Source organism: Floridaenema flaviceps BLCC-F50, assembly GCF_041929275.2.
Classification (GTDB): Bacteria; Cyanobacteriota; Cyanobacteriia; order Cyanobacteriales; family Aerosakkonemataceae; genus Floridanema; species Floridanema flaviceps.
In genome coordinates this window covers 1227113-1284783 of the sequence record NZ_JBHFNR020000002.1, presented here as the reverse complement: position 1 = coordinate 1284783, position 57671 = coordinate 1227113, and the positions used below count along the sequence as shown (strand labels likewise).

50 protein-coding genes and 1 pseudogene (1 of these 51 cut by a window edge) are annotated in these 57671 nt (G+C 42.0%); 13 read left to right on the top strand and 38 right to left on the bottom strand.

Going from position 1 to position 57671, the window contains the following annotated elements; genetic code table 11:
- Window positions 1-222, top strand: the 3' portion of a protein-coding gene (locus ACE1CI_RS25835) for a ComEA family DNA-binding protein (protein WP_413264117.1). The gene continues 339 nt to the left of window position 1, outside the view; 222 of the gene's 561 nt are visible here — the last part of the coding sequence; its start codon lies off the left edge, out of view; it ends in the stop codon at window positions 220-222.
- Window positions 223-420: 198 nt separating this feature from the next.
- Here the strand turns inward: ACE1CI_RS25835 and lepB are convergent, their stop codons facing one another.
- Window positions 421-1026 carry a signal peptidase I gene (gene lepB / locus ACE1CI_RS25830; RefSeq protein ID WP_413264116.1) on the bottom strand — a complete coding sequence of 202 codons (606 nt, stop codon included), beginning with the start codon at window positions 1024-1026 and terminating at the stop codon, window positions 421-423.
- 311 nt (window positions 1027-1337) lie between these two features.
- Here lepB and ACE1CI_RS25825 point away from each other — a divergent pair, with 311 nt between their 5' ends.
- The gene (locus ACE1CI_RS25825) at window positions 1338-1544 is read left to right on the top strand and encodes a hypothetical protein (protein WP_413264115.1); all 207 of its coding nucleotides are present in this window, start codon (window positions 1338-1340) and stop codon (window positions 1542-1544) included.
- Between the two features lie 156 nt (window positions 1545-1700).
- On the opposite strand, the gene ACE1CI_RS25820 is transcribed toward ACE1CI_RS25825, so the two are convergent.
- From ACE1CI_RS25820 to rimI, 3 genes are all read right to left on the bottom strand, one after another.
- A complete protein-coding gene (locus ACE1CI_RS25820; protein ID WP_413264114.1) occupies window positions 1701-2531 on the bottom strand; it encodes a transglutaminase-like domain-containing protein in 831 nt (276 codons plus the stop codon).
- Window positions 2532-2718: 187 nt separating this feature from the next.
- Window positions 2719-5193, bottom strand: a complete 2475-nt coding sequence (locus tag ACE1CI_RS25815) for an ATP-dependent Clp protease ATP-binding subunit (protein WP_413264113.1) — start codon at window positions 5191-5193, stop codon at window positions 2719-2721.
- A gap of 201 nt (window positions 5194-5394) precedes the next feature.
- Complete coding sequence (rimI, locus tag ACE1CI_RS25810) at window positions 5395-6099, bottom strand: ribosomal protein S18-alanine N-acetyltransferase (RefSeq protein ID WP_496615818.1); 705 nt, start codon at window positions 6097-6099, stop codon at window positions 5395-5397.
- A gap of 82 nt (window positions 6100-6181) precedes the next feature.
- Here rimI and lysA point away from each other — a divergent pair, with 82 nt between their 5' ends.
- The 3 genes from lysA to uppS all read left to right on the top strand — a co-directional run bounded on the left by lysA (window position 6182) and on the right by uppS (window position 9779).
- Window positions 6182-7564 (top strand): diaminopimelate decarboxylase, encoded by a 1383-nt coding sequence (lysA, locus tag ACE1CI_RS25805; protein ID WP_413264358.1) that lies wholly within the window; start codon window positions 6182-6184, stop codon window positions 7562-7564.
- A 392-nt stretch (window positions 7565-7956) separates the two neighbouring features.
- On the top strand, window positions 7957-8883 hold the full coding sequence (gene cdaA / locus ACE1CI_RS25800; RefSeq protein WP_413264357.1) for a diadenylate cyclase CdaA: 927 nt from the start codon (window positions 7957-7959) through the stop codon (window positions 8881-8883).
- A 146-nt stretch (window positions 8884-9029) separates the two neighbouring features.
- Window positions 9030-9779 (top strand): undecaprenyl pyrophosphate synthase, encoded by a 750-nt coding sequence (gene uppS, locus ACE1CI_RS25795; RefSeq protein ID WP_413264356.1) that lies wholly within the window; start codon window positions 9030-9032, stop codon window positions 9777-9779.
- Window positions 9780-9902: 123 nt separating this feature from the next.
- On the opposite strand, the gene ACE1CI_RS25790 is transcribed toward uppS, so the two are convergent.
- From ACE1CI_RS25790 to ACE1CI_RS25770, 5 genes are all read right to left on the bottom strand, one after another.
- Entirely contained in the window at window positions 9903-10175 is a 273-nt protein-coding gene (locus ACE1CI_RS25790) for a DUF3143 domain-containing protein (protein WP_413264355.1), read from the bottom strand.
- A 57-nt stretch (window positions 10176-10232) separates the two neighbouring features.
- The gene (locus ACE1CI_RS25785) at window positions 10233-10808 is read right to left on the bottom strand and encodes a J domain-containing protein (protein WP_413264354.1); all 576 of its coding nucleotides are present in this window, start codon (window positions 10806-10808) and stop codon (window positions 10233-10235) included.
- A 161-nt stretch (window positions 10809-10969) separates the two neighbouring features.
- Window positions 10970-11656: a Uma2 family endonuclease gene (locus ACE1CI_RS25780; RefSeq protein ID WP_413264353.1), complete on the bottom strand. Its 687-nt coding sequence runs from the start codon at window positions 11654-11656 to the stop codon at window positions 10970-10972.
- The gene (locus ACE1CI_RS25775; RefSeq protein WP_413264352.1) at window positions 11628-12992 is read right to left on the bottom strand and encodes an O-antigen ligase family protein; all 1365 of its coding nucleotides are present in this window, start codon (window positions 12990-12992) and stop codon (window positions 11628-11630) included. Before ACE1CI_RS25775 ends, ACE1CI_RS25780 begins: the two co-directional genes overlap by 29 nt.
- 18 nt (window positions 12993-13010) lie before the next feature.
- Complete coding sequence (locus ACE1CI_RS25770) at window positions 13011-13853, bottom strand: YaaW family protein (protein WP_413264351.1); 843 nt, start codon at window positions 13851-13853, stop codon at window positions 13011-13013.
- A 279-nt stretch (window positions 13854-14132) separates the two neighbouring features.
- Between ACE1CI_RS25770 and ACE1CI_RS25765 the strand changes: the two genes are divergently transcribed.
- On the top strand, window positions 14133-15176 hold the full coding sequence (locus ACE1CI_RS25765) for an NAD(P)/FAD-dependent oxidoreductase (RefSeq protein ID WP_413264350.1): 1044 nt from the start codon (window positions 14133-14135) through the stop codon (window positions 15174-15176).
- A 52-nt stretch (window positions 15177-15228) separates the two neighbouring features.
- Here the strand turns inward: ACE1CI_RS25765 and ACE1CI_RS25760 are convergent, their stop codons facing one another.
- The gene (locus ACE1CI_RS25760) at window positions 15229-15777 is read right to left on the bottom strand and encodes a PEP-CTERM sorting domain-containing protein (RefSeq protein WP_496615817.1); all 549 of its coding nucleotides are present in this window, start codon (window positions 15775-15777) and stop codon (window positions 15229-15231) included.
- A 526-nt stretch (window positions 15778-16303) separates the two neighbouring features.
- Here ACE1CI_RS25760 and ACE1CI_RS25755 point away from each other — a divergent pair.
- Window positions 16304-16978, top strand: coding sequence for a DUF8692 domain-containing protein (locus ACE1CI_RS25755; RefSeq protein WP_413264348.1), 675 nt, complete (start codon window positions 16304-16306; stop codon window positions 16976-16978).
- A 116-nt stretch (window positions 16979-17094) separates the two neighbouring features.
- On the opposite strand, the gene ACE1CI_RS25750 is transcribed toward ACE1CI_RS25755, so the two are convergent.
- From ACE1CI_RS25750 to pap, 4 genes are all read right to left on the bottom strand, one after another.
- Window positions 17095-18234, bottom strand: coding sequence for a glycosyltransferase (locus ACE1CI_RS25750; RefSeq protein WP_413264347.1), 1140 nt, complete (start codon window positions 18232-18234; stop codon window positions 17095-17097).
- Between the two features lie 249 nt (window positions 18235-18483).
- Complete coding sequence (locus tag ACE1CI_RS25745) at window positions 18484-20232, bottom strand: ABC transporter transmembrane domain-containing protein (protein WP_496615816.1); 1749 nt, start codon at window positions 20230-20232, stop codon at window positions 18484-18486.
- A 111-nt stretch (window positions 20233-20343) separates the two neighbouring features.
- Window positions 20344-21501: a YdcF family protein gene (locus tag ACE1CI_RS25740; RefSeq protein WP_413264345.1), complete on the bottom strand. Its 1158-nt coding sequence runs from the start codon at window positions 21499-21501 to the stop codon at window positions 20344-20346.
- Between the two features lie 139 nt (window positions 21502-21640).
- The gene (gene pap, locus ACE1CI_RS25735; RefSeq protein WP_413264344.1) at window positions 21641-23128 is read right to left on the bottom strand and encodes a polyphosphate:AMP phosphotransferase; all 1488 of its coding nucleotides are present in this window, start codon (window positions 23126-23128) and stop codon (window positions 21641-21643) included.
- A 632-nt stretch (window positions 23129-23760) separates the two neighbouring features.
- Here pap and ACE1CI_RS25730 point away from each other — a divergent pair.
- A complete protein-coding gene (locus ACE1CI_RS25730) occupies window positions 23761-24687 on the top strand; it encodes a pentapeptide repeat-containing protein (protein WP_413264343.1) in 927 nt (308 codons plus the stop codon).
- Window positions 24688-24764: 77 nt separating this feature from the next.
- On the opposite strand, the gene ACE1CI_RS25725 is transcribed toward ACE1CI_RS25730, so the two are convergent.
- Window positions 24765-25400, bottom strand: coding sequence for an exopolysaccharide biosynthesis polyprenyl glycosylphosphotransferase (locus tag ACE1CI_RS25725; RefSeq protein WP_496615896.1), 636 nt, complete (start codon window positions 25398-25400; stop codon window positions 24765-24767).
- Between the two features lie 635 nt (window positions 25401-26035).
- Here ACE1CI_RS25725 and ACE1CI_RS25720 point away from each other — a divergent pair.
- On the top strand, window positions 26036-26317 hold the full coding sequence (locus ACE1CI_RS25720; protein ID WP_073593807.1) for a KGG domain-containing protein: 282 nt from the start codon (window positions 26036-26038) through the stop codon (window positions 26315-26317).
- A gap of 429 nt (window positions 26318-26746) precedes the next feature.
- Here ACE1CI_RS25720 and ACE1CI_RS25715 read toward each other — a convergent pair whose 3' ends face one another.
- The 13 genes from ACE1CI_RS25715 to ACE1CI_RS25655 form a co-directional block, all read right to left on the bottom strand.
- Window positions 26747-27694, bottom strand: a complete 948-nt coding sequence (locus ACE1CI_RS25715) for a F0F1 ATP synthase subunit gamma (protein ID WP_496615815.1) — start codon at window positions 27692-27694, stop codon at window positions 26747-26749.
- A gap of 132 nt (window positions 27695-27826) precedes the next feature.
- A complete protein-coding gene (gene atpA, locus ACE1CI_RS25710) occupies window positions 27827-29347 on the bottom strand; it encodes a F0F1 ATP synthase subunit alpha (protein ID WP_413264340.1) in 1521 nt (506 codons plus the stop codon).
- Window positions 29348-29579: 232 nt separating this feature from the next.
- On the bottom strand, window positions 29580-30134 hold the full coding sequence (atpH, locus tag ACE1CI_RS25705) for an ATP synthase F1 subunit delta (RefSeq protein ID WP_413264339.1): 555 nt from the start codon (window positions 30132-30134) through the stop codon (window positions 29580-29582).
- The gene (locus ACE1CI_RS25700; protein ID WP_459564055.1) at window positions 30131-30685 is read right to left on the bottom strand and encodes a F0F1 ATP synthase subunit B; all 555 of its coding nucleotides are present in this window, start codon (window positions 30683-30685) and stop codon (window positions 30131-30133) included. Before ACE1CI_RS25700 ends, atpH begins: the two co-directional genes overlap by 4 nt.
- A gap of 105 nt (window positions 30686-30790) precedes the next feature.
- Window positions 30791-31225 (bottom strand): F0F1 ATP synthase subunit B', encoded by a 435-nt coding sequence (locus tag ACE1CI_RS25695; protein WP_413264338.1) that lies wholly within the window; start codon window positions 31223-31225, stop codon window positions 30791-30793.
- Between the two features lie 174 nt (window positions 31226-31399).
- Complete coding sequence (atpE, locus tag ACE1CI_RS25690; protein WP_413264337.1) at window positions 31400-31645, bottom strand: ATP synthase F0 subunit C; 246 nt, start codon at window positions 31643-31645, stop codon at window positions 31400-31402.
- A 125-nt stretch (window positions 31646-31770) separates the two neighbouring features.
- On the bottom strand, window positions 31771-32529 hold the full coding sequence (gene atpB, locus ACE1CI_RS25685) for a F0F1 ATP synthase subunit A (protein WP_413264336.1): 759 nt from the start codon (window positions 32527-32529) through the stop codon (window positions 31771-31773).
- Window positions 32530-32594: 65 nt separating this feature from the next.
- Window positions 32595-33038 carry an ATP synthase subunit I gene (locus tag ACE1CI_RS25680; protein ID WP_496615814.1) on the bottom strand — a complete coding sequence of 148 codons (444 nt, stop codon included), beginning with the start codon at window positions 33036-33038 and terminating at the stop codon, window positions 32595-32597.
- A 248-nt stretch (window positions 33039-33286) separates the two neighbouring features.
- Window positions 33287-34444 (bottom strand): lipid-A-disaccharide synthase, encoded by a 1158-nt coding sequence (gene lpxB, locus ACE1CI_RS25675; protein ID WP_459564056.1) that lies wholly within the window; start codon window positions 34442-34444, stop codon window positions 33287-33289.
- A 118-nt stretch (window positions 34445-34562) separates the two neighbouring features.
- Window positions 34563-35381 (bottom strand): acyl-ACP--UDP-N-acetylglucosamine O-acyltransferase, encoded by an 819-nt coding sequence (gene lpxA / locus ACE1CI_RS25670; protein ID WP_413264366.1) that lies wholly within the window; start codon window positions 35379-35381, stop codon window positions 34563-34565.
- 153 nt (window positions 35382-35534) lie between these two features.
- The gene (gene fabZ / locus ACE1CI_RS25665) at window positions 35535-36044 is read right to left on the bottom strand and encodes a 3-hydroxyacyl-ACP dehydratase FabZ (RefSeq protein WP_413264334.1); all 510 of its coding nucleotides are present in this window, start codon (window positions 36042-36044) and stop codon (window positions 35535-35537) included.
- Window positions 36045-36179: 135 nt separating this feature from the next.
- Window positions 36180-37136, bottom strand: a complete 957-nt coding sequence (locus ACE1CI_RS25660; protein WP_413264333.1) for a UDP-3-O-acyl-N-acetylglucosamine deacetylase — start codon at window positions 37134-37136, stop codon at window positions 36180-36182.
- Window positions 37137-37387: 251 nt separating this feature from the next.
- Complete coding sequence (locus ACE1CI_RS25655; protein ID WP_413264332.1) at window positions 37388-39676, bottom strand: BamA/TamA family outer membrane protein; 2289 nt, start codon at window positions 39674-39676, stop codon at window positions 37388-37390.
- Between the two features lie 124 nt (window positions 39677-39800).
- Between ACE1CI_RS25655 and ACE1CI_RS25650 the strand changes: the two genes are divergently transcribed.
- Window positions 39801-40052 (top strand): hypothetical protein, encoded by a 252-nt coding sequence (locus ACE1CI_RS25650; RefSeq protein ID WP_413264331.1) that lies wholly within the window; start codon window positions 39801-39803, stop codon window positions 40050-40052.
- 354 nt (window positions 40053-40406) lie between these two features.
- Here ACE1CI_RS25650 and purC read toward each other — a convergent pair whose 3' ends face one another.
- From purC to ACE1CI_RS25635, 3 genes are all read right to left on the bottom strand, one after another.
- Complete coding sequence (gene purC, locus ACE1CI_RS25645) at window positions 40407-41132, bottom strand: phosphoribosylaminoimidazolesuccinocarboxamide synthase (RefSeq protein WP_413264330.1); 726 nt, start codon at window positions 41130-41132, stop codon at window positions 40407-40409.
- Between the two features lie 116 nt (window positions 41133-41248).
- A complete protein-coding gene (locus tag ACE1CI_RS25640; RefSeq protein WP_413264365.1) occupies window positions 41249-43894 on the bottom strand; it encodes a GAF domain-containing protein in 2646 nt (881 codons plus the stop codon).
- Between the two features lie 517 nt (window positions 43895-44411).
- Window positions 44412-45542, bottom strand: a complete 1131-nt coding sequence (locus ACE1CI_RS25635; protein WP_496615813.1) for a glycosyltransferase — start codon at window positions 45540-45542, stop codon at window positions 44412-44414.
- A gap of 2 nt (window positions 45543-45544) precedes the next feature.
- Here ACE1CI_RS25635 and ACE1CI_RS25630 point away from each other — a divergent pair, with 2 nt between their 5' ends.
- The gene (locus ACE1CI_RS25630) at window positions 45545-45685 is read left to right on the top strand and encodes a hypothetical protein (protein WP_413264328.1); all 141 of its coding nucleotides are present in this window, start codon (window positions 45545-45547) and stop codon (window positions 45683-45685) included.
- 35 nt (window positions 45686-45720) lie between these two features.
- Here ACE1CI_RS25630 and ACE1CI_RS25625 read toward each other — a convergent pair whose 3' ends face one another.
- From ACE1CI_RS25625 to ACE1CI_RS25615, 3 genes are all read right to left on the bottom strand, one after another.
- Window positions 45721-46872: an NAD-dependent epimerase/dehydratase family protein gene (locus ACE1CI_RS25625; RefSeq protein ID WP_413264327.1), complete on the bottom strand. Its 1152-nt coding sequence runs from the start codon at window positions 46870-46872 to the stop codon at window positions 45721-45723.
- A gap of 143 nt (window positions 46873-47015) precedes the next feature.
- Window positions 47016-47606 carry a chromophore lyase CpcT/CpeT gene (locus ACE1CI_RS25620; RefSeq protein WP_413264326.1) on the bottom strand — a complete coding sequence of 197 codons (591 nt, stop codon included), beginning with the start codon at window positions 47604-47606 and terminating at the stop codon, window positions 47016-47018.
- A gap of 104 nt (window positions 47607-47710) precedes the next feature.
- A complete protein-coding gene (locus tag ACE1CI_RS25615; RefSeq protein ID WP_459564054.1) occupies window positions 47711-48898 on the bottom strand; it encodes an esterase-like activity of phytase family protein in 1188 nt (395 codons plus the stop codon).
- Window positions 48899-48972: 74 nt separating this feature from the next.
- On the opposite strand from ACE1CI_RS25615, the gene ACE1CI_RS25610 reads away from it, so the two are divergent.
- Window positions 48973-50214 carry a tetratricopeptide repeat protein gene (locus ACE1CI_RS25610; RefSeq protein ID WP_413264324.1) on the top strand — a complete coding sequence of 414 codons (1242 nt, stop codon included), beginning with the start codon at window positions 48973-48975 and terminating at the stop codon, window positions 50212-50214.
- A gap of 155 nt (window positions 50215-50369) precedes the next feature.
- Here ACE1CI_RS25610 and ACE1CI_RS25605 read toward each other — a convergent pair whose 3' ends face one another.
- From ACE1CI_RS25605 to ACE1CI_RS25590, 4 genes and pseudogenes are all read right to left on the bottom strand, one after another.
- Window positions 50370-51176, bottom strand: a complete 807-nt coding sequence (locus ACE1CI_RS25605; protein ID WP_413264323.1) for a calcium-binding protein — start codon at window positions 51174-51176, stop codon at window positions 50370-50372.
- Between the two features lie 345 nt (window positions 51177-51521).
- Window positions 51522-52550, bottom strand: coding sequence for an ABC transporter permease (locus ACE1CI_RS25600; RefSeq protein WP_413264322.1), 1029 nt, complete (start codon window positions 52548-52550; stop codon window positions 51522-51524).
- A gap of 93 nt (window positions 52551-52643) precedes the next feature.
- Window positions 52644-54314 carry an ABC transporter substrate-binding protein gene (locus ACE1CI_RS25595; RefSeq protein WP_413264321.1) on the bottom strand — a complete coding sequence of 557 codons (1671 nt, stop codon included), beginning with the start codon at window positions 54312-54314 and terminating at the stop codon, window positions 52644-52646.
- Between the two features lie 129 nt (window positions 54315-54443).
- A pseudogene (locus ACE1CI_RS25590) lies at window positions 54444-55461 on the bottom strand (sulfate/molybdate ABC transporter ATP-binding protein).
- A 324-nt stretch (window positions 55462-55785) separates the two neighbouring features.
- Here ACE1CI_RS25590 and chlP point away from each other — a divergent pair.
- A complete protein-coding gene (chlP, locus tag ACE1CI_RS25585) occupies window positions 55786-57024 on the top strand; it encodes a geranylgeranyl reductase (protein WP_459564053.1) in 1239 nt (412 codons plus the stop codon).
- Window positions 57025-57671: the final 647 nt, after the last annotated feature.

Genomic DNA, 57671 nt, shown 5'->3' with positions numbered 1-57671 from the left:
TACTACGATGTGGAAAGCATTTATTCACCACAACTAATTAATCCTAATACTGCTACTAGTGAAATGTTAAGTAAAATCCCCGGTGTAGATAGTTTGTTAGCTGATAAAATTGTCGCCAATCGAGAATCCTCTGGCTTTTATCGCAATTTAGTAGATTTCCAAAATCGCCTATCTTTACCAAGTGAATTAATTAGTCAGTTGATGCACCATTTACGCTTTTAGGTCATTGGTCATTGGTCATTAGTCATTGGTCATTAGTGAAACTAGATAAAGATATTCATCTGTGTTCATCTGTGGTAAAAAAAAACAACTCCTGCAAAAACCGATAACCTGCTCTATACCATCTGCATTCATCTACGTACAAAAAATGCAGAACCTTACGAACTCTAATGACCAATGACCAATGACCAATGACAAAAATTATTTTTTAGTTACAAAACCGATGCGATCGAAAGGCCAAAATCGAAACCAAGCGCGACCAATAATATTGTCAGTCGGTAAAAAGCCCCAAATATGGGAATCATTACTATTATTGCGGTTATCACCCATAACAAATACTTGATTTTCTGGGACTCGTTTGGGTCCCCAACGATAATCAGGTGCTTCGGCGATATAATCTTCTTTTAGGGGTTTGTTATTAATATAAACTTTGCCGTTAGCGACGCTGACTGTTTGCCCAGATTCGCCAATTACTCGTTTAATAAAAGCTTGGTCTTTAGCATAACCTTGAATTTGTAATTGGGTGGGTGGTTCAAAAACTACGATATCGCCCATTTCGGGTGGATGGAAGCGATAGGAGACTTTTTCTACGACTAAGCGATCGCCTAACTGCAAAGTCGGTATCATCGAATCTGAGGGAATAAAACGCGGTTCCGCTATAAAGGTGCGAATTAACAACGCTAACCCCAAGGCTATGCTTAGAATGAGCAAATTTTCCTTTATTTGTCGCCAGACTTTTGCTACCCCGACGCTTTGCGAAGCTGACTCAGTAGGAGAATCTTTTAATTCTTGGTCTTTATACTGCATAAATTGTTATTTGTGATACAAAAACGAAACTAGTTTTCTCATAGAGATATAGAGCCATATTACTCACCGAATCAATCTTTCTCTAGTTTCATGCTAAAGACAGATGAAATTGGATAAATTATGGCACTACATAGAATTCAATGAAGCCTAAGAAGCGATCTTTCACTTAGAAGATGCACGAAATATTAGAACTATGAATCTATCACAATTTAGTTGCCGGAAACATTACAAGGAGTTATAGAGTCATAGTTATAAGCAAATTTTAAGGATACTTGAACATGGGCTTATTAGTTCTTTTTTGAGGAGGTGCTATGATTTTAATCCGTGATGTGGTACAACAGGCTTTAAACACTGGGTATTTAACTATAGAAGCCGAAAACTTACTGCGACAACTTTTAAGCCAAAAGTATGAGTCAGAAGACTTAAATGCTTTTCTGAAGTTACAATTAGCAGCTATGGCTGGTTATGTTAAGCAAGAGTCTCGCGAGTTAGTTCAGGCTAACAGTTGCGCTTGTTAGTTTTTGTTAGCGATCGATCTAAAGTGGGAAGGAAACGGGGAACAGGGAACAGATATTTCATTTAGTTTGTCCTAGCTTGAGTTGGTAGCCCGTTTCATCAATTTAAAATCGTCGGAAGGCAAAAACAGGTGTTCAGTAATACTTGTTACGCACACGCTACGCGATCGCGATCGCCTCACCCATATTATCAGGCTCCTTTTCTTCCGAAAGTTGGTCTACAGAAATCTTCATTTCTTCCAACTTTACCGAACCAAAAATAGTGGCTACAGAAACGTCAGCCGCATCTCTACCTGTACCAACGCGAATAAAACCCTCTTTTGGTGCTAAATTTGTCGCATCAAACAAATACCAGCGATCGCCCAAATAAGCCTCAAACACCGCATGAAAATCTTGCGGTTCTAACTGATAAGCATACACACTCACAAAACGTGCAGGTATATTTAAAGCGCGACAAAAAGCCACACCTAAATGAGCAAAATCTCGACAAACACCCGCCCTTTGCATCGCCGTGTCATAAGCAGAAGTTTGGGAATTACTACTTCCAGAAAGATACGTCACCTTTTCATAAATCCAATCACAAATCGCCGCAACTCTCTGATAACCAGGTTCTAAATTATTAAACTCACTTTGCACTAAACCAAATAACATATCTGATTGACAATAGCGACTAGGATAAAGATATTTAAAAGTCTCCATTGGTAATTCGGATGGTGGTACTTCTGCAATATCTTTACCACCTGTGAAAAAATGCGACAAATCTACTGTTGCTTGGTAGTTTACCGCCAAGTTACCTACAGGCGCAACTAAGCGAACATAGCGATTTCTATTCTCATCAACAATCAATTCATCAAATGTTAATTGCGGCTCGACTTGTAATTCTTCAGCAATAATCTTTTGGAAATCATTTCTGACAACCTGCACATTAAAAATAAAAGTGCTCGGTTGATTGATTGTATAAACTAATTGCGAATTTACTTTATATTTCATGATCGGGATTTACAGGATTTTTGATTAGATCCCCGACTTCTTCAAGAAGTCGGGGATCTGGTTTTCTAGCTTGCACTAATCAACAGAAAAACGGTAGGAATTAACTCTACCGTTTTGCAAAAAGTTTATGAGAATGAGCCTTAAATTGAATTTATAACTTAAAACTCTCTCAAACGAAGCTAAGAACTTATTCAGCCGCTTGGGGTAGCAATTCTCGCTTTTCCCCTTGACGTACTTTGACTTGACCTTGGTCGTCTACATCCACAACTACAGTATCTCCGGTTTGGATGCGACCAGAAAGGATTTCCTCAGCCAAGCTATCCTCTAACAACCGCATAATTGCACGGCGTAAAGGTCTTGCACCATAGCTGGGGTTGTAACCTTCTTGTACCAAGCGGTCTTTGAAAGCTTCGGTTACTTCTAAAGTAATCTCTTGTTCCAACAGACGACCGAATACTTCCTTGAGCATGATATCGGCAATTTCCTTAACTTCATCCTTAGAAAGTTGCCGGAAGACAATAATTTCATCCAAACGGTTGAGGAATTCTGGACGGAAATATTGCTTCAATTCTTCATTTACCAAAGAACGAATGCGGTTGTACTGCGCTTCGTTTTGGTCAGAGGAGAATTCAAAGCCCAAAGAACCGCCGCCTTTTTCAATTACCTTAGATCCGATGTTGGAGGTCATGATCAATAAGGTGTTCTTGAAGTCTACCGTTCGACCTTTGGCATCAGTCAAACGACCGTCTTCTAAGATTTGCAGCAGCATATTGAATACATCGGGGTGGGCTTTTTCGATTTCGTCGAAAAGTACCACTGTGTAAGGACGACGACGTACTGCTTCGGTTAATTGTCCGCCTTCGTTGTAACCAACGTAACCCGGAGGAGAACCAATCAACTTAGAAACGGTGTGCCGTTCCATGTATTCCGACATATCTAAGCGAATCATTGCTTCTTCGGAACCAAAGAAGTAGGATGCTAGAGCTTTGGCTAACTCTGTTTTACCTACCCCGGTGGGTCCAGAGAATACAAAGCTGGCGATCGGACGATTTGGATTCTTCAACCCAACTCTAGCCCGACGGATCGCCCGTGAAACTGCGGTTACAGCTTCTTCCTGACCAATCAAACGCTGGTGCAGGGTGTCTTCCATGTGTAGGAGTTTTTCCGACTCAGACTCAGTGAGTTTATTCACTGGTACACCAGTCCAAGAAGCGACAATTTGAGCAATGTCTTCTTCGGTGACAACTGGTTGTAATTCCTTGTCGGAGGAAGTTTCAGTAGTCTTTTTATTTTGGGAAATCGATCGAATCTGGCTTTTAATTTCCATTTCCCGATCGCGCAACTCACCCGCACGGTCGAAGTCTTGGGATCTCACTGCATCGTCTTTTTCCTTAAGAACTTGACGCAGTTCTTTATCCAATTCTTTCGCTGCTGGTGGCAGTTGCGAGTTAATCAAGCGTACTCTAGAACCCGCTTCGTCAACCAAATCGATCGCCTTATCTGGCAAGAACCGATCGGAGATGTAGCGGTCTGATAATTTCGCGGCTGCTTCTAAAGCTTCGTCGGAAATTTTCAGTTTATGGTGTTGCTCGTAGCGATCGCGCAAACCGTAGAGAATCTCAATAGTTTCCTCCACAGTTGGTTCGCCCACCATTACTGGTTGGAAGCGTCTTTCTAAAGCCGCATCTCTTTCAATATGTTTGCGATACTCATCTAAAGTGGTAGCACCGATGCACTGGAGTTCGCCCCGTGCTAAAGCAGGTTTGAGGATATTAGCAGCATCGATCGCACCCTCAGCCGCACCCGCTCCAATTAGAGTATGTACTTCATCGATCACCAGAATGACATTTCCTGCCGATCGAATTTCATCCATAATCTTCTTCAAGCGTTCTTCAAATTCACCCCGATATTTTGTACCTGCAACCAGCAAGCCAATATCGAGAGTGACCACCCGCTTATCTTCAAGGATATCTGGCACATCAGAATTAGCGATGCGTTGGGCTAGACCTTCTGCGATCGCTGTTTTACCAACACCAGGTTCCCCAATTAATACAGGATTATTCTTAGTCCGCCGACCCAGAATTTGAATTACCCGCTCAATTTCCCGTTGGCGACCGACCACCGGATCGAGTTTACCTTCCCCAGCCATCTGAGTTAGGTTCGAGCCAAATTCATCCAAAGTTGGAGTTTTCGTCCGACCTTGACTGACACCTGGGGTAACTTCGGTATTTTCACCCAACATCCGAATGACTTGGGTGCGAACTTTCGATAAATCGACACCTAGATTTTCCAGCACTCTTGCTGCAACCCCCTCCCCTTCCCGGATCAGACCTAAAAGGAGATGCTCAGTGCCAATGTAGTTATGCCCTAGTTGACGAGCTTCTTCTAGGGATAACTCCAGAACGCGCTTAGCTCTGGGGGTAAAAGGTATTTCTACAGCAACAAAACCAGAACCTCTACCGATAATTTTCTCTACTTCAATGCGAGCGTCTTTTAAATTAACGCCCATCGATTTTAGTACCTTGGCGGCGACACCTGTCCCCTCACCAATCAGACCTAATAAGATCTGTTCTGTACCAACAAAGTTGTGTCCCAGGCGACGTGCTTCTTCCTGGGCCAGCATGATCACTTTAATTGCTTTTTCTGTAAAGCGTTCAAACATGGCAGCTTTCCATCACCTGCTGAGTCCCGGTAGGTTGATTCTAGCATAGGGATTCTGGAGGGCTGACATTCTTCTTTAATAAACACCCCTTGAGACTGGTATATTTTTCGATAAAACATTGGCGGTTTTCGCTTGTCGATCGCCATTTATGTATCTAAAACATCTAAATTCTTCCCTTTACTAACTCTTAATTTTTTCCGTTTAATCAGCAATTTCTCTCATCTTTAATTCCCAACCACAACCAGCAAGACGCAAGCGAATTTGCTGTTCCCAGTGGGCCAAAGTCTGAGTAAATTCGGGGTATTGCAAGCCATTCAGCCAAAGAACTAAAGCATCTTCACCCGTATCTTGGTAGTATCCGCGTCGCCTTCCAGCCAATTTGAAGCCAAACTTTTCGTAAAGAGAGATGGCTGGCTGATTGGACGCTTTTACTTCTAAGGTGGCTCGTTCTAATCCTCGTTGTCTGGCTCTAGACAACAAAGCTAGGAGCATCGCCTGACCTAAACCTTGATGTTGGTACTCAGGAGAAACAGCCACAATTGTAATGTGTGCCTCATCTAAAATAGCCCACTGACAGCCCATTGCCAAGAGAGGAGGTGGGGAGGTGGGGAGGTGGGGAGGTGGGGAGGTGGGGGGACTTGAAGAAGTGGGGAGGTAGGGAGGTGGGGAGGTGGGGAGAGTTTCTAGTTCTAGATCTCTCCCCATCTCCCCATCCCCCCATCCCCCCATCCCCCCATCCCCCCATCTCCCTCGCGTCAAAATTAACAAAACGTCACTATTAGGGCTGTCTAACTCTCTTTGGTAGCCTTCTAGAGTCCAAAGTCCAGCAAAGCATTTTTGGTCTAGTTCGACTACTGCGGGTAAAAAGTCTGTGGTTAAAGGTTGAATAATTAATGTTTGTGTCAAGGCGCGATTGTAAACTGGTTAAAGTGAAGCACTTAAGCTTGTTATTTTGAATTTTTGAATTTTTGAGGATCGCTCTCACATTATGGTATCAACTCACCCGGCTGAGGTTCGCAATTCTGGTTCTCAGTATTTGTCTGATTCCAGGAGTGCTACTGCTTCGCCAAATCAGGAACTTTTACCTTTGACAGCTAAGGTTAATAGTAGTGGCTGTTTGGAAATTGGTGGCTGTGATGTTACTTCTTTGGTGGCGCAGTTCGGTTCGCCACTATATATATTGGATGAAGAAACTCTGCGAACTGCTTGTCGCCAATATCGTGATAGTTTTAAAAGTTACTATGCTGGGGAATCTCAGGTGGTTTATGCTTCTAAGGCTTGGAATTGTTTGGCGATTTGTGCGATCGTCCACAGTGAAGGTTTAGCTGTAGAAGTAGTATCTGGAGGCGAACTTTACACTGCTCTTCAAGCTGGTGTCGCTCCCGAAAAACTCTATTTTCACGGCAATAATAAGTCGGTTCAGGAATTACAGTTAGCGATCGAATCCCAATGCACAATTATTGTCGATAATTGGCTAGAATTGGAAACTTTGGCTGGTTTAGCTAAATTGCCAGTACCAATTATGCTGCGGCTAACTCCGGGGATCGAATGTCATACTCACGAATATATCCGCACTGGTCACTTAGATAGTAAATTTGGCTTCGATCCTCATCAAATCGATCGAGTATTTAGCTTTGTTAGCAAAAATCCTAACCTTAAATGTATAGGACTTCACGCTCACATTGGTTCACAAATCTTTGAACTCCAACCTCATCACGATTTACCAGGGGTAATGGTAGAGTGGCTGAAAAAAGCAGCCGATTACGCTTTGCCAGTAACTCATTTAAATATTGGTGGTGGTCTAGGCATTCGCTACACTGAAGCTGACGATCCCCCAAGTATTGCTGAATGGTCGAAGGTTGTTTGTGAAGCGGTAACGGCTGCTTGTCAAGCTCAACAAGTACCTCTGCCAAAATTAATGTGTGAGCCCGGACGCTCTTTAATTGGATCGGCTTGTGTGACAGCTTACACGATCGGGAGTCGGAAAGAAGTGCCCGAAATTCGCACTTATATTTCTGTAGATGGGGGAATGTCAGATAATCCCCGTCCTATTACTTATCAATCAGTTTACCGAGCCGTTGTCGCCAATCGGATGTCTGCGCCTTTAACGGAAACGGTAACTGTTGCTGGTAAACACTGCGAGTCAGGAGATGTCTTGATTAAAGATATTTCTTTGCCTACAACTCAACCGGGAGATATTTTGGTAGTGCCGAGTACAGGTGCTTACAATTACAGCATGGCTTCTAACTATAACCGAGTGCCTCGTCCGGCAGCGGTTTTAGTTAAAGATGGGGAAGCGAATGTAATTATTCGGCGTGAGACTTATCAGGATTTGATAAGATGCGATCGTCTACCAGAGCGACTAATCTAGAGCAGAACTGTTCTCGGAATAGGAGCAAGAAAACTCGCTCCGGGGCAATTCATGAATTGCCCCTACTCAAAACTCTCCTTACGAGAAACTTTTCCTATTCAGGAGCTCCCTTTCTTCGCCTTGAAAAATATTGAGTTTTGAATTAAATAGTTTTTTAGCTCAAAACGTAATATTTCTTTCAAAGGACGAAAAACTTTTTTAGCTATTTTAGTCAAAAAAACAATTAAAATTAAATGAAATTTAATGAACTATCTGAGAAATTGTAAAGCTTTGACACCACTGGTATTAATTGAAATTATGATAAAAATACCTTCTTTTTGGCTAAACTCTCGTTCAGCTTAACTGATATGGTAGGAGCGAGGGGAGTTGTAGAGTAATTTATTCCAGAACTGATGGGAGATACGCTACGTAAATGGCTGACCGACCCTAGTTGGGTTCTACGTTTAGTTGATGTGGGGTTGGTTCTGGCTCTCACCTATATGGTGCTGGTCATCATTGGTGAGCGACGCACCCTTTGGGTGGTCAGGGGATTTATTATCTTGATGTTGGCTAGTGTTTTGAGCAAAAGCCTAGACCTGTATCTCTTGAGTTTTGTTTTGGATAAATTAGTGGTTGGCTCGGCTGTGGCGATGGCTGTGATCTTCCAGTCGGAGTTTCGCAGATTTTTGGAACAGCTTGGTCGGGGGGAAATTATGCAATTGTTTAATCACCCTGGTCGAGTTACGCCGAAGCAGGACAGCGTAACCGATGAAATTGTAGATGCGGTGAAAGAACTCTCGCAAAATCGGATCGGTGCTTTAATCATAATGGAAACAAGTAGTCCAATTGATGAGCAGGATTTTTCGGTGCCGGGAGTGAAACTGAATGCGGAAGTGTCTAAGGAACTGTTACAGACGATTTTCCAGACTTCAACTTTATTACATGATGGAGCGGTGTTGATTGCTGGTTCGCGAATTGTGTCTGCGGGAGTGATTTTACCTCTTTCAGAGCGCACGGCATCTCGCCAGTTGGGGACGCGCCACCGGGCGGCGATGGGAATTACAGAGCGAGTCGAAAATTGTTTGTGTATTGTTGTATCTGAAGAAACGGGGTCAATTTCTTTAGCCGAAAGGGGTGTACTGAATCGACCTTTAACCAGCAGTAAACTAAAGGAACTTCTGGAATTGCGCTTTTCTCCTTCTAGTGATGAGAGGGCTGTGGCTCCTATACGCACTTTAGGTCGGCAAATTGGTTCCGGTGGACAGGCGGTTTTTGGGCGTTTGTTCGGTTGGTTTGGGCGTTTGTTCGGTTCGCGGTCAACTCCAAGGGATAAGAAATGACTTGTCAGTGAGCACAATTAGGCGCAAGCTAATTAAAGTAACGATGTGATGATTCGGACATTATGCTTCTTAAATGGTAGAGATTAACTGAATTGAAATTGTTCCTGACATTGAAAAACTAACGAATTCAAATTTTTAAAGTTTATATGACTGTCAAGCAAACTGTCTTAAAATATCTGCCGGATGATTTAGAGCCAGAGAGATTGCCCAGGCACGTAGCGGTAATTATGGATGGCAATGGTCGCTGGGCGAAGCAACAAGGTTTACCGCGAATTATGGGACATAGGCGCGGGGTTGATGCGCTTAAGGATTTATTACGGTGTTGTAAGGATTGGGGAATTGAGGCGTTAACTGCTTATGCGTTTTCGACGGAGAATTGGGGGCGACCTTTAGAGGAAGTTGATTTTTTGATGACTTTGTTTGAGCGGGTTTTGCGCCAAGAATTGCGGGAAATGATGGAGGAGAATGTGCAAATTCGCTTTGTGGGGAATTTGAATTCTTTGCCTTCGTCGCTGCAAGCTGAAATTGAGCGATCGATGTCCCAAACCAAAGAAAATCAAGGGATTAAGTTTACGGTGGCGACGAATTACGGGGGAAGGGAGGAAATTTTACAGGCTTGTCGGGCGATCGCTAATCAAGTTAAACAAGGTACTTTAAATCCAGAAGAAATTAATGATTCTGTGTTTGAAAAACATCTTTATACAGCTGGAATTTGCGACCCCGATTTATTAATTCGCACTAGTGGCGAGATGCGAATTAGTAATTTTCTACTCTGGCAAATGGCTTATGCAGAAATTTATATTACCCAAACTCTTTGGCCTGATTTCGATCGGAAGGAGTTTCATCAAGCTTTGTCTGCTTATCAGCGGCGCGATCGACGTTTTGGAAAAGTTTAGCAAACAACTGGTTCGTTGTGAGGACTTTAGTCCTTTTATCTAGCAAAGAAACGACTAAAGTCGTCACAACAAACGACTGAAGTCGTCACAACAAACGACTGAAGTCGTTACTACAAACTGATATTATGGGCCTGAGAAAACTGCTTCTTCAATGTCGCGGCGACTCAGGGAATATTTGAACGATCGTTGAATATCCTGACCATTTTCCCCAGCGTTGAGATAACGAACTGTTATTTGGTCAATATCTAACCACAGTTCGGCTTTCCAGGCGGGTTTTTCGACTCGCCAACAGTGTAGTTCTTTTTCATCCTGTTGACATCCTTGGGCTTTTAACCATTGTTCAATTTCTGGTAGGGGATGGTTATACAACGGGGTTTCAGGAGGAGGAATCGTCATAGTTTAATAAGTTAAAGGTGAGCAATAGTTAACCTTTAATTATTATTTTTACGCTTATTAGCCCATAGGTGGTGCAGTGTGAACAGGGAATAAACTCACTGGCGTGGGAGTAGCCTGTTGAAGTATGGTCTGATTTTCTTTGACTATTGGTTGTAATGCTGCTTCACCACGAGTTAAGGCGACGAAGAAGGCTAAGGCTAAACAGCCAATGAAGGTAAGAAGAAGAAGAAATAAGGCAAAAATTTCTCCTCCGTCGAGGGGTCTGTCGGTGGGGTCGAGGTAAGCGGAAGAGGAATGGGTTTTTTGGGTAACTGGTTGGTGTAGGTTTGGCTTTGGCCCAACTACGGCGACGCGAGAGTAACCTATTTGGTAGTCGTAGGTTAGCCTGCGTTCTGGGTTGCTGAGAGTGGCGTAGGCTTCGTTGAGTTGTTGGAATTTGCTGGTGGCGATCGCTTTTGGTAAATTTGTAGTGTCGGGATGGTAGCGTTTGCTTAATTCCCGGTAAGCACGCCTAATTTCTACGGGGGATGCGGCAGGATGCAGCCCTAATAAGCCGTAATAACTCGAATTTATGCGATCTTTGGTGGAAACGCTGGTTTCGTTTTGGTTTTCTGTCGCCCTGTTGCTAGTCACCTCTGCTTCCCTCTGACTAGTTGTGAAAGTTTATCGACTATTTTAGTCCAAGAAAGCAGAAGGCTGAAGGGAACTCTTCAATAATTACTTTTCTTAAATGTGAAAGGCGACATTGTTGTAACTCTCTGACAAGTTCGGAAAAGTAGAACAATTAATACATTCTAATTCTGAGCAATATTTAATTTAACCCAATCCCGCACCGATCGAATTACTGTATTTTCATTCATCGTTTGGCGTTGCTGTAAAAACTGATTTAACACTTCAGCAGTCACCAGCGAAAAAGCCCCACTCACTGCCGATTCCTCATAACGTTGATTTTCCCCCTCTCCCCGCAACAAATAAACTTTCAAACCTTGTTTTTTCGTATAACACCACACCTCTGGAATCCCCAAAGCCTGATAAACATCTATTCTCCGAGTAGAAGGGCTAGTAATATCAACTTCAATTACCAAATCAGGGGGTAAATTCTCTGGAATTTCCGGGTCTAAACCTGTTAATAAATCCGCATTTTGAATATAAAAACAAGTATCAGGTTCCGCCCCCTGCGCCAAATCTTCCCTTTCCAAGGTTGTAGAACCCAAATCAATCACATTCAAGCCTAATTCTTCAGTTAGCGTCGTCACAATTCTTGCCAACAACCGATTAATAATTTCATGTAACTTTGAGGGCATTTTTATTTGTAGCGTTCCCTGATTATAGGTCAATCGAGACGATCGATGATTTCCCATATCTGCAAGTAAGGCTTTAAAAGTCTGCCAACTCACTTGAGAAAGGACAATATTTTGTGTTACTTTCCCTTGAAAATCATCAATTTCTAATTCATTGACTTGGGTTGAAATCTGCACCATTTAAATTCCCCTTTTTTGACCTTTTAGCACAAACAACTCCCCAAATCCCCGCTAACAGCAACCAACCTAAAGCATTTACTCGTAAATCAAACATTGTCACATCGGCAGTATTAAACAAAATACAACCGAAGAAGGCTACTAAATGAGTGAAAAATATTAATTTATCTGCCGAAGTATCTGACCAATCTCTGATTAATAAAAACCCTTGAACGATTATCCAACCGACTAAACTACAAAAGCAAATTGTTGCGGGAATGCCGATTTCTGCGGTTAACATTAAAAACAAATTATGGGGATGTCCTAACCAAATTGGCATTTGGTAGCTGGAATATTTGGTAATATAAAGAGGTGAAAAGTTGCGTAATCCCCAACCAGTTAAGGGGCGTTGTTGGGTGAGTGATAAGGCAAAGTTCCATTGGGTTGAACGTAATAGGGGAATTGGTCGATCGCCAAACATTTCGTCAGACAGTCGCCCCCAAATAAAATAGGGAACAATTTTTCTAAAAGGTTCTCGAATAGGTGAAGGTGCAAAGGCTGATAATAGAACAATTCCTGAAATTCCGCTAACTATAAATATTAACCAACGCCAACCTAAATATATGGCAAAGGTTAAGCAGGCAAAAACTGCGATCGCCCAACCGTTGCGCGAATTTGTTAAGAGTAAAGCTAGGGCATTTCCTAACAACGCTACTATTAAAAATAGGGACTGGGGACTGGGGACTGGGGACTGGGGATTGGTTTTTTTTGGGAAGTTTTCGATTAATAGACCTAAGTTTAGAATAAAAACTATAGTTAGATAGGCAGCGAGAATGTTGGCGTACATAAAGTTGGCGGACATTCTGCCTGGGGGGTTTCCGGTGGGTGCGATCGCTAAACCCAAAAAACTTTGCACTGCGCCATCTGTTCCCCATCCTAATAATATTTGTACTAAACCAAAAATTACTACTGGGACGGAAGTAATAACTAAAATCCAACTAATGCGTCTTAGTTGGGCGGGAGTTTGAATTAATCCACTAATGCCAGTAAAAAAGATGAATTGGGGAATTAAATTGCCTAAACCTAAATAAGCTTCGGTTCGGTAATAGCCAAAACTAGATACTATAACTAACAAAATTGAGAGAATGGCAAAACCCCAAGTTAAAGGTTGACTGATAATTTGGCGATATTTTTTCCACCAAGTTGCTAAAGCCGACAAAGAGAGTAACACCACTCCCACTGCTGGAATTACTGGAAAAGTAAGTAAGCCCAGCTGAAACATATTTCCCAAAAATTGCCATTTGCGATCGGGATGAAAGTGAGAGGTATTAATTTTCCACTTTAAAAAATTTTCCTTCATCTTTCATCCTTCATTTTGTTAAGCTAATTCCCAGCATTCCCCACGAGTTAAACGAATTTGGGCTAAGGCAAAAATAGTCGGAATAATTCGCGCATAATTGATAGAAATTGCCCGCCAACCAACATCGGCAACGAACCAAGCCCACATTGCCGGACCGATGAATGAAAATATACCACGTACTGCGGAATATCGAGCAGCTGTCATTGCCATTCCTTTTTCTGCTGCTTGCAAAGCCATATAACCTTGAAATTTTGTGGCTACTGCTGCGCCGCCTTGAACGATAGCTTCTTTCGCCATTTGATAAGTAGTAAAATGGATGGCAAACTGACGGGCAATTTGTTGCAAAAGCATCGGTTGCAGAATGGAAGTTACCGCCAAAGCACTACCACCTTTAATTAGCCAACCAAAAGGATCTTTTTGTACTGAAAGGGGTAATGGTTGCGATAACTTAGATTCAGATAATCCAATTTGTACTCTCTTAGTAATCTCATTTTGTTCGCCAGCAGGTAATTCTTTCCAAGCCCGTTTTAGCAGATTGAGAAATATTTCTGCTTCTAAGTCTGTGGTGGAAAGTTTATGGGAATAACGAATTTTGAGATAGCGACAAACTCGAATTAAAGCTTGGCGGTATGTTACTTGCTGGGTACGCCCTCGCAATACTGTTATGCCATCTGCTGCTAAAAAGCGAAATCTGTTTTCGATCATTTCCAGCCAAGCTTCACGGTCTTGGCTTTGCACTTCTATTGGGTCAGGCGTGTGAATATAATCTATAGGATTAAATCTGCGGCAGAACAGAATTGCGGTAAGTTGTTGCAATTCTTCTTCTGTTGCTAACTCCAGCGCCGATCTCAACTCATCCAAAATCGAATCCTCCCAGACTAGAGATGCGTTGCTGTACCTTATCTTAATAGAACAATTCATCTCCCGTCACAGCAATAGCTTGACAGGAGATGAATTGTCAATCTACTTCTAAGTAGGTGTAAATAAATAAAGTGATAATAGTTATTTATGGATGGGGCGGGCAGGATGCCCACCCCACAAGAAAGCTGTAAATCTTGTGGGGTGGGCATCCTGCCCGCCTTAATTTTACTTTATTTATATCTACCTACTTATCCCTTTGAATGCGGAGTTCACTAAGTCATGTTTGATGTGGCAATAATTGGTGCTGGTGTGGCTGGCTTGACTGTGGGGCAACAATTACGTCAGGCTGGCTATGAGGTGGTAGTGGTGGAAAAGTCGCGTGGTGTGGGGGGAAGAGTGGCGACGCGCCGTTTACATGATACTCGCGCCGATCACGGTTTGCGTTATTTGGAAGAGAAAGGTGAATTTTTGCAGGGTTTGGTAAAGATTTTATGCGATCGCCAAATTCTACAACTATGGACGGATACAATTTACCAATTTTCACCCGATTCTCAAATTACTAGTAATTGTTACGTTGCGCCAGAGGGAATGAGTGCGGTTGCTAAGTTTTTGGCTAAGGGTTTGGAAATTTGGTTAAATCACAGGGTTGAGTCAATTTCTTTAATTAATCAAGATTGTTGGCAATTGAATTTCGCTGCTATTAATGATGAGTTGCCAGAAAGTTTATTGGCAAAAGCGGTGGTAGTGGCAATTCCAGCGCCTCAAGCTTTGATGTTATTAGAACCTTTGGTTTCTCAAGAGGTTTTGGGTAAGTTGAGAGCGATCGATTTTGCTCCTTGTATTACGGTTATGGCAGGTTATTCTAGTTCTTTTCAAGTCGATCGACCTGAGAAAGCAATTCTTTTTTCCCAAAATGATGATTTAGCTTGGATAGGTTTAGATAGCAGCAAACGCTTAAATTCAGAAGCACCTGTTTTTGTGATTCAAAGTAGTGCTAAATTTGCTCAACTTTATTTAGATGCACAAGATTTACAACCCGCCGCTAGAGAATTATTAGCCAGTGCAGCTAAATCTTTTATTCCTTGGTTAGATACTCCTGAATTCTTCCAAGTTCATCGCTGGCGTTATGCTTTTCCTAGTCGCCCTTTAGGGGAAATGTTTTTGGATGCTCAAACAAGTTTACCTTTGGTTTGTTGTGGCGATTGGTGTGGGGGAAATTTGGTGGAAAGTGCTTTGCAATCTGGATTATCGACATCGGAAAAAATCAATTCTCAGTTGCAAAATCTACCTTTGCCAGGAACTAAGTTTTTTAATTCTCTTTAAATCCGGGTTATAACCTTTTTTTGAACGGTAGATAACCCGAATTTGCTATCGACTAATTAACATCTTGTTGTTTACGACGACGGAAATAAGCACCTGCTGCACCAGCTAATGCTAGACCAACTATTGTGTTTGGTTCGGGAACAACCCTAGAACCTTCAAATGTAACAGCAGCATTCACTGGCACGTTACCAGAAAAGGTGGCCCTGAAAAGAGCCGTTGCGCCAACACTAAATAAACCATCACTCAGGGTAAGAACTTTGCCATCACTGGAAATTTCTGCCTTGTTGAAGAAATCAAACGTAGACTGCGATGACCAAACCGCATCTTGCCCTGGAAGAATAGTGTAGATGAATTTCGTAAAGTTGTAATCTGTGTCATTTGTGGCAAATACTGAACTTGTGCCTGGATTATACGTAAGATTTAGCACGTCTCCAGGTTGGCAAAGTCCCCCAGTAGCACATTCTCCAATTACAGTACTTCCGGCGGGGGGAGTTGCCAGAGTCGCATTTTGCAAAATCGATGCCGCATCACTCTGTCTAGTCGTAAAAAGCAGCATTGCCACAGTCGTCCCCGCTAACAGCCCATATCGTATGAAATTCATACTTAATCTCCTTATATTTCTAAAAAATGAATTAAATCGAAAAACAACTAGCTGATATTTCTGTTCGCATCCATTTGAATCTCATCAAAAAAATGTCATACCCCGATCGGCCTCGTCAATCAGTTTGAGAGAGTCTTCATCAAAAAAATAAAATATGGTCAATATTTCCACTTACTCTTCATGCAAAAAATACATTTGAATATAGAGGAAAATACTGTCAAGAAGCGAGATTATTCAGTGAAAACACTAATGCTCAGAGGCTCGATCTGAGGAATGTTGCTTCTCTTTGCAACAATCATCCAAAAGAAAGAGCGATCGGGCAGTAGTTGAAGTTTAGATTAAAAAATAACTAAATTGCAGTTAACTCTGCCTAGAAATTGTGCGTTATGCGGCGCTTTTCGGAAATGCCGTAGGCTATACACACCCTACGGATTGTTTGATGCGCTTAAATTTGCTTGAGGTGAGAAACATTATGGGACTAAAAAGATTTAACTTTTCCGGGATATTCAATTTCAGCAATCAGTCAATGAGACTGTTTTACTTATTTTTATTAACTGATGTTGCTTTTATGTTGCTTCATTTGATTTATTTCTACACAGGATTAACTACAAATTATGCTTTTTCCCTGGAGACAGATAGGGGATTTTCGGAAATATTCCAGTATATAAAAGAGTATTGGATTGCTATGTTATTGCTAATTTTAGCTTTCAGAACGGGGTTACTTTTATACGGAACTTGGTCATTATTATTCTTTTATCTTTTGCTTGATGACGCGGCGGAAATTCACGAACGATTAGGTACTATTATCACTAATAAATTTGCTATTCCTGGAATGTTCAATTTGCGGGGACAAGATTTTGGAGAACTGGTGGTAATTGGTGTAGTTGTTTTGGTTTTCTTAGCATTAATTACTATTACTTATCGATTTAGTGATTACACTTTGCGAAGAGTATCAAAAGATTTAATTATCATGATGTTTGCTCTTGCTTTCTGCGGAGTCATACTAGATTTAGTTCACATGATAGCTAGTTCTCCTGAATTAGATCCTGTATTAATCCTCTTAGAAGATGGCGGTGAACTGGTGGTTATGAGTTTCATTGCTTGTTATGTGTTTTCACTGTTTGAGATTTTCCAAGCAGAAGCAGAAAAATGGAAAAAGCTGGCTAGAAGATACCCATTGGAAGTTTCGGCAAGGAAATAGGGGTGCACAGGGGCAGAGGGACAAAGGGGATGGGGAGAAAATAATTTTTTTTTATTCTCTTTGATACTCAATTATTTGGGTTAATTACTTTTTTTGAACCGCTACTTGCTCTAAATTTAGGCTGACGGAGCAGATAAGTCCAATATTTCTAAGTATCGTCTTGCAACAGGTTTAATCATAAATTGCTCTAACCAATCAGAATCAACAGATTTAATTTGCCCTGACAATACTCTCAAGATCGCTTCTGCTATCTCCTGTATATTACCCACTGGCACCAAATCTCCATACTTACCGTAAGCAAGAATTTCATCTGGCCCACTCTTGCAGTTTGTAGAAACTACTGGAACACCAGCCGCCATAGCTTCGATCAGCACGTTACCTAAACCTTCCCAAATAGATGAAAGAACGAACACCGCTGATTTGGACATATAGGCGTAAGGGTTGTCTACAAAGCCAGGTAATGCTACATCTGCCTCTAAATTTAACTGACGAATAAGTTCTTCAAGTTGGGGTCGCTGGGAACCTGTTCCAAGAATCATCAGTCGAGCAGGCTTGAGTTTGCGTACTTGAGCAAAGGCTTGTATCAGGGTTGGAAAGTCCTTCTGCGCCTCTAATCTACCTGTTGCTAAGATGACAGGTATCTGATTGGGTTGAAGCCAAGGATGTTCGACTGGCTCCTTTGCCTTAGCGATTAATTCAGGAGTAATAACCGGATTATAGATTGTATGTAACTTGGTAGGATTATTTCCAATAAGCACTGCTAAATCCTCACATACACCATTGGAAACACCTACCACTTTATCGGCAAATGGATATAGAAACCGCACTAAAGTTTTTGGATTCGATGGGGTAAGACCCAATAGATACGCCAAATTCTTGAGCGAAGGTTGCACGCTCGGTAACGCCAAAAAAGCACCCTGCTCACAAACTGCAACTTTTGTGTGAGCTTGTGAATACAATTTAGCCAAAATAGCAATCTCAGTGCTGTAATGTAAGCTTGCAATCAGAGCGCGGGGCTGTTCTCGCTGTAGGTATTTTGCCAGGGTTGGAATACTGCTGCGTAGTCGTGGGTTTCCTAAATCAACAACTTTTATGCCTTCTGGCAATTGCTTTAAAAAGGGACCTGTCTTTTTGTAAACAACAATATCTACCTCAAAATTTAGCTCAATCAACCCTCTTGCTAGGTTAAGGATGGCTCGCTGAACGCCTCCTTCTTTAAAGTTATCTAGAAAAAGACTAATGTCTGTTTTTCTCATAGCTCACACTAATTCTATGTAACAATTTTTACTTCAAAATTCAAAATGATAACTATTAGTCTAAAGCAGTCAGGGTCTTGAATAAGACTACTTCGTTTTTTCTTTTTCGTCAAGCCTCTCCCGTTAATCTGGTGATAACTTTTTCTAATAAATAAACAAGCAAATAACTTCTCTTGGAGATTGTCAAATACTTCTACTCGACTGGCGCTCTAGAGGATAATTATAATAACTTTCCATCGCTGAATTTTATTACTTCAGCAATTCTTCTAATTTTTGCTGATTCCAAAGTGATTGATATAATCCTGGTTTTTCTACTAATTGATTGTGAGTTCCTACTTGGACAATTTCGCCTTTATCCATGACAATAATTCGATCGCAACTAGCAGCAGCAGACATTTGGTGAGAAATGAAAACTACGGTTTTACGTTCAGTTCCCGAAGATAAATTTTCCAAAATTGCTGTTGCAGTTTGGTTATCTACACTTGCTAAAGCATCATCTAATATTAGCACTGGTGCATCTACTAATAATGCTCTTGCTAATGCAGAACGCTGTCTTTGTCCGCCGGAAAGTGTAATTCCTCTTTCGCCAACTATGGTTTCATAATTATGGGGAAAAGTAGTAATTTCTTCGTGTATTTGTGCTTGTTTCGCTGCCTTTTCTACATAAGGGTGTTCAATAACTGGATCGCCGTAGCGAATGTTATTTTTAATGGTTGTACTGAAGAGAAAACTTTCTTGGGGAACATAAGCGATCGCATTTCGTAAGTCTTGCAACCGCACATAAGTTATATCATACCCATCTAAAAACAAGCTGTCTTTAGGAATATCTAACAAACGGGGAATTGCATTAGCTAATGTTGATTTACCTGAACCTATTGGCCCAACAATCGCTACAGTTTCTCCCGGTTCAATGGTAAAATTGATATTACTTAAAGCGGGAGTTTTAGCGCCGGGATAGGTATAGTTAAGGTTTTTTGCTACTAATTTACCTCTAACTTTTTCTAGGGGTAATGGTACAGAATTTTCTCGATCTTTGACTTTTGCTTCTACAGTTAGAATTGCTTCGATGCGATCGATACTTACTTCTCCTCGTTGATAAGCTGTAATCGTAAAACCTAGCAATGTTGTGGGAAAAACTAAGCGTTCGACATAAAGAATTAAAGCGACAAAATTCCCAACAGTAAGCGTACCAGATGCGATCGCGCTTACGCCCACCCACAATAACACCAGCAAACTAATATAAACCATTCCCTCAACTAAAGGAAACAAAGTAGTTCGAGTTTTAGCTAGGTGCAAATTTGCTTCTAGTAGTTCATTATTTAACCCTGTAAAAGCCCGTTTCTCATTCGCTTCTTGGGCGTAAATTTTAATTAAAGAAATCCCACTCATATCTTCCTGAATTAACTCACTCAGGTTAGATAATTTTTCTTGCACTTCCAATTGTTCTGTACGTAATTTATTACTAAACAATAGAACGATTAGTAACATGAAGGGATAAACTGCGATCGCTGATAAACTGATAATAGGGCTAATCGTTAACATTACTGGCAAAGTTAACCCATAAGCAAAAAAAGTATTTGCCAAACTCAATACAGCAAAACCCAACAACCGTCGAATATTATCCACATCACTAGTCGCACGGTTAATAATATCCCCAGCTGTATTGTTATGAAAATAAGATGGTTCTAAAGTTAGCAGATGTTGAAAAATCTTTTGCTTTAAGTCAAACTCTACCTGTCGCCCAATCCCAAAAATTAACAGTCGCGATGCTACACGAATCACCCACATGATAGATGCCAAAATAAAAAGCAGCACCACATAGCGCAAAACTTGATTAAAGCTAAAAGTAACACTAAGTTCGTCAATGATGCGCCGAATTAGCAGGGGAATATATACCCCTAAGCTGTTGACAAAAAACAATGCTAAAATGCCTAAGCCAACTTTTCTCCAGTAGGGACGGAGATAAGTACCAAGTTTTCTTAATCGAGAATTAGCCATATTTATATGTTATATCCATAATTGTTTGTTGTAGCGACTTTAGTCGTACATTCCTCACATAAAAGGACTAAAGTCCTTACAACGAACCAGTTTTATTAAAAGTCTCTACTTTTAACATCTTATATTCTGAGGTAGGGGAACCGGATCTACTCCAGTAGATAACCAACCGCGTAAAAAGTAATAAACTGAAGACCAAAACTCATTAATTACGCGAGTACTCAACAATAAAGAATCTACATTAGGCATAAAATCAGAAAATTGTACTTCCCGCGCATTACGGAAAGTCACACTAATAGTGTCGCATCTATCTTTTTGAGTAGTGGCAAAAATAACTCTGGGAACTCCTCCCGATTGAAATGTATAAAAAGTAGCCGGACTGGGAATAGTGGAAATTCCTAATTGAGCAAATGTTTGTCTAGCGCGTTGCATATTTAAAGCTGAAGCAACGAGAATAACTCGTTTACTAATAATACCTTCATCCACATATTTTCGTTTAATTGCTTCGGCACTAGTGCGAATATCTACGCCTGTTGTTTCAATTAAAATAGCTGATTGGGGAATACCTAAACTTTTGAGGATTCTGGCAATAGTAAAAGCTTCAGCAGGGTTAGATTGATTGGGGTTTAATCTTTGTCCTGGTCTAGGGCCTGCACTAACAATTATATACGCATCGTTTCCTAATCTTAATTGTTGATCGTATTCTCTAGCGGCTTGCAAAATGCGATCGCCTCCATCAGTCAAGTGAACTTGATTTGCTTCCAAAAAAGGTTGTTGAGTTGTTGCCTGTCCTAGCAATACAATAGCATCAACTTTATCCTGGCGATGAGCCGCTGCTTGTAAAGCCAAAATCGAATCAGATTCAATTAATTGCACCAGCAAAAAAGCAATAATCGGAATACTAAAAACCAGCAAAAGTGCTGTAGAAATTCTTATATAGAGCTTGGCATCGCTGGTGATTCCTCCCTTGAGAATACCCATCAATGCAAATAACAAGAATAAAATAGATAATCCCAGTGGTTTTAGAGGTAAAGATAAAATACTCCAAACCTGGACTACTGCGCCATTATTCGGGGTTAATAATGCTAGGATTACTGCCAGTAAAACAATTAGCGCCCCCAACCAAGCTAAATAATCTCTTGGTCTATATCTCCCCTCCCCAGGACCCCCAGCGCCAGGATCGCCCTCTTTACGAGGTCGAAAAACTACCCGCCAAACTAACCAAACTATTAGCGTTAAAAATATTAATTGAGTTAATGTCAGAAACAACATAAAAACACTACCTCACGAATATAGTTTTAGGCATTAGTCATTGGTCATTCGTCATTTGTAGGGGTTTAAAATAAGTAACAAGTTGGGTTAATAACTAATAACCTAACACCAATGACCAAAGACAAATGACCAATGACAATTATCTGCGTTTTAGTTCCCGGACGATCGCCTCACTAACAGTCTGAATTACTTTAACACGGGCAAAGTACTTGTCATTAGCAGGAATTAAAGTCCAAGGAGCGGTAGGAGTGCTAGTGCGTTGAATAGCTTGATTTACTGCTACCTCATATAACGGCCATTTTTCCCGATTGCGCCAATCTTCCTCAGTCAGTTTATACTGCTTAAATGGGTCGTTTTGCCGTTCTTCAAACCGTCTCATTTGTTCTTCTTGGCTAATATGTAGCCAAAATTTCACCAAAACATAGCCATCACTGGTTAACTGGGCTTCAAACTCGTTAATTTCCTGATAGGCGCGTCGCCACTCATTTTCCGTTGCAAAACTTTCGACTCGTTCTACTAATACTCGACCGTACCAACTGCGATCGAAAATACTGATCGTTCCTGCCATTGGTAAGCGTCGCCAAAAACGCCACAAATAATGATGGGCTTTTTCTTCGTCAGTGGGTGCAGCAAAAGCATTAACTTTATAACTGCGAGGGTCGAGAATATCTGTCAGTCGCTTAATCGCCCCACCTTTTCCCGCTGCATCCCAACCTTCAAAGATAATTAAAACTGGGACTTGATGTTTGTAAATACTTAGTTGTAACTTTCTCAGTTTTACCTGTTCTCGACTCAGTTGGACTTTGTATTCTGACTTAGACAAACTTTGACTTAAATCTACCTGTGCCAATAAATTTGGTTCGGCGGGACTCAGGCGTTCTTGGGGAGGAAGGGAAGGCGGCGGAACTTGGCAATGTAGGCGATCGAGTGCTTCGGTAATTGTAGCCACAAATTGTGTTAAAACTTTGACTCTTGCCCAGCGTTGACAATCACCTTCGACCAAAGTCCAAGGTGCCGATCCAGTGCTAGTATGAATCAGCATTTCTTCGGCAAGGGCAACATATTGATCGTAATTTTTCTCTTGTTGCCAATCTTCAGGACGAACTCGCCAAGATTCTAAGGAGTTGGAAGCGTATTTTTTCAGGCGTTTTTTCAGTTCTTTTTGGCTAAGGTGAATCCAAAATTTGGCGATCGCCACCCCATCATCCACCAACTGACGTTCAAAAGCATTAATACTCTGCATCACCATCGGCACTTGCGCTGCTTCCACCCGCTCAAATAACCGATCTTCGAGTACATGAATATACCAGCTATGATAAAAAATCCCGATACTGCCACGCGCTGGTAACTGTTGCCAAAATCTCCACAAAAAAGGATACTTTTGTTCTTCCGGGGTCGGAGGCCAAGTAGGATGGACTGTAAAACCTCTAGGGTCCATGTATCCTACCATTTTTTTCACTAATCCGCCTTTACCTGCCGCTGCCCAACCTTCTAAAACTACCACCATCGGTTGTTTTTTATCCCAACAGGCTTTTTGCAGCGATCGCAACTGCCGCATCAAAGCTTCAATCTGGGTGCGATAAGTATTTTTATCTAAAGCACGATCGAGATCGAGAGTATCTAACATAACTCAACCAAATGAAAAATCTACTAAACTCTAATACTGTGTATTCACAGTCAAAAAATCAAAATATCCCTTACTCAACTTAACAAAAGTGACTAAAAGTACCTCTTCTGGGACTGGGGAGCAGGGGTTCTCGGAGTGTTTCATCACATCTTGCACTCCTGAGCAGAGCCTCTATTCTTCGTTCCCTGGTTGAACCTGGGAACGAGGACACAGGAGGTGGAACCTCCTTTGAGTGCAAGATGTGAGTTTCCCTAACCCCTAACCCCTAACCCCTAACCCCGCCCTAGTCCCCAGTCCCTATTGATAAGCAACAATTCTTTACTCTCAATTGTTAGTTTGACCTTCCCTTTGACTGGTAATTTTTGTAAAATCAGTAGTAAATATAAATAAATTGTTAAATTTGCTTGACAAAACATCTTTTTTCTTAAATTTTTTCCCAAGCCAACCAAAGTAAGATTTTTAGTGGACTGTTTAAATTAGAAGCTCAACAGGGAAATATAAATTATCACGCTGGTACTTATGGTGACAAGTAAACCAGAAAATTTTGTGAAATGTTTGATTTATAAGGAATCCCAATCCCCAGTCCCCTTAACTTCTCAGAGGAAAAATTTAGCAATAGGAAATCGCAGAACATGGCTCGTCACATTATGCTCAGGCTTTATGATATGGGACATAGAGACTTCTCTGGATATGACCTGCGAGGAGTAGACTTAAGCGGAGTAACTTTAATCGGAGTAAATTTAGCAGAAGCAAATCTTACCGGAGCCGATTTTAGTAAAGCTTTTCTCACTAAATCAAATCTTAATGGCGCATTATTAAATTGGGCAAATTTAAGTTTTGTTAAATTAAGTGAAGGGAGTTTGGAAAATGCCGATTTAACTAAAGCTAACCTAAAGGGTGCTTTTTTAGTCAAATCGAAATTAACTCAATCTCGACTCAGCGGTGCTAATCTTAATGCCGCTAACTTGAGAAATGCTGACTTAGCAAAAGCAAATCTTTGTGGCGCTTCTTTAACCGGAATTAACCTGAGAGGAGCTAATCTTAATGGTGCAATTCTTAGCTGGGCAAATTTAAGTGCTGCCAGATTAAGTGGAGCTTCTTTAACAGGCGCAAATCTGCAAAATGTTAATTTCACCGGAGCTTATCTCAACGGAGTTGATTTAACTGGAGTAGACTTAAGTGGAGTCAATTTAAGTGAAGCAAAGTTGAGTGGGGCTAACTTTCAAGGAGCAAATTTAATTGGCACTAATTTTACCCAAGCGGAACTCCAGGGAGTAAATTTTATAGGCGCAGACCTAACTAGCGCTAATTTTACTAAAGCTTCCTTGCACAATGCACAATTAAATTGGACAATTTTGAGTAAAGCTAATTTAACTGAAGCCGACCTCAGAGGTGTTAATCTTTCGGGAGCTAAATTAGATAATTGTGAGTTTAACAATTCCCTACAATTATCAAACAATTCTCTTGAGCAATATGCTTGTCAGCTTCCGATCAATACAAATACTCTTACTCACAGAAAAGCAGGTGTTAATCTCAATTGCTCGTTAAGTTGGAGCTAGAAAAGATTTGCTTGCATTAGCACAAAAGAAAGAGCCAAAGAAAGGTAAGAGAGTCCTTTCTGTTGGCTGATTTTGTTTTAGTAAGCACCTTTCCTCAACACTACTACTTCTATAGTTTTCAAAATTAAGTAAAGGTCGTAAAGAGGATGCCAATTTTGTTGGTAATTCAAGTCCAAAGTTACGACTTCTTCAAAATCTTTAACGGAAGAACGACCGCTAACTTGCCATAATCCAGTAATACCGGGCTTAACATCTAGTCTGCGCCAGTGATGTTCTTTGTATTGAGCAACTTCATCCAGGGTTGGTGGACGAGTACCAACTAAGCTCATTTCTCCTTTTAATACGTTCCAAAATTGCGGCAATTCATCCAAACTGGTTTTTCTGAGGAAATTTCCGACGCGAGTAACGCGAGGATCGTTTTCGTTTTTAAATATTAATCCTTTAGCTTCGTTCTTTACTTTTGATTTAAGAGCGTCTGCATTAGCTATCATCGATCGGAATTTACGGATTTTAAAAGGTTTTCCCCGGAACCCACAACGGTCTTGAGTGTAAAATATGGGCCCTGGGTTATCTAGCTTAATGGCGATCGCGATCGGTAAAAATACAATACACAGAATCAACAACCCTACAATGCTGCCAACTATATCTATGAATCGTTTAATCACAGAATTAGTTGAAGGGTGAGCTACTTGATACATTCTGGAATTAAACATTTCTGAACGGACAAGTGTTGGACACAGCCCTGGTGGAGTCATCATAAACTTTTTTTAACTGGATTACCGTGAAACTACTTAGCTAATAGATCCAAATAATAAGGGCATAATTCCCGATCAGGTAGTATTACGGGATTTTCTTCTTCAAATCTTCATTGACTTTCTGGCTCACCCTGGGTTATGTGAAGCTTGTATAAAGCTTGTAGTAAAAATATGTTCGTCAGTTACACAATAAGTTAACTTGCAACCATTAAAGATAGGTATAAAAGTAACTTGCTATACAAATGCTTGAGTTTTGAGTTAAATTGCCTTGACAACTCAAAACTTTCCACAGTTCCTTCACCAAAAAGTCCCGCAAGGGCGATCGGATAACCCCAAAAACTGAGTACCGGATCAGATCCGTTACATTACTTAGCAACCTGGACTATTTTATCCAGAGGCGCGATCGTTTTCTCTGCTTTAATCACAAACAAGCGGGCTTCTCCATAAACTAATATTCAATTTGGTAGAGTAGGCTACTAAAATTACTAAAATAGATAATCCTGTAGTAAGAAGAGATCGTCCATAGAACATTTCTAGGATGTAATAAGCTGCATAATCAAATTGCCAGGTTTGAAAAAAAGTGGAGTCTAGTCATGGCAGAGAAAAGTAAACGCGGATTTGCCTCAATGGATAAAGAGAAGCAAAGAGAAATTGCTAGCAAAGGTGGGAAAGCTGCCCATGAAAAAGGCACTGCCCATGAATTTACCCCAGAAGAGGCTAGAGAAGCTGGACGTAAGGGCGGCGAAACTGTCAGTAAAGATCGCCAACACATGGCTGAAATTGGTCGCAAAGGCGGCGAAGCAGTCAGTGAAGATCGGGAACATATGTCTGAGATCGGTAGTAAGGGTGGCAAAAATAGCCACAAGAATAAATAGCTCGATCGCCCTTCTCATCTAATCAGACAAAACATTAAGTTGCTAGTTACTAGCGTGGTGATGGTTTGAAATTGGTAGTAGGTAGCTGCATTCCTACTACCCACTACCTACTACCAGCCTTGATCGTATAGCAGGGAACAGGGAACTCCTGAACAGGAAACAGACCAGAAATGGTTTGAGTGTCTAGATTTCAGAACCCATCTATGTCCTAATCTATACTTCGACTGCTATATACAGCACTTTTCAGGTTAAGTGAGGCACAAAGAAACCCGGTAACTTCTGCGAAACCGGGTTTCTTTTGTGTACTTCATAAAACTGCAATTTGCTGTAACTAGCAACTTGACCCCTCAACCCAAAAAAAAGCGCCTGAAGATACAGGCGCTATCAACCAGGGGGTGGAAAACTGAAATATTAAATAATTACTTGCTCCTAACCTAGAGCGTCAGCACCAGCTACAACTTCTAAGAGTTGTTGTGTGATTGCCGCTTGTCGTGCTTTATTGTACGACAGGGTTAAAGTACCAATCAACTCACTAGCATTATCGCTAGCATTGTTCATTGCTGTCATTCTAGCAGCCAGTTCACTAGCAGCTGATTCTTGTAATGCTCGCAACAGTTGGTTATTCAAATACAACGGCAACAAAGCATCAAGAATTTGTACAGGATCTTGCTCAAAGAGCATATCTCTGGGAAAAGTGCGAACTTCGGTTGTTACCTTGCTGCGTTCCACCAGAAGTTGACCACCTCTAGTAGTGAGACGGAACACTTCATCATCTGAGGGTTCCAAACCTTGAGGATCGAGGGGTAACAAAGTTTGAATTACTGGACGGGAACTAATCAGCGAGACAAACTTGGTGTAAACCAGTTCTACTCGATCGACAGTTTCCGACAAAAATAGAGACAGTAGTTCATCAGCGATCGCAGATGCTTCTGCTGCTGTGGGAACTTGTTCTAAACCTGAGAAGGTAGCATCAATTGGTTGTTCGCGGCGTTGGAAATACTGAATAGCTTTCCGTCCTACCAGAACAAATTTATAATCCAATCCTTCGGCTTTTAGTTCCTTAGCACGAGTTTCTGCTCGCTTAATGACGTTATTGTTATAACCACCACACAGACCGCGATCGCCTGTGACCACTAACAACCCGACAGTACGAACTTGGCGTTGTCTGAGTAGGGGTAAGTTAGCTTCTTCAAAGCGCAACCGGGACTGTAAACCGTAGAGAACCTGAGCCAAAGCATCAGCAAAGGGACGGGTGGCGATAACTTGTTCTTGAGCACGACGCACCTTGGTTGCTGCTACTAGGCGCATCGCTTCCGTGATTTTTTTGGTGTTTTTAACCGACTTAATGCGATCGCGAATTGCTTTTAAATTAGCCATAGTTTTTCCAAAGAAGGGGATAGGGTGTAGGGTGTAGGGTGTAGGGAAAGAGAAGGAGTTAGGGGTTAGGGAAGAAGAAGAAAAATACCCCAACCCCCACACCCCAACCCCCAACCCCTAATTCTTGACAAATTACTTAGCCATTGCGAGGAAGTTTTTCTTGAAGTCTAAGATCGCTTCCTTGAGCAAAGCTTCTGCTTCATCACCCAACTTCTTCTCGTTGCGGACTAATTCCACGTACTTCGGCTTGCTGGTCTTTAAGTATTCCCGCAGTCCCGCAGTGAAACCAGTCACCTTTTCTACGGGAACGTCATCTATATAACCATTCAAACCTGCGTATACCAAAGCAACTTGTTCCGCAACAGACAGTGGCGAATATTGAGGTTGCTTGAGCAGTTCCCGCAAACGTTGACCGCGTGCTAATTGGTCTTGAGTCGCTTTATCCAAATCAGACGCGAACTGAGCGAAAGCTGCCAAATCATCAAACTGAGCCAATTCCAGCTTCAGTTTACCTGCAACTTGTTTCATGGCCTTGGTTTGTGCTGCCGAACCTACGCGAGATACGGAGATACCAGGGTTAATTGCTGGACGAACACCAGAGTTAAACAAGTCAGTGGTTAAGAAGATCTGACCGTCGGTAATCGAAATTACGTTAGTCGGAATGTAAGCAGATACGTCACCCGCTTGAGTTTCGATGATTGGTAAAGCTGTCATGCTACCGCCACCCAATTCATCGTTCAATTTAGCAGCGCGTTCCAACAAACGAGAGTGGAGGTAGAATACATCTCCGGGATAAGCTTCCCGTCCTGGTGGACGACGCAGCAGCAAGGACATTTGGCGATAAGCTGCGGCTTGTTTGGAGAGGTCATCATAAATTACGAGAGTATGTCTGCCTTTGTACATGAAGTACTCAGCCATACTCGCACCGCTATAAGGAGCTAAGTATTGTAAGGTAGCGGGGTCACTAGCGTTAGCAGCAACCACAATGGTGTAATCCATTGCGCCGCCTTCTTGTAGTCTCTGAACCACGTTAGCAACGGTGGAAGCTTTTTGTCCGATCGCTACATAAACGCAAACAACGTTTTCTTCTTTTTGGTTGAGGATGGTATCAATTGCGATCGCAGTTTTTCCTGTTTGACGGTCGCCAATGATTAATTCCCGTTGTCCCCGACCTACAGGAATCATCGCATCGATCGCGGTAATCCCTGTTTGTAGAGGTTCGCAAACCGATTTCCGGGCTACAATACCGGGTGCTGGAGATTCAATCAAGCGGAATTCGTTAGTTCCCAAATCGCCTTTACCATCGATCGGACGACCCAGCGCATCTACAACTCTACCGATCAGAGATTCACCTACGGGTACCTGAGCGATTTTACCAGTAGCCTTAACGGTACTACCTTCTTGAATTTCCCGACCTTCGCCCATTAACACCGCACCCACGTTGTCTTGTTCCAAGTTCAACGCAATGCCAATGGTGCCATCTTCAAACTCTAACAGTTCGCCAGACATGACCTTATCCAAGCCATAAATCCGGGCGATGCCGTCTCCAACTTGCAATACTGTTCCAACATTAGTAACATCAACACTTTGGTCGTATTGCTCAATTTGCTGCCGAATAATGCTGCTAATTTCGTCTGGTCTGATACTGATCATGGAAGTCTTATTTGTTAGTTGTTACTTAGTCAGTTAATTAGTGAAAAGGCAAGCAGTGATTGGTATTTAGGCAACCTAATATTTTCCTCTCCCAATCCCCTTTACCATTCTCCAGTCCCCTTTTTCTTAATATCAATTCTCTTAAAATCCTGCTACTTATCAATCTCCGCGTTTCCGCTTCGAAGAGCGTCTCCGTGTCAATCATCTACAGCCGACTTCAAGAGAACCGACATTAAGCATTACTCAGGCGCAGAGAAATGCGACGTAGTTGACCGCGCAAACTCGCATCAAACACCTGAGAACCAACTTTGATGATTACCCCACCAATTAGATCGCGATCGACTTTCGTTGCGAGTTCCACTTGTTGGGCACCTGATAGGGATTTTACCTTTTCCCGAACCGAGTGTTTTTGGTCTTCGTTCAATTCCACAGCTGAGGTCACTTCAGCCAGAACAGTTTGATTGAGTTCTCTCAATCTATTTAAATACTCTTGGCAAATTGGTTCTAAAAATAGAATCCGTTTTTTATCTACCAAAAGCATCAAGAAGTTCTTTATAAAAGGATGAACCTGATCGCCGATAATTTGGCTGATTACTTCCTTTCTTTTAGCAGCTGGAACTAGGGGATCGCCAAGAAATTTTTGCAATTCTGGTGAACTTTTTACCAGTTCCATTAAACCCCGCGCATCTTCACCAAACTTTTCTGTCAAGTTCTGACTTTGCGCCACTGACATCATTGCTTCTGCATAAGGTTCTGCTACTGCTTCACCAAATAAGTTTCCTTTCATTGGTTTCCTCCTAGCAGGGCAATGCTGTTATTAACTAATTCTTGTTGAGCGGATTCATCCAAAATTGATGTTAGCTGAGATTCTACTCTTTGAATTGCTAACTCTGTTACCATGCGTCGTAATTCTGCTAGCACTCTTTCTGTTTCTGTGTTCAAATCTTCGCTGGCTTTTTTCCGCAAATTTTCTTCTTCCTTAGCGGCTTGAGCTAGGATAGATTCTTTAGCTGCTTGTGCAGTTGTTTGGGCTTCTTTTCTAATTCGTTCTGCTTCTGCTTGTGCTTGCGCCAACTTTTGCTGTTGATCTGCTAAAGCTTCAGCTGCTTTGCGTTGGCGAGTTTCCGCTTCTGCGATCGCTTCTAAAATCCCTTTCTTTCTTTCCGTCAGGATGTTAGTAACGATGTTCCGCCCTAAATAAAATAAGACTCCAATCAGAATAGCTAGGTTAATCAGGTTGGTTTCAAATAAATTAAAATTCAGCCCAAAACCCCCTGATTCCGCTGCTTCCGAATGAGCTTCTGTAGCCAGTAATAAGAAAGTCTCCATCATACCCATTCACTATTGATAGCGGCTTTTGTTTCCCATACATTCACTTTCAACTTAGAGCCAATTTCTCACACTAAGTAAAGCTTCATTTGAGCAATGCAAAAAGCATTGACTCTATCTATTTACCAGACTTGGCCCCAAAAGCTTTTCTAGAATTTGGCGACTCAAAGCATCTACTTCCTGTTCCAGAGAAGTCATTGCAGCTTGTTTTTGCTCGTCTATTTCTTTCCGAGTTTGCTCTAATCGAGCTTGTACTTCTGCAACAGCCTCAGAATTTTTCTGAGCAGCAATTTTCTTGGCATCTTCTTGAGCAGCGACAATTACACTTTGAGCTTCCCGACGAGCTACAGCTAGCTGTTCCTCATACTGCTTTGCCAGTGCTTCTGCTTTAGCCAAACGTTCGCGTGCCTCAACCTCATTGGTGCGGATATATTCAGAGCGATCGTCTATTGCCTTAGACAAAGGCTTATAGAAAACCGCATTCAACACCGCCGCCAGCAGCAAAAACTGCACTGCCATTAAAGGCAAAGTAGCGTCGAAATCAAACATTTTTTACAGTTTCAAAAACTACCTGGGAGCAAAATAAATCTGGACAAAATCGCTTTTGGGTAAGGAGAAATTTCAAATTCTAGCTGGCAGAAGGCAAATAGAATTACTATTTGTCCATCTCACATCTCAAATTTGCCTTCTCCATTACCCATCTCTATAAAAGCGTTACTGTGCTTAAGCGAATGGGTTAGCAAACAACAACACCAGAGAAATAACTAGACCGTAAATGGTCAGAGATTCCATGAACGCCAGAGTTAACAACAAAGTACCGCGAATCTTGCCTTCAGCCTCTGGCTGACGAGCAATACCTTCTACAGCTTGTCCAGAAGCATTACCTTGACCGATACCAGGGCCAATAGCAGCTAAACCAACAGCTAAAGCAGCAGCCAATACTGAAGCAGCAGAAACCAATGGATCCATGATGTTTTAACTTACCTTATCTACACAACAAACAAATCGGATTTTGGACTTTTGAGCTAGGATCAGAAATTTACTTCCTTGATGCCAGATTCTCTCTTCCTAATCAACCTACCATTAAATGAGGACTAACCATGCTCCTCATGTTCCTCTCCGCCGTGACCTTCCATCGCCTCATGGATATATGCCGCCGCCAGGGTAGCAAATACCAAAGCTTGGATGGCACTGGTAAACAAACCTAACGCCATAATTGGCAAAGGTACAAACAAAGGCACCAGTAGCACCAACACCCCAACTACTAGCTCATCCGCCAGAATGTTTCCAAATAGACGGAAGCTTAGAGAAAGTGGTTTGGTGAAATCTTCTAAAATCGCAATGGGTAATAGGACTGGTGTCGGTTCGATGTATTTCCTAAAATACCCCAACCCCCGCTTGCTAAACCCAGCGTAAAAGTACGCCAAGGAAGTTAGCAATGCCAAGGCTACAGTCGTGTTGATGTCATTAGTCGGTGCAGCTAATTCACCTTCTGGAAGTTTGATTAATCTCCAGGGAATCAATGCTCCTGACCAATTGGACACGAAGATAAACAAAAACAGCGTGCCGATAAAGGGCACCCAAGGACGGTATTCTTTCTCACCAAGTTGGTTTTTTGCCAGTCCTTGGATAAACTCCAGAACGTATTCCATAAAATTCTGCATACCGCCGGGAATTCTCTGGATGCTCTTAGTAGCTAGGAATGAAGCTACCAATAGGAGGGCAATAACGAACCAAGAGGTGAGAAATACTTGCCCGTGTAGTTTTAAGTTGCCCACTTGCCAGTAGAAATGATGACCCACTTCTAAACTAGCCAGGTGCGTAAAAGTTAAGTAATTCAAGTCACTGAGCATTTTGACCTTCAGGAAACTTTCCCCGAAATTTAGCTTTTGAACTCTCTACCAAGCTTTGCCTAAGCTTATCTAGGATCAGACGGTATGAGAGCTCGCACCATCTGGTATAAGAGTGCAACTTTGTATGTCAGGAATCCCAAAAATATCGGGAGAACCTGTAGCTGACTCAATTGAGTTGCTAGTATAATCAACCCAATAAATAGGGCAAACCGAGACTTGCTCAGACTGCGATTTTGTTGACCAAGTTGTTCAACATTTCTAGCCAACATTCTCAAGTAAACCACACCTGTGCACGCACCAAGCAAATAATTTAGCCCTGTGTTCAGGTTGTAAGAAATCCAAACAGAGACGAAAACGATCGCTGTTGTCGTCAGGGTGACTACGTATAGTTCTTTTTGCAGGTTATAGTATTCCTGCATTGATTCTCTGGGTCTTTCTGCCTGAGAATCAACTTGAGAATTATCCGTAGCTGTGGCTACAGTGGTGGATTCATGAGATGAGTCTGTCAAGGTATCGGAACTCGCAAATGGGTTCTATAATTTGACTTTGGCTTTTTCTAGCCAGATGCAATCATACCACGCAGGAAGTAACAATACTTAAAGAAAAATGATCTTTCTGTTTTAGGGGTTAGGGGTTAGGGAGGTGGGGAGAGTTTCTAGTTCTAGATCTCTGCCCATCTCCCCATCCCCCCATCTCCCCATCTCCCCATCTCCCCATCTCCCCATCTCCCCATCTCCCCATCTCCCCATCTCCCCCGCTATGGTAACAGGGTGAAGATTTCTTGGGCTGCCCGATCGCAAACTCTACCCTCTTCCCCCAAAGCTTGACGCATTTGCTGATAATCAATTAAAACTTGGGAACGTTTGGCAGGATTTAATAAATTTAGGGCTTCTTGGACAATATTTTCCGGTGTTGCTTGTTCTTGGAGTAATTCGGGTACGATCGCTTTCATCAACGCTAAGTTTGGTGGCGACATGAAGGGAATGGAAAATTTTAAGATATTTTTGGCGATCCAGGCAGTAATCGGGTTAACACGATAGATTACGACTTGAGGAACTTCTAAAAGGGCTATTTCTAGATTTACTGTCCCAGATTTGGTAATTGCTAAGTCAGCTGCGGCGATCGCTTCGATATTTTTATCAGCTATCAAAGTAGCTTTTAGGTTATAATATTCAATTGCTTTTTCGATGGGTTCGCGGAATGCTTCCAAGGAAAGGGGTATTAAGAATTTGACTTCGGGAAGTTTGGATTGTAGGGTTTTCGCAGCTGCCAACATTACTGGTAAAACATATTTAAGCTCTTGTCGTCGGGAAGCTGGAACTAAGGTAATTATCGTTTCTTCGGGCGCAATTCCCAAACTAGCACGAGCAGCGGAACGAGTGGGAGCAGCAGTCATTTTATCTAATAAAGGATGACCTACCCAAGTTACTTTTGCGCCTTTTCCGGCAAAGAAACTCGTTTCTTCCGGGAAAATTGCCAATATTAGGTCAGAGTTTTTGATAATTTGATTAGTGTCGCGATCGCTCAATGACCAAACCCAAACTTGAGGTGCTATGTAATACACGACTGGCACATTTGTCAAGTGCGATCGAATAAAACTACCGATAGCAAGATTTGGCCCCATGTAATCGATTAAAATTACCAAATCAGGCGGATTTTCCCGTAAATACTGTTTAGCTCGATTTTGGATTTGTAGAGTCGGCAAAATGTAGGGTAATGATTCCAGAATGCCCACAGAGCCAATTTTAGTAGTATCGCCCAACAATTTAGCACCAGCTTGTGCCATGCGGGAACCACCCAAAGCGAAAATTTCTAGTTCCCGTCCCAAATTTTGAGCTTGACGCTTCAGTGCGTTAATTAATAACGCCCCTTGTAAATCACCAGAAACTTCACCAGTTGAAATAAAAATCCGAATAGTCATTTTGTCATTTGTCCTTTGTCATTTGTCACTTGTCATTTGTGTTTTGTCAAGAGTTAACTCTTGACCAATGACTAATAACTAATGACCAATAACTAATTAATGACATGATAGACTAATTATCCTCATCATTTATAGCATGAGATTTGCCAGGAATTGGCCCCCGACGTTTTGGTAATTGACTCATTAGCAAAAAGTTGTATAAATGATCGATATGTGGGTTATTGCTTAATCCTTCGATCTGTTCGAGAGCTTGATTTAAAGTAAATCCAGAGCGATATAACAGACGGAAAGCTTTTTTCATATCTGCTAAATCACTGCTAGTAAAACCTGCTCTTTTTAACCCGACTAAATTAAGAGTTCTCACTCTTGAAGGATTACCTTCTACTAGCATAAAGGGTGGCACATCGCGATCGATCCGACTCATCCCACCCACCATTGCCAAACGTCCCACATGAACGAATTGATGGATACCCAAAACTCCGCCAATTACAGCTTTTGACTCAATATGAACATGACCTGCTAAAGCCACAGCATTGGCAATTACCACTGAGTCTTCAATTACGCAGTTATGGGCTACGTGAACGTAAGCCATCAGCAAGTTATCATTACCGATTTCTGTAGCTTCTCCGGCGTTAGTGGCGCGGTTAATTGTGACATACTCGCGAAATTTGTTACCGTTGCCAATTTTGACCCAACTAGCCGAGCCATCATATTTTAGGTCTTGGGGTTCTAGACCGATCGCAGCCCCTGGAAAAATCTCATTACGTTCCCCTATTTCCGTTGGCCCTTCAATCACAACATGAGGGCCAATAACCGTTCCTGCACCGACTTTAACCTTATCCCCAATTACAGCATAAGCTCCAATTTGAACTGTAGGATGAAGTTCGGCACCAGGATGAACGACAGCAGTGGGATGGATTAAAGTAGTCATCATCAAAGTTTTGAGTTCTTAGCTTCGTTTTTCAAGTTGGGGTAACTAGGGGTTAGGTGTTAGGGGATAGGTGGTGGGGAAGGAGTCCAGAAAAGGCAATTTCCCTAACCCCTACCCCCTAACACCTATCCCCTAAAAAGGAGCCACACTGCACTAGTCCACCAAAGAAAACATTAATTCACCTTCACAGGCGAGTTGACCATCTACTTGGGCAATGCCGCGCATTTTCGCAAAGCGACGACGTTTGACGCTCAGTAGTTCCAAAGTCATTACTAATTGATCCCCTGGTACTACAGGACGACGGAAGCGCACTCCATCAATGGCAGCAAAAACAAATAAACTGCGTTCCATTTCCGGTAGTTGAGTAAGAACTATGCCACCGACTTGCGCCATTGCTTCAACAATTAAAACTCCCGGCATAAGAGGTCTTCCGGGAAAATGTCCTTGAAAAAAAGGCTCGTTAATCGTGACATTTTTAATGCCTACAGCCTTTTCTCCCGGTACATAATCAATGATGCGGTCTACCAATAAAAAAGGATAACGATGGGGCAGCAAATTTTGAATTTCTTCAATTGTAAAAACTTTTTTGCTGACGCTAGATGATTCGATATCTGTTGATTCAGAACTTTGAGAATTGGATGTACTTGCTTCGATTACGGACATGAGCAGAGCGATTTTAGATTATAGATTGGCGATTTATATGGAGAAAGTTCTTAGCTTCATTTTTTGACTTTTGAGTTAGAGAGAAATTTTAGGGACTTTTTAATAAATTTCCCTCTCCTCCCCAGTCCCCAGTCCCTAGTCCCCAGTCCCCACTTTTGCTTGTAACAACTTAGCGAGTTGGATATGCAGGTTGTGACTTGCTTTGTAGGCGAAGTAATGAGCGATCGGGATATTCCCCAATAAACTCAAATCTCCTACTAAGTCTAAGATTTTATGACGTACTGGTTCATTTGCAAATCGCAAAGGTGGATTTAGCCAACCAGAATTGTCACAAACTAGAGCATTTTCCAAAGTACCACCTTTGATTAAACCTTTAGCCCGTAACTCTTCAACTTGGGATGCTAAACCAAAAGTGCGTGCAGGTGCGATCGCACTAGCAAAACTTTCCTGACTTGGACACCAACTGTACCATTGATTCCCGATCGCCCCAACAGCAAAATCGATTCCATAAGTAAACCGTAACTCCGGCGCAGGCATAGCACAGACAAAAGCATCACCCTGATAAACGGATAGGGGACTAGGGACCAGGACCAAGAGGTGGGGGGGTGGGGAGGTAGGGGGATGGGGAGAGTTTGTAGCTTCAGATTCTCTCCCCTGCTCAAGAGCTCCCCTGCTCAAGAGCTCCCCTGCCCCTCTGCCCCTCTGCCCCTCTGCCCAAGAGCTCAAGAGCTCAAGAGCTCCCCATCCTGCCCGTAAGATTTCTTCCACCCAAACTAGAGCCGAGCCATCCAAAAGCGGCACTTCTGGCCCATCGATTTCGATTCTGGCATCATGAACGCCCATTGCGGTTAAAGCGGCTAATAGGTGCTCTACAGTGCGAACTCCCCTAGAGTTTTCCCCCAATTGAGTAGAAAGCAGAGTTTGAGTAACAACATCCAACTTAGCGGGAATAGTTGGTTGTTCCGGCAAATCAACCCTAACAAAATAGCGACCTTCACCAGGTAATGCGGGTAAAACCCGCACTTTGGTAATGATTCCGCTATGGAGCCCCACGCCAGAAAGTTCAAAACTAGTTGCCAGAGTTTGTGTCATTGGTCATTGGTAATTAGTCATTTGTCATTGGCAACAGGGAACAGGATCAATTCATTATGTCACCTTGTCCCCTTGTCACCTTGTCACCTTGTCCCCTTGTCACCTTATCCCCTTGTCCCTTTGTCACCTTGTCCCCTTGTCACCTTGTCCCCTTGTCACCTTATACCCTTGTCCCCTTGTCACCTTATACCCTTGTCCCTTTGTCACCTTGTCCCCTTGTCCCCAGTCAAGAGTCCCCAGTCCCTACTAAATTAGAACCTTTCACCGATACCGAACTGAAAGCGGCTATCACCTTCTTCATTGAAGCCATAATCAATCCGAATTGGGCCTAGAGGTGATTGAATGCGAACACCAACACCGTAACCATAGCCAGTACCGGGTTTACCTCGGATTTCGGCGGGTCTTCCGGGGACATCTCCGGCAGTGCCCAGGTCTGTACCAAAATCGAAGAAGAGTACGCCTCCAATAATTGAGAATACTGGGAAGCGATACTCAGCTGTGGCTTGGAAGTAACTGCGACCGCTACCCAAGTCGCCTTCATCATAACCGCGTACCGAGTTCACGCCACCCAAGGAGAAGGCTTCGTAGGGAGGCAAATCTCCTAGAATAGTTCCGCCTTGGATGTTAAAGGCGAGGGCTTGTGGGCCTGGGGTAAAGTTAGTGAATTTGACTGGAATGAAGTAGCTGTAGCTACCGCGCAATCTGGTCAAGAGGATGCTACCCTCACCAATTGGCACGGATTGTTCTAGACCGAAGCGGAAGAGGGAACCTTGGGTGGTGCGAGTTGGGTTGTTCCGGCGATCGCGCACTGCACCAAGTTGTACTGTAATTAAGTCATCTTTCCCTGACCCGCTAAAGCTGAGGTTGTTGCCAAGCTCATCTCTGGGGCTGAGTTCGCCATCATTATCCCGAATGGAAATATTTTGATACTGTAATCCTAAAGAAGCGACCCATTCTGAATCAGAAGAGGGGTTACGAGACAGAGGACGGGTAAAGGTGATACCGCCACCAAGTCGGAGAATTCTGGGTGTGTCGCCGTTTGGTAAGTCAATATCTCGATCGCCACCGTCAAAAATCAGGGAGATCGATCGTCTTCTGAAGAAATTAACCGTGTAAGAAGTCCGGTAGGGGTCGCCAGCAATCCAAGGGTCAGTAAAGCGCACATCAAACAGAAACTCCCTTTGCCCTAACTGCACTTCTAAACCAACTTTTTGGTTTCTGCCAAACAAATTCTGCTGTTGATAGCTTGCTGTACCAAATAAACCCGCTGCGGAACTGAAACCTGCCCCAGCTGCTATAGAACCACTATTTCTTTCTCTAACGTTCACTTGTACTGTTACCTGTCGCGGGTCTTGACCTGGATTCAATGATAATTTCACGTCATCAAATAAGCCCAAACCAAACACGCGCTGTAAATCCCGTTGAATTTGATTCCGGTTAAACACGGTACCTGGCTTAGTTGCTAGTTCGCGGGTAACGATGTATGGCTTGGTTCTTCCTCTGATTGGCTGACCTTGAGCGTCGGTAGTTTCTCCTTCTCTATTCAAGAACTGTACTTGAATATCTTCCACAATTCCTTCGGCTACTTCCAATGTCACGGTACCTTCTGGAGAAACTCTGGTATCTACTACCTGTGCTAAAACATAGCCTCTATCCCGATACCACTGCTCAAGCTGCCTGATCCCAGCTTGCAAGTCCCGGAAATTTAGAATTTCGTTGTACTGTTCCCGGAATGTTTGATTTACTAAGTCTTTCGGTAATACTTGGCTACCCTCTACCTGCACGGAACGCAACACTGGGTTGGGTTCGACAACAAATGTTACCCGCACGCCCAAGGGTGTATCCGTAGGTTCGGCTCTGACTCTCGAAAAGAAACCAGTGGCAAAAATGGCGTTAATGTCTTCTTGTAACTGTGATTTAGTGGTTGTCCTTCCCGGACGAGTGCGGATGGCATCATAAACGATGTCTTGCAGCTTTCCTTGTACCCCACTCACTAATACTTCTGCTACTAATACGCGAGGTTCTGCTTCTGAAGAAGGCGTAGGTTGAGCGGGAGGCTTTGGCTCAGTTCTGGGTATCGAAGGAGGCGCATTCTGTTCGAGTGTGGGTAACGGGGGAGGAGCAGATGGTTGTATTGGCTGTGGTTCGGTCGTTTGACCTTCTGTAGGGGGCGTGTCTTTTGCTGGTGTTGCTGGTGCAACTGTTGCGGGTGGTGCTTGTGCTGTAATTAACCCATTAATATTTTGCCGAAGATCAGAAATATGGTTTAAAGAATAAAAGGTGCTCTGCTGTAATTCTGTATCTTTAGGCGAGTAATGGCTTTGATATGGCGGCAAAATGGTTGCATAAAACAGATTAACGATCGGGGTTTGCGGATTTACAGGATGAGTCTCTTTGGTTTTTTCCTGTTGTAAATTAATCCCGTTGCTCCTGAAATCATGGTCATTAATGTGTGCCTGTACTTGGGGCCCGAATGTGCCAACGGAGGAATTTTGAACCTCGAATGGGGAAATTGTTAGTTCGGAAATAGTAATTTCCACAGGGGAATTTTCGGCACGGGAAATAAGTGTTTCTGAATTGAGAGCTCTTTGGCTTCCGTCTTGGTCAGCGTTCGACTGAGCGCTGACGCCGAGGTCCGAACGGTGAGGTGCAGGGTTTGTTATATTGGCACTCTCAACTGAAGGAGAAGCAATTCTTTGGGCGCTCTTGCGTGAGGCCGCAAGTTGGGATTTATTGAATAGTTTGATTGCTGTTGCTAAAGTGTTTTCCGTAGTTTGCCCGGAGGCTGGATGTGAGTTACCCAATGTGACCCAAGCAACAGTTGCTACCAAAACTGGAGATAAACGCATTTTGTTGTTGTTATTTACCACTTCCACACACGGTCGTTATGCAGAGTTTTTTAGTCTACAGTCTTAAAGCCAATTTCGGTTTTAGCTTCTGACTAAAGACCCCCAACGAGGGGACTCTTCACTATATAAGTATTCAATCCAACACAATATCACCTGTTTAGGCAATACTTCATTATCTGCTTTGTGGGATCATGTGTCGAATGAGAGCTATTTGGCAAGAGTAGGGGCTTGGAGGAGCAGGGTATGGGGACTCTTGGGAATTTAATTAACTCAAAACAGGATCAGGATTTTTGGATTTACATGATAAACAGGATGATTCTAGAAATCTGGTTAATCCGTAATTCTTGTAAATCCGGGGTCTTACTTTCTTCGTAACTCAAAACTCAAAACTTAAAATTCACAACTTTTCTTGTGCTTTTAGTTAGTGCAGGTTTTGAGCTAGAACTCTTTCTAGGACTTGTTGATAGGCGTTTTCTACGTTGCCTAAGTCACGGCGGAAGCGGTCTTTGTCCATGACTCGTTTTTCGGAGTCGGTTTCTGACTGGTTCCACAGGCGACAGGTGTCGGGGCTGATTTCGTCAGCTAGGAGGATTTGTTGGGTTTCATCTAGGCCAAATTCTAGTTTGAAGTCTACTAGGGTGATGCCGCATTGGTTGAAGAATTGAGTAAGAATTCGGTTAACTTCTAGGGAGAGACCTCGCAGTTGTTCGATTTGTTCGGTGGTGGCTATTTCCATTACTAATATGCGATCGCTAGTCAGCAATGGATCTCCCAATGCGTCGTTTTTATAATAAAATTCCACTAAGGGATTTGGTAAAATTTTCCCTTCTGGCAATCCGGTTTGTTTACAAAGACTACCAGCGGCAATATTTCTCACTACTACTTCTATTGGCACTATTTGCACCCGACGCACTAACATTTGGTCTGGGGCTGTTTGTTCTATAAAATGAGTGCGAATTCCCGCTTGCTCTAAAAGTTTAAATAAATGTGTGGAAACGGTGCAGTTAATTTGTCCTTTGCCAGCAATTTGGCCCCGTTTTTGAGCATTAAATGCTGTAGCGTCGTCTTTGTAATGCGCTAGCAAAACTTCTGGGTTGTCGGTTGTGTAAATGATTTTGGCTTTGCCTTCGTACAGTTTTTGGTTCATAGTGATTTAGCTATTAGTATTGGTGATTTTTATTGTCGATCGCTTCGCAATTCAATGTGGTAATTAATTTCCTACTACCTACTACCTACTACCTACTACCTACTACCTATTAGCTTTTATTTTGTTGTCATTTCGTGAACACCATCCCATTCTTTGGCGGGAGGTTGGCTAAGATATGTTCTAGCTCTTTCGAGATGTATGTTTAGTGCTGGATCATTAGGTAGAAATTTTTGCGCTATTTCAAATTGGGTAATTGCTTGAGAAAATTTCCGCGAAAGAAATGCTTCTCTACCTAAGTTGTAATAGTGTAAGAATTGTTGGGTTTCTTGAGCTAGAGTTTGAGAGCGATCGCTAATTAATCGGTAAATTTTCACTGCTTCTTGTTTGCCTTTGACGCGAATTTTATCTAACTCCTGTACCCATATATGTTGGTGACATAAGTTATAAGTAAACTCGCTTAAAATAATATCGCATCTATACTCTTTAGTCACGCCTTCTAAGCGAGAACTTAAATTAACTCCATCACCAATCACTGTATAATCCATGCGTTTATGCGAGCCAATATTTCCCGAAACAACTTCTCCCGAACTAATCCCGATACCGATGGCTATTATTGGCTGATTTTTGGCGCGACGTTGCTGATTAAATTTGGCTAAACGCTGACGCATATCTAAGGCGGTTTTCACTGCTTTCCAGGCATGATCTTGTAATGATAATGGCGCACCAAATACAGCCATTAAAGCATCGCCAATAAATTTATCGAGAGTGCCTTCATGGTCAAAAACAGCTTCTACCATTGTTTCAAAATACTGATTCAGCAGTGATACTACTTCTCCTGCACCTAAGTTTTCTGTGATGGTGGTATAGCCGCGAATATCAGAAAATAAAATTGTAACTTCTTTTCTTTCTCCGATCATTAAAGTATCATCTGCTTGCGCCATGACTCGTTCTGCGACTCCGGGAGTCATGTAACGATACATGGCGTTTTTCATTCTTTTTTGTTGGGAAATATCTTCTAAAACTACTAAACCGCCTCGCACCTCTCCGTCTGGATTTGTCAGTGGTTTAACTGAGAGATTGACACTCCGTTCGATGTTTTTTATTTGCTCTTTGTGAATCTGATAAGGAATTTCTTCTTCAGTAGTTTCCTTGATATTTTCCTGGTTTGGTTTGGGTTGATTCCAAGTAATATAGTAGTCGGGGTTGGTGCGATCGGGAATTGCTAAAACACATTTGCATCCGGTTATTTCATGACCATTTTTGTTAGCCATCTCTTGCCAATTAATTTGCTCTTTTTCTCTAGAACAGCTTGACTGGACATATAAACCTACAGTCAAACTTTGTTCGGGAACATAGTGATTTGCACCTGTTTTCAAACTATCTTCTAAGCGCATTTGTAAGTTGTCAATTGGTACTACTTCCCAGACTAAACGACCCATTAATTTTTGTTCCCAATTAGATTTATGAATTCTGTCGTTTGTCTGTTTTACTGGGCAACCCAACAATTCTAAAGCTGCATCATTAATAGTAACAATTCTCCCTTCCATATCTGTAGAAATTACTGCATCGGATAGACTTTGCAGAATATCTTTTTGATATTGTTTTTCTAGTAGTACACTTTCAAAGAGTTTGGCATTTTCTAAAGCGATTCCGGCTTGAATATTAAATGCTCGCATAAACTCTTCATCAGAAGAAGTAAAACTACCTTGATGTTTATTAATTAGTTGAGTTACACCGATTAAACTACCTGCTGAATTATAAACTGGTAAACAGAGAATATTTCGCGTTCGGTATCCTGTACGCTGGTCGGTAGTGGGGTCAAAGCGGGGGTCTTTGTATGCGTCTGGAATGTTTAAAGGTTGACCTGTAGAAGCGACATAGCCAGCGATTCCCCGATTAGCGGGGATGCGAATTTCAAACATTGTTATACCGTCGGCGGTGGCTACTTTTGTCCAAAGTTCGTTTGTTTCTCTAAATAATAAAAATAGTGTACTGCGATCGGCCTGCATTAAAATACGGGCTTGTTCCATTACCGATTTTAAAGTGGTTTCCAGGTCGAGACTTTGACCTAAAATTTGCGTAGCTTTCAGTAAAGCATTAGCACCACGTTGATTTCGTCCCGCTTGATAAAACAATTGACAACTTTCCAGAATTACGCCGATATCATCGACAAATCTCTGGAATTCCTGCTCATCTTCTTCATTAAAAGGTTGGTCGCCAGCTTTATTCGTTAGCTGAATTACAGCTACTATATGCCCTTTACTACTTTTTACGGGCATACAAAGAATATCACGGGTATGATAACCAAGTTGTTTATCCAAGTCAGGATTAAACAAGGGATGACTGTACGCATCCGGGACAATCAAAGATTTTTCCGTGTTAGCTACATGACCTGGAATACCTGAATTTAGGGGGAGGCGAACTTCTAAAGGTCTGTCGCTGTTTGCTTGGCGTATTTTTGACCACAGATAGCCTTTAGCGTTATCAACCAAGTAAATGGTACTCAGTTCTGCTTGCAGAACTTGACCCATTTTCAGGGTGATAACTTCTAGAATATCTTCCAGCATGGTTTCTAGAGCTTCATTGTTAATTAGTTCAATGGCTCTGAGGAATTGCTGGAATTCGGCGGTGATGAAGTCGAGAAGACAAATAAATTCCTTGACGGATATGTTTCTGACTCGCTCAAGCAGGGCTTTAACGCGGTGCTGCTGAGTTAGCTGGGTTAACGTGGTTAAGACGCTACCAGTATTGGGGAATGACATACTCATGAGGTTTTACAGGGTGAAGCTTCTATTTTGGGAAGCTCTTTTCCATTTAATGGAATATGGAAATGACAGGTCATGGAATGCAGAGGGTCTGAAAGGGTAAAAGTCGAATTTGTGGGCTTTTTCCCAATGATTTTTGGCTCTGCTACTCTCCCATGCTATTTGTTTTACCCTGACCCCTAGCCAAGCTGACCTACTTCGACAAGAAAGTAGATGACCTACTACGAATGTATCTGCATTGATCGGTGAGTTACAAGTGTTTTAATCACAAGTTAAGTGGATATTGGGAAAGCTAAATAAATGGCTATTGGTAAGCAAGCTGGACAATTTGGGAAGTAAGGGAACAGGGAACTTTTAACAGGGAACAGTTTTGAGTGGTCAAGGCAATTTAACTGAAAACTCATAACTTAATGCTCAAAACTAATTCTGTTAGCTTGTCCGGGCTTGGCTGGTTAGCCAAATAAATTTAGCTTCTTCATAGAGTATGACAAATTCCAGAGGGTAGAAGGCAGAATTAGGCGGCTTTGGGGAAGGTGGAGAAGGCTACGTTTTGATAGTAACGCTGTAGTTGCCTGGTAGCGGCTGCCCAGCCCCATTTTTCGGCTTCTTTGCGGGCGTTGTGGCGGAGGGTTTCTCGTTCTTCTTGATGGGCTAGTAGGCGAATGGTGGCGTTGATTGCGCCTTGTTCGTCTGTGGGGTCGAATAGGTAGCCGTTTTCGCCGTCGGTGACGATATCGGGGATGCCACCGGAACGGGCGGCAACGACGGGACAGCCTGCTGCCATTGCTTCGAGGAGGACTAGTCCTAGTGTTTCGGTGCGGGAGGGGAAGATGAAGGCATCGGCACTGGCGTAGGCACTGGCGAGTTCTTTGCCTCGGAGGTAGCCGACGAAGTTGGTATTTGTTCCGGCGAAGTGTTTTTCGAGGGCTTCGCGGTAGGGCCCATCTCCGACTAGGGCGAGGCGTGCGTTGGGAATTGCTTCTAAGATTGGTTTGATGCGATCGATTTCTTTTTCTGCGCCTAAGCGTCCGATGTAGAGGAGGAGGGGGATGCTCTGGTGTCCTTGGCTGAGGCGCGATCGCATTTCCTGACTAGCTGTGTCAGGATGAAATAATTCGGTGTCTACTCCTCTTTGCCATAGGTCTACTCTTTCGATGCCGTGATTTCTTAATTCTTGTACCATTGCGGTGGAGGTACAAAGATTTAATTCGGCTTGGTTATGAGCAGATTTTAATAGTTCCCACAATACTCCTTCTAACATTCCTAATCCGTAATGTTGTAGGTATTGGGGTAGGTGGGTGTGATAGGAGGCGACGATGGGAATTTTTAAGGTTTTGCCATAAAATATTCCCCCTAATCCTAAGACTGCGGGGTTAACTACGTGAATAATATCTGGTTGAAATTCTTCTAAGGCTTTGCCGATCGCAGGTCGTGGAAATGCTAATTTTAATTCTGGGTACATGGGTAAAGGTACGCCAGAAACTCCATAAATTTTGGCTCCTTTATATTCTGTGATGCCGTAATCTGGAGAGAAAATTAGTACTCGATCTCCGTTACGTTGTAGATGCTCAACTGTGTGGCAAAGGCGAGTTACAATGCCATCAATTTTTGGCAAAAATGTTTCTGTAAATAAGGCAATTCGCATAATTGGTCATTGGTCGTTGGTCATTGGTCGGTTATTGGTCATTAGGTCATTTGTCTTTAATGATTAACGATATGGGTGCATCTGTTGATATCCCTATCCCACTGGTTTTTGGTGAGTTGTTGTTAGCGATCGATAACAAATGACGAATGACTAATGACCAATAACGGATGACAAAAGTTTACCGTCGCCAAGTAACTTTTGGTAAGATTTGGTTGTTATCGACTCGCTCTTTATACTTGATGGCGAAGTTTAATAGGGAGTCAAGTAAGGCATCGGAGAGGTAGTGTGGTTGTAATCCTAAGTCAAGTAGGTTAGTGTTTTTGGCGTTGAAGTAATGTTCTTCTTTTTCGATGCGGGGATTTTCCAAGTTATTGATTTCTACTTTTAATCCCAATGCTTTGCCAGCTTCTTTCACTTTTAAAGCTAGTTCAGCGACGTTAAATTGTTCGGTGAATTGGTTAAAGACACGGAACTCGCCTGGTTGGGCGGGATTTGCGATCGCCAATTCCACACATTTTACCGTATCTCGAATATCCAAAAATCCCCTAGTTTGACCACCTTTACCATAAACTGTGAGCGGGTGATCGATCGCTGCTTGAATGCAGAAGCGGTTGAGGGCGGTGCCAAAAACCCCGTCGTAGTCTAGGCGGTTAATTAGCATTTCATCCATGCCAGTTTCTTCAGTGAGCACGCCGTAAACGACTCCCTGATTTAAGTCTGTGGCACGTAGACCCCATATCCGACAGGCGAAATGAATGTTGTGGCTATCATGCACTTTGGAGAGGTGATACATTGAGCCTGGTTGTTTTGGATACGGCAAGGTATCTTTACGTCCGTTATGCTCGATCGTGATGTATCCTTCCTCAATGTCTATGTTGGGTGTGCCATATTCACCCATTGTTCCTAATTTCACCAAATGACAATCAGGGAAATCCTCCTTCATGGCGTAAAGGATGTTCAGCGTTCCTGTGACGTTGTTGACTTGCGTCAAGACTGCGTGTTCGCGGTCGATCATGGAAAATGGTGCTGAACGCTGTTCGCCAAAGTGGACGATCGCATCTGGTTGAAACTTGTGCAACGCTTTGCTGAGAAAATCGTAGTTGGTAATATCACCGATAAATAAGTCGATGACTTTCCCTGTAAGATCGCGCCAACGCTCAATACGTTGCTGAATGGGTGCGATCGGGGTTAAGGTTTCTACACATAACTCTAGATCCCAGTGTCGCCTAACTAAGCTATCTAGGATGCCAACTTGATGACCTTTGTTGGAAAGATAAAGTGCTGTTGCCCAACCACAGTAACCGTCGCCACCAATAACCAGAACTCTCATCTTGATCTTGTTAATCCTGCTTGCCGACACTCGCTAAATGTACCAGGTTTGTGTACCCTTTCAACCATTAAAGTAAATATTCTGGTTCAGTCAAGGTAGAGGAGTACAGCAGTAGAGATAATTTGAGAATTGGGATAATTTTTTTAAACTTTCACTTCGTCAGCGAAACTTGCCCAACGCACGAAGTAAAACGGGCCTGCGAGGGAACCCCAGATATGTTCGTCGGTTTCGGGGTCACGTCCGCGATCGAGACTGATAAATTTTTCTTCGTCTATCTCAAATTCGCTATCTAAGTACGTGGTCTGACCTTTGCGAACCACAAGGCAACCTTTACCCGGTTCCACTTTGCCTTTAAAACTGTTACCAGTCCACTCTACAATCATGTTGCAGCCTGATAATTTCTCTAAATTGTCAATTTTGAGGTTCTCTAGTCGTTTCGGGTCACGGGAAGCGCCGTAAAATTGGGTTTCTGACTTGAGGGTGTAGTTTTCTATTTCGATGCGATCGTCTTTAGGAATTAATTTCAGCACTCGCACTCGGTAAGGGTCGTTAAGTGCATAATCATAAGCTTGTTCGACAAAGAAACTAACCCCTGATAGAAAATCTAAGGGCAAAGGACGCATACAAACGCGAATATGAGCGTAAAATGGCGGATTTTCAAATGCTTGCTCTTGATTACTAAAGTCTGCTGCCATCCAGCGAGCTAAGGTGGCAATGTCGGTAGAATGGGTCATTGTTTAAACGGTTTTACAATCATTCCCAACTATTTTAGTTTGTTGTTGCGCTTTAGCGCTCTTAGTTTCAGGGGTAATAAGAGCGCTAAAGCGCAACAACTTACTTAGGAGGTTTTGAGTCGAAATAGCAGGAGTTGGGTGATTTGTTCTTCTTTGAAATTGTCGTCACTAATCAATATTAAACTTTGGCTGCCATCAGGCAAACGAGGGCCAAAAGTTATGCCTTCTAAATTGTCTAATTTAATTCCTAATTCTTGCAAGTCTAAGGCTAATTGTTTTTTCACTGCTTGAACTGCTTTTATTTCACCTTTTAAACTGGCGATGCGAGAGGTGTCGGTTGCTGCACCAGTGAAAACTTGATAAAGTTTTGCGCCGAAACCTGTTAAACCAAATGACCTTTCTAAACTTAAGAAATGTCCGCCTTGATCGATCGCTAACAAATCCGTTACCCCATAATACATGGCTCCTGGCGGGTTGGGAGATAGGGGATAAAGATGTTCCGATAAAATGATTGGTGGGCCATCACTAATTAGATAATGTAAAAAACGGCATTTAGTAATTTGGGGTTTGAAATTCCCTTGTTCGTCTTTTTGTGGTGGATCTTTGTCTTGAATTAATGCTGATTCGGTGACTGTAAATAAACGAATTGGTTCGCCAGTTGAGGGCAAAGATCCGGTAGGATTAAGTGTTAATGATTCAAAACCTAAATTATCTTGTACTCCCCTTTCTTGTTGTTCCCCATTAGCGTCAGGAATGTATCTTTGTGGCATAGGCAAGTTTTGTTTTAATATGCCATTATTCAAGTCAAATTCGCCAATAAATGGGGGAATAAGTTCGCGGTTTGAGCCTTCGCTGGAAATAAATACAGTTCCTTGGGGAGTTAGGGCAATTCCTTCGGGATCGATGCTACCTTTGGGGTAGGTTTTGCTGTCTTTGGTTTTCAGAAATGTAACTTTTTCTATTTCGGCTTTTTGAATTTTACTGTTGTTTATGTCTAACTTCAAGGTGTAAAATCTGGCTGGCGCGAGGTTGCTGCGATCGTCCGAAATGGCATAAAAGCGATCGCGTTGTCGGTCATAAGTTATCCCCGATAATCCCCCAACTGTTGTATCCTGAAATTTCATCTTGGGTAATTGGTATTCACCCAAAAATTCTAAAGATATGTCCAGAAATGTCCGTTGTTGAGCATTAATTCTCGGTAATGCACAAGATGATAGTAAAGTCAATCCTATTAGTGCTAAACTCAGAACTAAAATTCTGATGCTTTTGTTCACCAGTTGTCTCCTATTCATCGATTACAGTTAGGGAGTGGAAACTAATTGCTATTTCCGATCTTCTTTATATTAGCCTGAGTGGATTTTAGATTATGAGCGATCGCCTACCACAAAAAATCAGCAAGTTTTATTTTGCGGTTGTTTGTTCTTTGGTTTGGTTAATTTTGGGTTTTCCGGTTTATGCTCAGAGTAATAATGAGGAAGATCCAAATGTATTTCCTCCCAATCCTTTAGAGTTTAGAACTCTAGATCCGATGTTACCTCAATCAGCACGAAATAAAAAACCCTTAACTGAGGAAGAAAGGACAGAATTAACCCAATCATTAAATGAATTAAATCAGGAAGCTACGGAGTTATTTCAAGCTGGTGATAAAGTTACGGCTTTTGCAGTTTGGTATCGAGAATTGCGCTTAACGAGGGTATTAGGGTTATTACCAGAAGTGCAAGCTTTGGGGAGAGTCGGTGCGATCGCATGGCAGCAAAATTCGCGAGAAGACATCCAATTTATTACCCGAAGATTACAAGCAATTCAAACAGAAGCTAGTGCAAAACCTCCTGTAGAATTAGATTTATGGCGTGCTTTAGCAACCGCTTACGAACAAGTGGGATCGCCTGATAAAGCGGTGGTAGCTTATGAACAAATTCTCCGTGCTGCTAGAGAGCAACAAAACACAGCTGAAATAACAGCAACTCTGCTCAAAGTTGGGGAATTAAGTTTAAATTGGTTTGATTACCAAAAAGCCGCAGTTACTTATAACGAGTTGTTGAATTTAGCTAAAGAGCAAAATAATAGCGAACAGCAAATCACTTACTTAAAACGACTTGCCTATATTTACGAACAATTGAAACAACCGCTGCAAGTTATTAACACTAATCAGCAGTTAATTGAACTTTACCAAAACTTGCAAAACTTCACCGAAATTCCTGATTTAAAATTAGCGATCGGCACAAAATTAGAATCCCTTGGACAAATAGAAGAAGCTGCTCAACAATACGAAGAAACCTACTCCTTTGCTTGGTCAATTCAGCAATATTCCGGTGCAGCTGATGCACTCAGGAAACTAGTAGCATTGCAACTTTCACTAAAGCAAATAGACGCAGCATTAGAAACTAGTCAAGTACTTTTACAAACCGATCAACTAGCTAACAATTTCTATGGAATGATGAACACTTACGATCAAATTGCTCAACTTTATTTAGAACAAAAAAACTATTCTCAAGCACTCGCAGCTTTTGAAAAAGGATTGGCGATCGCCAAACAGTTAAGTTATCGAGAACCTTACTTTACCAGACAAATTCAAGAAGTTAATCAACAGATTACTCGCCAATCTTAAAACCGAAGTTTTGAAATGAGATCTGGGTTTTAACCCAGATCTAGTTTAACCGGATGCACCTTATTTAACATTTGCCTGACTTGAAAAAAACACACACCACAACCTTTTCTAGCTGCCTAAATTTGTGATTAATCTAACAATTAGCAAATTGAACTTTAGCTAGTCATTTTTGCCGTAGCAAAATCCGCAGATGTAATAGTTGGAACCCCAATGAATACAGCAAATAAACCACCATCACCAAAACCTAATTCACTGCCATTTTGGTTATAGAACAACTTGCCGTTAACCGAGTTGTAAACAATTAAACTACTGCTTGTTTCTACTGCTAAATCACTATCAACGGTAGCAAAAACCGTACTAAAGTCTACAACATTAGAGAGGTTAGAGAAACGCTGCTGAGATAACAAAATCCTATCCTCTCCCGGAGTAAAATCAGTAAGAGTATCTACCCCTAAAGAAGCATTGAAATTAGAAAGAGTGTTTACTTGTCCCTGCATGGTATTAGTTGCTAGAGGCGCATGAAAATAAAATGTATCCTTACCCGCGCCGCCAGTTAGAGTATCATTTCCCGATTCCCCACAGAGGAAGTCGTCACCATTCCCCCCATCTAGATAGTCATTCCCAGCATTACCAAATAAAACATCATTGCCATTGCCACCATAAATGGTGTCGTTGAGGTTCTCTGTACCAACAAAACCAGAATTTAAGTTACCGAAGATAATATCATTACCGTTACCACCATCGATAAAGTTGCTACCCTTTCCTCCTTGGATAAAGTCGTTTCCACTTAAACCGAAAATTCGTTCGTTTTCCTCAGTTCCGGTGATTATGTCTGTACCATTTGTACCTACAATATCCTTGGTGAAAATTACTTGCACTGAAATTGAGTTATTTGCAGCTAAAGAATTAGTTTGTTGAATCAGCAAATTATTAGGTTGAAGTATGGGATATTCCGTACCCATTATCTGTGTTCCTCCTAAGCAAAGATAGTAGATTCCCTTAGTAATTCGTTACTAAAATGGGAAATGCTTAATAGTACTAATAATTATACTTACGTTATATTTTAACTATACCTCTGCCTATATACATAAGATTGATTTCCTTCACAAAAACTTTGCATAAACTTTGCATAAACTTTGCAATTTATTGAGAAATTTAGAAATTATGCTTATTTTCCTTAAAAAGAAAAAATGGTAGTGATGAGCTACCAGTGATTCGATTTGAGATTTTAGATTGATACGGCAGATAATTGTAGTGCTTGTCAAGCACACTTTCTTTGTTTAGCTGCGACTGAAATCGCCTGAGTGTTAATAGCGAATGCGCGGATCGATGTAGGCGTTGACAATATCAATTAAAATACTGGCAGCTACTACAATAGCGGCAAAAAACACCATAATTCCTTGAACGGTTGGATAATCTCGCTCAGAAATTGCTTGATATAGTCTACTACCTAATCCCGGCCAAGAAAAGGTGACTTCTGTTAAAACTGCACCCCCCAACATAGAAGCAAAAGTCAAACCTAAAACAGTAATTACTGGAATCAAAGCATTTTTCAAAGCATGGGAAAAGAGAATTTTTCTTTCAGAGATTCCCCTAGCTCTAGCTGCTTCTACATAATCTGCTTTTAAAGTTTGGCGCAAATTTACCCTGACAATACGCTCAAAAATTCCGCTGATTAAAAAACCTAAAGTCAAACAAGGAAGCGCCAGATAATGAAGCGAAATTAATAGCTGATTGAAATCGAAATTCAGGATACTATCAACAGTGTACAAACCTGTAATTGTGGGAGGAGGAGAAAAGCCTAAAGAAAAGCGACCATTGGGAGGAAACCAACCCAATTGTACAGCAAAAATCAATTGCAAAATCATTCCAAACCAAAACAAGGGAATGGCATAAGTAATAATGCCAAATAACCTGCCGCTAACATCAAAAACTGTATTGGGTTTAGAAGCAGAAATAGCACCAAAACCAACTCCAACAATTAATGCAACCGCCATCCCAAAAGTTGCTAATTCCAAAGTTGCGGGGAAGTGTAATTGAATAATTTCTACAACAGATTGACCTTGACTAGTGAGGGAATTTCCTAAGTCAAAACTGAGCAAAGATCCCAGATAACGAATGTATTGTAACCACAAAGGAGCGGCTAATCCTAATCTTTGACGGTATTCTTCTTTAACGCTATCTGGTGCGCCACGTCCTCCTAATATTACATCCACAGGATCGCCGGGAGTTGCTCTTAGTAGTAAAAAAACTACTGTAACGATCGTCCACAGCATCAAAGGAGCAAGGAGTAAACGCGCTATAACGTAGTATTGCAAAGCACGGGAGCGAGACATTGTGTTAGTTTTGAGTTTTGAGTTTTGAGTTGGGAAGACAGTTTTGAGTTTTGCTCTTTGATTATAGATTATTGCAGCTGAAAAACTGTAAAACTATTTCTTGATTTCCCAAAATGGTAATTGTTGAATTGGGTCTATTTTTACTCCTTGTAATCCTTGTTTAGCAAAAGCAAAATCTTTACTTTGCCATAAAGGAATTAAAGGAACATCTTGCGCCATTAACTTTTGAATTTCGGCAAAAATTTGTTGGCGTTTTTCTGGGTTTTGTTCGCTGCGTTGTTGTTGAATTAACTTGTTCATGCGATCGCTATAATAAAACGACCCTTGACTTTGACTTGCACCCTGTTGACAACCTGTTGTGGGTGAACCTTTAGCACAACTTAAAAAAGGTTGAATGTAATTATCTGCATCGGAAAAATCGGGATACCAATCTACTAAAGCGCTTTGATAAATCCCTTTCCGAATGTTGGCAAAAAACGTTGCTGATTCAACTGCTTGGGGTTGAATTTGTACCATACCATCTAATTCTTGTAAAGCATATTCCCTCAACAAAGCGGCTACTTGTTGACGAACTGCGGAACCGATGGGATACCAAATTTCTAACTTTAAGGGATTCTCTTTAGAAAATCCTGCCTTAGTCAAAAGTTCTTTTGCTTTAGCAATATTTCCATCGCCATAAAGTTGTTGATAAACAGGAATAGACACATTAAAAGTATTAGGAATCATGCTAAAAGCAGGTTCTCCCTGATTCCTTAAAATTCGCTCGTTAATTAATTTGCGATTAATTAAAGAAGCGATCGCCTGTCTTACCTCCACTTTATCCAAAGGTTTCTGTTTAGTATTCAGCACCATGTAACTAATTACATTACCTTTCGCTTCTGCTACCTGCCAACCTCCAGATTTGGCATTTTGTTGCAGACTAGAAATCTGTACCGGGTCTAAACTTTGATAGGCAATATCGACCGTTCCAGTGCGGAAAGTATTATATAAATTTGCCGAACTAGTAAGAACCTGAAAATCAATTCCCTTATTTGCAGGTTTTTTTCCCCAATACTTATCAAAAGGCTCTAAACGAATCGAAGTTGGTGTAAACTCAACTAATTTATATGGGCCAGTTCCCACAAATTTTGTTGGGGTAAATTTCCCTTCGCCAATTTGATAAGCTTTAGGAGAAACTGGACACATTCCCGCAAAAGCTAAAATTGCCGGAAATGCTGCAAAAGGATTTTTCAATTTAATTGTTACTTCATAAGGCCCTGAAGCTTTTACCGATGCTACAACATCTGATAATAAGTTTGAAGGTTTTCCCCCATTTTTAATGAAGCGTTCCAAGGAAAAAACCATTGCTTCGGCATTAAAAGGAGTACCATCGTGAAAGACTACTCCTTGACGCAAAGGAATTACATAAGTTAAACCATCGGCGCTAACTTTTGGTAAAGCTGTAGCTAGTTCTGGGATTAATTGATCTGTACCTAATTTGTAAGTGTAAAGCCGATCGCCCAAACTATACAACACATTACTCGCCGCTAATTCGTAAGCATCTGCCGGATCGAGAGTTCGGGGTTTTAAAGTTGTTCCTACAGATAAGCGATCGCGTAGCGTTGCGTTAGCAGTATCGCTATTATTACTTGCCGGAACATTACCCGTTAAATTAGTATTAGGTCGCCGACCACAACTAACAACTAAAATAAAACAAAGACAAAAAAGACCGCAAAGTTTTGCCAGAGAACGCAATTGTTTACTAGATACAAAAAACTTCTTCATTACTACCATTAACCTCGGAGAAACAGCGTGGCAGAAATAACTATACAGTTAAAAACAGGTAAAAAAAGGTGCAAAGCTTGGTGTTAGCCTTCTTTCCTTAAAGCCCTCTGCCTTCTGCCTTCTGCTGCACTAGATTGAATAGTATAACGGAAAAGATCTCGCATCCTTGGGTTTGACAAAAACTCGTTGTTGCGGTTCGAGTTTTAACTCATCAAAGCGTTCTCTAGAAAGGTGTGCGGTCAAAACTTGACCATCATCTAAGGCTTAGTTCCACCTGAATTTCCCAACCCAAATGAATTAGGCGATCGACTCTAGCAGCAACCGTAGTGCCGTTTGCTTCTCTTTGAACTACTATGTCATGCGGACGGAGAAAAATTTCTGGTTGCGTAGACTCGAAACCATTTCCCTCAAAAATCTGTGAAGTACTAGGCAAAACATTTACAGGCCCAATAAAACTCATCACAAAAGCCGAAGCTGGATGGTCGTAAATTTCTGCTGGTGTGCCTATTTGCTCGATTTTACCCTTATTCATCACCACAATTTCGTCAGCAACTTCCATTGCTTCTTCTTGATCGTGGGTAACAAAAACTGTGGTAACGTGAACTTCGTCGTGTAAACGTCTTAACCAAGCCCGCAGGTCTTTACGAACTTTGGCATCTAAAGCACCAAAAGGTTCATCTAATAATAATACTTGAGGTTCTACAGCTAAAGCTCTGGCTAAAGCAACTCTTTGCCTTTGTCCACCAGATAATTGAGAAGGATAGCGATCGCCCAGTCCCTTCAACTGTACTAATTCTAAAAGTTCCTCTACTCTTCCTTTAGTTCTGAGCTTCGACGCTTTGCGAATATCCAAACCAAAAGCAATATTTTGCCGCACAGTCATGTGCTTAAATAAAGCATAATGCTGGAACACAAACCCAATATTTCTGTCCTGTACAGTCTTGTTCGTAGCATCCTGACCAGTAATAAAAATTCTCCCAGTATCAGGAGTTTCTAAACCTGCAATTAACCTCAACAAAGTTGACTTTCCCGAACCCGAAGGCCCCAATAAAGCTACCAAAGAACCTGATTTAATAGTTAAGTTTATCTGGTCAAGTGCATGGAAACTGCCATAATGTTTGGATGCGTTTTCTACAATAATCCCCATAAATGCCCTCTGGACGCGCCTTACTCTCAAAAATCTAAACTATCGATCTGGTTAAATTAATACCTTACTTATTTTAATTTCCCATTTATCGATATATTTGCTGTAGTTTATCTTACCGCTATTCGTAACATTCACTGAAATAAAGATACAAATCGGGTAACAAATATTCGGGCGATCCCACCTCCCCACCTCCCCACCTCCCCATCTCCCCATCTCCCCATCTATAACGGAATATTAAGCTCTGTTGCAATTTATTCACATAAATGTAAATGGGATTAAGGCAAACCAACAGTCCGTGATAACATCACAGCTTGTAGGTAGAAGATGATAGGGAGAAAACGCTTGACACTACGGGTTGCTGTTGTTGGAGGTGGCCCAGCAGGTTCCTCTACTGCTGAAGTCCTCGCTAAAGCTGGAATTGAAACTTACCTGTTTGAGCGCAAGTTAGACAACGCGAAGCCTTGCGGTGGAGCAATTCCGCTATGTATGGTGAAAGAGTTTGATTTGCCGGAGCAAATTATCGATCGCCAAGTTAGGAAAATGAAAATGATCTCGCCTTCTAACATTGAGGTCGATATCAATTTAATCAAACAAGAAGAATATATTGGAATGTGCCGTCGGGAAGTATTAGATGGCTTCCTGCGCGATCGGGCCGCTAAATTGGGAACGACCGTAATCAACGGCACAGTTTATAAATTGGATATTCCCACAAACAACACCGACTCCTACACCATCCACTATGCAGATCACTCTGATGGCAATGCCGAAGGAGTCATGAAAACCTTAAAAGTGGACATGATTGTAGGAGCAGATGGTGCCAACTCCCGTGTCGCCAAAGCTATTGATGCCGGGGATTACAATTATGCGATCGCCTTCCAAGAGCGCATTCGCCTCCCCGAAGAGCAAATGCACTACTACCAAGACCTAGCCGAAATGTACGTCGGCAAAGATGTTTCTCCCGACTTCTACGCCTGGGTATTCCCCAAATACGACCACGTTGCAGTCGGTACAGGCACCATGAAGGTCAACAAAGCAATTATTAAAGACCTCCAAGCTGGTATCCGCGCCCGTGCCGCCAAAAAACTCGCTGGTGGCAAAATTATTAAAGTAGAAGCTCACCCCATCCCCGAACATCCCCGTCCGCGTCGCGTAGTCGGTAGAGTTGCTCTCGTAGGCGATGCAGCAGGTTACGTAACCAAATCTTCCGGCGAAGGAATTTACTTTGCAGCTAAGTCTGGTCGGATGTGTGCGGAAACGATCGTCGAATTTTCTAACAAGGGTACCCGCATTCCTACGGAAGACGATCTGAAAGTCTATCTAAAGCGTTGGGACAAAAAATACGGTCTTACCTACAAAGTTTTGGATATCCTCCAAACCGTCTTCTATCGTTCCGATGCCACCCGCGAAGCCTTCGTGGAAATGTGTTCCGACTTAGACGTACAGCGTCTCACCTTCGATAGCTACCTGTACAAAACAGTAGTACCAGCTAACCCCTTGGTACAGCTAAAAATCACCGCTAAAACCATTGGTAGTCTGCTACGTGGTAACGCCTTAGCACCCTAACCAAATACTACCCAATTAAAACAAAGAGAAAGGGGGAAAGGATGAGATATTCCTTTCCCCCTTTCTTTTTACGGCTAAGCTGCTACGCACCTAGTTTGAGAGCCAAATTTTACCTTTTTCTTGTGGGGTGGGCAGGAGAGCCCGCCGCTTTATTGGATTTAAATGCGTAGCAGCTTACCAACCATTCACCGAGACAAATTTCAGGACTTATAGCAAATCCGGGTTAGTTACCCCCTATATCTTCAGGACTTACGCAACTGGCATATTTTTGTCGTAGGGTGCGTGACGTTGCCAGATTATTTGCACCAGACCTTGAGACTTGTAGCGTCACGCACCAACCACTGCGCCGTGACAATTGCGTAAGTCCCGATCTTCTCAGAAACCCAGTTTGGAGCGTAAATGTCTCATTGCCGAACCCTTGATTTTCTATAGGAACCGGGTTTCTTTGCGTAAGTCCTGCTAGTTATTCATCTTTGCGCCTTTTGTGTCAGCCATCTCTAGCAAACTAAAGAGAAAGGAAATAAGGCGATCGCATAACATACCATACCAGTATTTGTCTGAATAAACTTTGTAGGAATTTAATTTGCCTACTTTCCTACATTTAGAGATTTAAGAAAACCCTCAAACTCTCTCCCCTAAGTCTCTGC

Bases quoted from the DNA above. Each gene is read 5' to 3' on its own strand.
- lepB (WP_413264116.1), bottom strand. From the start codon at position 1,026: ATGCAGTATAAAGACCAAGAATTAAAAGATTCTCCTACTGAGTCAGCT.
- ACE1CI_RS25825 (WP_413264115.1), top strand. From the start codon at position 1,338: ATGATTTTAATCCGTGATGTGGTACAACAGGCTTTAAACACTGGGTAT.
- ACE1CI_RS25820 (WP_413264114.1), bottom strand. From the start codon at position 2,531: ATGAAATATAAAGTAAATTCGCAATTAGTTTATACAATCAATCAACCG.
- ACE1CI_RS25815 (WP_413264113.1), bottom strand. From the start codon at position 5,193: ATGTTTGAACGCTTTACAGAAAAAGCAATTAAAGTGATCATGCTGGCC.
- lysA (WP_413264358.1), top strand. From the start codon at position 6,182: ATGGTATCAACTCACCCGGCTGAGGTTCGCAATTCTGGTTCTCAGTAT.
- cdaA (WP_413264357.1), top strand. From the start codon at position 7,957: ATGGGAGATACGCTACGTAAATGGCTGACCGACCCTAGTTGGGTTCTA.
- uppS (WP_413264356.1), top strand. From the start codon at position 9,030: ATGACTGTCAAGCAAACTGTCTTAAAATATCTGCCGGATGATTTAGAG.
- ACE1CI_RS25790 (WP_413264355.1), bottom strand. From the start codon at position 10,175: ATGACGATTCCTCCTCCTGAAACCCCGTTGTATAACCATCCCCTACCA.
- ACE1CI_RS25780 (WP_413264353.1), bottom strand. From the start codon at position 11,656: ATGGTGCAGATTTCAACCCAAGTCAATGAATTAGAAATTGATGATTTT.
- ACE1CI_RS25775 (WP_413264352.1), bottom strand. From the start codon at position 12,992: ATGAAGGAAAATTTTTTAAAGTGGAAAATTAATACCTCTCACTTTCAT.
- ACE1CI_RS25765 (WP_413264350.1), top strand. From the start codon at position 14,133: ATGTTTGATGTGGCAATAATTGGTGCTGGTGTGGCTGGCTTGACTGTG.
- ACE1CI_RS25760 (WP_496615817.1), bottom strand. From the start codon at position 15,777: ATGAATTTCATACGATATGGGCTGTTAGCGGGGACGACTGTGGCAATG.
- ACE1CI_RS25755 (WP_413264348.1), top strand. From the start codon at position 16,304: ATGAGACTGTTTTACTTATTTTTATTAACTGATGTTGCTTTTATGTTG.
- ACE1CI_RS25750 (WP_413264347.1), bottom strand. From the start codon at position 18,234: ATGAGAAAAACAGACATTAGTCTTTTTCTAGATAACTTTAAAGAAGGA.
- ACE1CI_RS25745 (WP_496615816.1), bottom strand. From the start codon at position 20,232: ATGGCTAATTCTCGATTAAGAAAACTTGGTACTTATCTCCGTCCCTAC.
- ACE1CI_RS25740 (WP_413264345.1), bottom strand. From the start codon at position 21,501: ATGTTGTTTCTGACATTAACTCAATTAATATTTTTAACGCTAATAGTT.
- pap (WP_413264344.1), bottom strand. From the start codon at position 23,128: ATGTTAGATACTCTCGATCTCGATCGTGCTTTAGATAAAAATACTTAT.
- ACE1CI_RS25730 (WP_413264343.1), top strand. From the start codon at position 23,761: ATGGCTCGTCACATTATGCTCAGGCTTTATGATATGGGACATAGAGAC.
- ACE1CI_RS25725 (WP_496615896.1), bottom strand. From the start codon at position 25,400: ATGTTTAATTCCAGAATGTATCAAGTAGCTCACCCTTCAACTAATTCT.
- ACE1CI_RS25720 (WP_073593807.1), top strand. From the start codon at position 26,036: ATGGCAGAGAAAAGTAAACGCGGATTTGCCTCAATGGATAAAGAGAAG.
- ACE1CI_RS25715 (WP_496615815.1), bottom strand. From the start codon at position 27,694: ATGGCTAATTTAAAAGCAATTCGCGATCGCATTAAGTCGGTTAAAAAC.
- atpA (WP_413264340.1), bottom strand. From the start codon at position 29,347: ATGATCAGTATCAGACCAGACGAAATTAGCAGCATTATTCGGCAGCAA.
- atpH (WP_413264339.1), bottom strand. From the start codon at position 30,134: ATGAAAGGAAACTTATTTGGTGAAGCAGTAGCAGAACCTTATGCAGAA.
- ACE1CI_RS25700 (WP_459564055.1), bottom strand. From the start codon at position 30,685: ATGGGTATGATGGAGACTTTCTTATTACTGGCTACAGAAGCTCATTCG.
- ACE1CI_RS25695 (WP_413264338.1), bottom strand. From the start codon at position 31,225: ATGTTTGATTTCGACGCTACTTTGCCTTTAATGGCAGTGCAGTTTTTG.
- atpE (WP_413264337.1), bottom strand. From the start codon at position 31,645: ATGGATCCATTGGTTTCTGCTGCTTCAGTATTGGCTGCTGCTTTAGCT.
- atpB (WP_413264336.1), bottom strand. From the start codon at position 32,529: ATGCTCAGTGACTTGAATTACTTAACTTTTACGCACCTGGCTAGTTTA.
- lpxA (WP_413264366.1), bottom strand. From the start codon at position 35,381: ATGACTACTTTAATCCATCCCACTGCTGTCGTTCATCCTGGTGCCGAA.
- fabZ (WP_413264334.1), bottom strand. From the start codon at position 36,044: ATGTCCGTAATCGAAGCAAGTACATCCAATTCTCAAAGTTCTGAATCA.
- ACE1CI_RS25660 (WP_413264333.1), bottom strand. From the start codon at position 37,136: ATGACACAAACTCTGGCAACTAGTTTTGAACTTTCTGGCGTGGGGCTC.
- purC (WP_413264330.1), bottom strand. From the start codon at position 41,132: ATGAACCAAAAACTGTACGAAGGCAAAGCCAAAATCATTTACACAACC.
- ACE1CI_RS25640 (WP_413264365.1), bottom strand. From the start codon at position 43,894: ATGTCATTCCCCAATACTGGTAGCGTCTTAACCACGTTAACCCAGCTA.
- ACE1CI_RS25635 (WP_496615813.1), bottom strand. From the start codon at position 45,542: ATGCGAATTGCCTTATTTACAGAAACATTTTTGCCAAAAATTGATGGC.
- ACE1CI_RS25625 (WP_413264327.1), bottom strand. From the start codon at position 46,872: ATGAGAGTTCTGGTTATTGGTGGCGACGGTTACTGTGGTTGGGCAACA.
- ACE1CI_RS25620 (WP_413264326.1), bottom strand. From the start codon at position 47,606: ATGACCCATTCTACCGACATTGCCACCTTAGCTCGCTGGATGGCAGCA.
- ACE1CI_RS25615 (WP_459564054.1), bottom strand. From the start codon at position 48,898: ATGAATAGGAGACAACTGGTGAACAAAAGCATCAGAATTTTAGTTCTG.
- ACE1CI_RS25610 (WP_413264324.1), top strand. From the start codon at position 48,973: ATGAGCGATCGCCTACCACAAAAAATCAGCAAGTTTTATTTTGCGGTT.
- ACE1CI_RS25605 (WP_413264323.1), bottom strand. From the start codon at position 51,176: ATGGGTACGGAATATCCCATACTTCAACCTAATAATTTGCTGATTCAA.
- ACE1CI_RS25600 (WP_413264322.1), bottom strand. From the start codon at position 52,550: ATGTCTCGCTCCCGTGCTTTGCAATACTACGTTATAGCGCGTTTACTC.
- ACE1CI_RS25595 (WP_413264321.1), bottom strand. From the start codon at position 54,314: ATGAAGAAGTTTTTTGTATCTAGTAAACAATTGCGTTCTCTGGCAAAA.
- chlP (WP_459564053.1), top strand. From the start codon at position 55,786: ATGATAGGGAGAAAACGCTTGACACTACGGGTTGCTGTTGTTGGAGGT.